Source organism: Pseudoalteromonas sp. SR43-3, assembly GCF_014163875.1.
Lineage (GTDB): Bacteria > Pseudomonadota > Gammaproteobacteria > Enterobacterales > Alteromonadaceae > Pseudoalteromonas > Pseudoalteromonas distincta.
The window spans coordinates 1-57,671 of the sequence record NZ_JACJEC010000018.1 but is presented as its reverse complement, the minus strand read 5'-3'; the positions used below and the strand labels follow the sequence as shown (position 1 = coordinate 57,671).

Here is a 57,671-nt window from a genome sequence, read left to right as displayed (position 1 = left end):
ACCTAGGTAAAACATTTGATTTAGTAAACTATGTACCTGTAGAGGGTGATAGCGCCCCAGGTGCTGGTGACGGCGGTGGTTTTCCTGGTGGCATAACACAATCAGCTGATAACGACGACCTTGCAGATAAAAACGTAACATCAATCGCTATCGAAATACCTAAAAGCTGTATTGTTGGAGAAGGTAATGGCGTAATAGGTTCATGGACAACAGCAAGCTTACCTCAAGCACGTGTATTAAACCCAAATGCTAAATTTGCTAATAATGCGGTAAACGGTGGTGCATTAACTCAGGTTTCACGCCTAGGTAGCCCGCTTGTAAACGAGCTTGTAATTGGCATTAAAGACAAGGACACATTCTCCACTGCTCACCCTAAAGATGATGCACAATTTTTAGATTATGTATCTCACCCAGCACTACCTGAGTTATTAAACATTTTGTTTAAAGATGCTGTTAATACGACCCTTGGCGCAAACTTAGAAACACTGGCACCCACAAACTTCCCGCGTACTGATTTAATCACTGCATTTTTAACAGGTTTTGCAGGCGTTAATCAGCAAGCAACTGTAACACCTTCAGAAATGCTGCGTTTAAATACAGGCATTGCAGCAACAGCGCAAGCTGATCAATCTGCATTTGGTGTAGCGGGTAATGATTTAGCCGGCTTCCCAAATGGTCGTCGCCCGGGTGATGATGTGGTTGATATTGCACTTCGTGTTGTGATGGGTCGTTTATGTCATCCTATCCCAGTGAATGGTGAAGACACTGATTTAGGACTTTGTGCACCAGAGGATGCTAATACAGGCACAGTGCCATTTACAGACGGCGCACCTATTGATGCAACAATGATGGACTCAACATTCCCATACCTTGCAACACCACTTGCTGGCTCTAAATAAGGAGTAAAATAATGCGTAATTTAAAAACTACCCATATTTGTGTTCTCCTCAGTGCATTAACATTGGGAGCATGTAGTAGCGATGATGATAAAAAACAGCCTACACCGGTTGTAAACACAGCGCCTACCGCAAGTGATGCAATGCTAACTACACAAACTGAAGTAAGCATTACCGATATGCTTAGCGCAACCGACAATGATGGCGACTCACTTACTTACTCGTTAACAAGCGAGCCAATGCTCGGTACTGTTAATGTTGACAGTGATGGTAACTTTACTTATACACCTAATAAAGAAGCAACAGGTTCAGATAGCTTTATGTTTGGTGTAAGTGATGGCGTTAATTCGCAAGTTACTGCAACAGTAAGTATTACGATTGAGGCGCTGCAAGTTGACTTTGCTCAATTTGCAACCGATGCATTTAACCAAGCGCCAAATGCAGAGCCGTTAACTGTTAATGGTCGGGTGTTTACAAACACTGATACCGATGTTGATGGATTAATTTCTACAAGCGGTAACTAACCAAGTCATTAAGCTGACAGGCCATGGATGGCTTTTTTTCAAAGGATATTTATAATGCATTTATCAGTACTTAAACCCCTCACTATTATTGCTATTTGCTTAACCTCTTTCGCGGTGAGTGCGGCTCCTTATACTCCAAAAGATGACGCAGTTATTGCTAACAGTAATTCAACGCTTAGTGCTTCTCTGTCTGTTGAGGAAATAAATACATTAGTCACTAACAGCCAATATGTAGGCCAAACAGAGCGTTTACAGGGGCTACTTAAGACCCGTTTAGCCCAGCTATATAAACAAACACCCTCATCTCAAATTGGTTACTTATATGCTCGTGTTTTACAAAAAGAGCACCTTTTTGACGAAGCAATTAACGTTGCCAACAACGTTTTGATTACCGAGCCAAAGCACAGTAATAGCCATTTGTTACTGGCCAATATATTGATGACCCAAGGTAAATTTACAAAGGCAAAACAACACTGTGTTGCCTTGATTGGTCAAGTAAGTACCATTACTGCTAGCACTTGTGTACTAGACGTACAAAGCCAGCATGAAAGCGTTTTAGACAGCTACCAGACATTAATTAAAATTATAAACAATAACCAAACTAGTTTAGCTACAAACCATGTTTTAAGTGAAATGAGCTATCGTTTAAATAACTACAAGCAAGCTTTGTCTCACTTACAAAGCGTAGATTTAGTTCAAGCTCCTGTGAGCCTCATTGTGTTATGGGCCGATATTCAAATTGCGCTAAATCAACCTCAACAAGTATTAAATACATTAAGCGTACTGCTTCCAGATAAAAGTAATTTAGAAGATGCTATTTTACTAAGGCTTTCAATCGCAGAAAAAAAACTGAATAAACGCGATAAAAAATGGCAAAATACAATGGCGAAAAGAGTTACACTTAGAGAGCTTCGTAAAGATTCTTTTCATGCGAGTGACTTAGCTAAATATTACCTTGATGTACAACCAAATCGTGAAAAAGCACTTTACTGGGCTCATATTAATTGGCAACAGGCTAAAATGAGCACCGATGAGCAATTACTTATTAAAGCAAAAGCGATGCAACGAGATACACTATGAAAACGCCTTATCTATTTATACTCACTTTAATGCTGTGCATTTTTTCAACTTACAGCTTTGCCCATCAACTAAGTACAAGTTATATGACCTTAAATAGCGAGCACAATAACGACACCAACAAAAATCTATACACGGGTACCTGGCAAATAAATATTGCCGACTTAGAGCACGCAGTGCCTCTGGATTTAGATAAAAACGGCCAAATTTCGTGGACAGAAATAAAAGCAAAACGCAGCTCAATTAATAACTTCATTAAAGAAAATTTAAATATCACGCAAAGCGCGCAAATATGCCCTTTAAAAAGTGAAGGTATCTATCAGCTAGATAACCATTTTAACCAACCTTATTTAGTGATTCCGCTGCAGTTTAGCTGTGATGACAATGAAGCAATCACCCTTTCCTATTCCGCTTTTTTCAAAACTGATGCTAACCATAAATCCATCGTAAATATTAACGGTGTATCTCGTGTATTTAATATCAATGAGGCACAACAAACGTTCAGCTTTGAACAAACAAGTTATTTAAGTACCTTTAATCAATACGTTTACCAAGGTGTTTTACATATTTGGATTGGTATTGATCATATTTTATTTTTAATCGCTTTGTTACTTACCTGTGTTTTAAAACGCAGCAATAAAGCATGGCAAGGTATTAGCTCTAAAAAACACATTATTAAACACACAGCATGGATAGTAACCGCGTTTACGCTTGCGCATTCTATTACGCTTACCGCCACCGCTATGAACCTTGTATCACCAAATAGTCGCTGGGTAGAGCTTGGAATTGCTATATCTGTTTTATTTGCAGCATTAAATAATGTGTGGCCGTTGGTACTTCGTTTAGGTTGGCTTACTTTTGCTTTTGGTTTACTACATGGGATGGGATTTGCGAGCGTACTTGGCGAACTTGGCCTGTCGAGCGACTATCAACTGCTCAGTATATTGGCGTTTAATTTAGGCGTCGAAATCGGTCAACTTAGTATATTACTGATAGCCTTACCAATACTCATTTATGTACGACACTACACTTGGTATAAAAAATGGTTAATGCCAATGGGCTCCGTTGCTATCGCAATTGTTGCACTTCAGTGGTCAATCGAGCGTTTTTAAATAGTATAAATAAAAAAGCTAGCCAAAATATTGGCTAGCTTACTTTTTAGTTATTTACTTTGAGCGTTACTGCGCTTTATCAAATGGCATCAGTAATGTTTTCATCGCAGGGCGAAGCGCTATGAGTACCGTTTCTTCGGTTAGCTCAGGGTAAAGTAACTTTCTAAGTAATAACCCTGCCATCATCGAAAAAATAACATTAATTCGGCTTTCAAGTTCACGCTCATCAATGTCTTTGAGCGCACTTCGCTCGCTTGTTAAAAGCTGCCTCATGCGCCCTCTTGCTTGAATATCGGTTTCACGCAAAAGAGTAGCAACTTTAATATTACGACCCGCTTCTGCCATCATATCTAAATCAATAACACACGAGCCTGTATCCATGTGTCTTTGCACACCAATATTTAAGCCATCTAAAAGAGCCGCCAAAACATCACCAGGGTGATCTTCAAACTTTTGAAAGATAGAGAACATTTCTTCCATGTCTTTTTCAATAATGCTTTCTATAATCGCTTCTTTGCTTTCAAAGTAATTATAAATATGCCCTGCACTCATCCCTGCCGTTTTAGATATTTCTGCCATACCTGCACCGTGGTAACCTTTACGGCGAAAACACTCTGCAGCAGCTGTTAAAATTTGCTCACGCCTAGCAAGTGCTATCGCGGGATCTGTTTGCCTTTTTGCTTTAGGCTTCATGTTCAACTCCACTACCAAGTCATAAACTCAGTAAAGCAAGAGCTATAAATAGTCTCGCAATATAAATATGTAATGCGGCTTTAAAAGCCGCAAATATTATTTCTCTTCCTGAGTTGTTTCACTGGCTACATTCCATCCGCCACCAAGCGCTTTGTACAAGTTAATTTGACTCGCAAGATACGCTTGCTGACCCGCAATTAACTGCTGCTGCGCGCCGTACCACGTACGCTGAGCATCAAGTACTTGCAAGTAGCTATCTGCGCCTTTTTCGTAACGCATTTTTGATAAATCAAACGTGATTTGTCGACTACTTATAAGCATATCAAGGGCACTTAATTGCTCTTGGTAACCTTCTCTATCAGCAAGTGCATCGGCAACTTCGCGAAACGCATTTTGAATTTTTTGCTGATACGTTGCCACTGCAATTTCTTGATCTGCTTTTGCTACATCAAGATTTGCTTGGTTACGTCCCATATTAAAAATAGGTAAGCTAATTGTCGGCACAAAGCTCCATGTCCCAGAGCCTGAATCAAACAAGCCACTTAAGTCACTTGAAGCAGACCCCGCGTTGGCTGTTAAGCTTATGCTTGGATAAAACGCCGCTCGAGCAATACCAATATTGGCATTAGCAGCAAGCATTAAATGCTCAGCGGCTTTAATATCAGGGCGCTGTGATAGCAGATCAGACGGTAAACCAACTGGTACTTCTGGCATACTGATCAAGTTAGTCAGGTCTTTATTAGGCAGTAAATCAGCTGAAACAGATTTACCTACTAATAAATCTAAGGCACTTTTATCACGCTTTAACAAACGTTTGTACGTTGCTATGTCTACTTTTGCCGTAGCAACTGTGCTTTTAAGCTGCTCAAGGGTAATTGAAGACGTCGCACCTAAATCAAAGCTTTTTTGCGTAAGCGATAATGACTCTTGCTGAGAGGTAAGCGTTTCTTTTGCAAGCTCTAGCAGTTGCAAATCAGTTGCATAATTTAGCCACGCATTTGCCAACTCTGAAATTAAAGACACCTGCGTGCTGTATTGGCTAAGCTCTGTAGAGTATAAGTTTTGCAGTGCTTGCGCTGATTGATTGCGTACTTTGCCCCAAATATCTAACTCGTAAGAGGTAATACCCACTGTTGCACTGTATTGCGAGCTAATAGCTGCATCGCCAGTACCTGATAAGTCAGCCGGTAAACGCTGGCGCGTACCAGATGCATTTAAATCAAGGGATGGATACAAAGCAGAGTCTTCAATTTGATATAAACCACGCACACGCTGCACATTAAGCACTGCAATTTGCATGTCTTTGTTATGCTCAAGGCTTTGACTAATTAACGTTTGTAGTTTTTCGTCATTAAAAAACTGCTGCCAATTTAATTGCTGCGCAGCGGTTTGCCCAGTATCTGATGCATAAGCATCAGATACTGGTAGAGCAAGGTCTTTTTGCTCAGGCGCTAATTGGCAACCACTTAGCACCAATAAAGCAATTGCACTTAGGCTGAATGTTTTAATGCTCATTCTGCGCTCTCCTTCGTAGTCTCTTTAGCTTTGCCAGGAAATACACGGCGCACTAACACAAAGAATAACGGTACAAAAACAACAACTAATATTGATGATGCAAGTGTGCCGCCAATAATCGAAATACCTAACGCATTTTGCGCACCAGAACCCGCGCTTGAGGCAATAGCAAGCGGTAAAACACCACAAATAAAGGCCATCGAAGTCATAAGTATTGGACGCAAACGTAGGCGAACAGCTGCAATAGCCGCATCAACTAAGCCAAGCCCTTCTTCCATTTTATGAATCGCAAACTCTACAATCAGTATCGCATTTTTAGATGCCAAACCAATGGTGGTCAACAAACCTACCTGCAAGTAAATATCGTTAGATAAGCCACCGCCAAGCGCTGCCATAATCGCACCAAATATACCCAGTGGTACAATCATCATTACCGCAAATGGTACCGACCAACTTTCATAAAGCGCGGCTAAACATAAAAATACAAACAAGAGCGATAAGCCATATAATAACGGTGCTTGACCACTACTTGAGCGCTCTTGGAATGAAATACCGGTCCACTCAGACGAAATACCATTAGGTAATTGTTTAACTAATCGCTCCATTTCATCCATTGCTTGTCCCGTGCTGTAACCAGGCGCTGCACTACCTTGAATTTCCATTGCTGAAAAACCATTGTAACGCTCTAAGCGTGGTGAACCGTATGTCCAAAACGAGCTAGCAAAAGCTGAAAACGGCACCATGTCGCCATTATCATTGCGCACATACCACTTGTTTAGATCCTCAGGCACCATACGCGATTGCGCATCACCTTGTAGGTATACTTTCTTCACGCGACCACGGTCTATAAAGTCATTTACATAACTACTCCCCCAAGCAGTGGCAAGCGTGCTGTTTATATCGCCTTGTGAAACACCAAGTGCTTCAGCTTTAGCTAAATCTACATCAAGTTGAAGTTCTGGCATGTCTTCTTGTCCATTTGGACGTACGCCCGCTAAAATTGGGCTTTGGCTCGCCATACCTAATAATTGGTTTCTTGCCGCTAATAAATCATCATGTCCAAGGCCAACACGGTCTTGTAAAAAGAGAGTAAAGCCATTGGCCGTACCCAGCTCAACAATTGCAGGTGGCGGAAAGGCAAAAACAAAGGCTTCTTTTATTGTTGAAAAGTAGCCCATTGCTTTACCTGCAACCGCTTTAACAGATAAATCATCTCGCTGACGCTCATCCCAATGCTTAAAGTTAACAAAGGCAATCGCTGAGTTTTGGCCAGAACCTGCAAAACTAAAACCAGTCACGGTAAAAATACCGTTTACTGCTTCGGATTGATCATTTAAGAAATGGTTCTCTACTTTTTTAACAACCTCAAGTGTTTGTTGTGTTGTGGAGCCTGCCGGTAATGACACTTGGTTAAACAAAATACCTTGGTCTTCGTCAGGCAAAAATGCCGTTGGTAAGCTTGAGAATACATAAACCATGCCGCCCACAATCACGCCATAAATAAGCAGATAGCGCTTAGAGTGCGTAAGCATACGGCCCACAAAACTTTGTGCACCTGAGTTTGTTTTATCAAAACCACGGTTAAAGCCTGTAAAAAATCGGCCAAATAGCGTGTTATTGTTATGTACATGGCTTGGTTTTAAAAGCGTTGCACATAATGCTGGCGTTAAAATAAGAGCCACTAAAACAGATAACCCCATCGCCGATACGAGTGTTATAGAAAACTGACGATAAATTATACCGGTAGAGCCACTAAAGAATGCCATTGGTATAAATACCGCAGAAAGTACCATGGCAATACCGACCAACGCGCCTTTAATTTCATCCATAGATTTACGCGTAGCTTCAAGTGCCGATAGCTTCTCTTCGGTCATTAAGCGCTCAACGTTTTCGACTACAACAATCGCATCATCCACAAGTAAGCCTATGGCAAGTACCATCGCGAACATGGTTAACGTATTGATTGAATAACCAAATGCGTACAAAATACCAAACGTACCAAGCAATACCACAGGCACGGCAATGGTCGGAATAAGCGTTGCTCGGAAGTTTTGTAAAAACAAATACATGACGACAAACACTAAAATAACCGCTTCAATAAGCGTATGAACTACTTTTTCAATTGATAAAGATACAAATGGTGTGGTGTCATAGGGTACAACTACATCTAACCCTTCAGGAAAATAAGGTTTTAACTCTTCAATTGCGGCTTTAACGCCTGCCGCTGCATCAAGTGCATTCGCGCCACTGGCCAATTTAATACCTAAACCTGATGCAGGTTGCCCATCGTAACGAGCAACAACGCGGTAGCTTTCACCGCCAAGCTCTACTTTAGCTACGTCCTCTAGACGTACAAAAGAGCCATCAGGATTTGTTTTTACTAAAATATTCTCAAACTGCTCGACCGTTTGTAAACGACTTTGCGCTGTCACCGTTGCATTAAGTTGCTGCCCAGCAACTGATGGCATCCCTCCTAATTGCCCCGCAGATACTTGTGCATTTTGCGCACTAATTGATGCACTAATATCAGCAGGTGTAAGCTTATAATTTTGTAACTTTGAAGGGTCTAACCAAATTCGCATAGCGTATTGTGAGCCAAATAATTGCACTTCACCTATGCCTTCAACACGTGAAACAATATCTTGCACGTTTGATGATACATAATCACCAATATCGATGTTGGTCATACTGCCATCTTTAGACACAAAACCTAATACCATCAAAAAGTTACGCGCAGACTTTGCAACAACGACACCTTGCCTTTGTACTTCTTCAGGTAAAAGTGGTGTTGCTGTCGCTAATTTATTTTGCACTTGAACTTGTGCAATATCAGGGTCAGTTTCAGCGCTAAACGAAAGTGTAAGCGTAGCAGAACCACTCGACTCAGACGTTGATGACATATAAAGTAAGCCATCAAGCCCTTTCATTTTTTGCTCTATAACTTGCGTAACCGTATCTTCAAGCGTACGTGCAGATGCACCAGGGTACGTTGCCGTGATACTAATTGCTGGCGGTGCAATTGACGGATACTGTGCAATTGGCAAGCTTTGTATAGCCAAAATACCTGCTAGCATCACTACAATAGCGAGTACCCAAGCAAATATCGGTCTATCGATAAAAAATCGTGACATTAAAACTCTCCGTTATTGAGCTTGATCGGCTTTAGCAGACGATTGAATTTCAGATGGGTTCACAGGTGCACCAGGGCGGATTTTTTGTAAACCTTCAACTATTAACTTATCGCCATCACTTAGGCCATCAGTAACAAGCCAATCAGAACCAATAGTTCTATCTACTTTTAATACGCGGCTTTCTACTGTATTGTCTTTACTGACAACCATTGCTGTTGGTTCGCCTTTTGAATTACGGCTAACGCCACGTTGCGGTACTAAAATCGCATCCGCTTTAACGCCTTCAACAATAGATGCACGTGCATACATGCCTGGTAATAATAGCTTTTCAGGGTTAGGGAACTTAGCGCGCAAAGTTACAGAGCCGGTACTTGGGTCAACAGTCACTTCTGAGAACTGCAATGTGCCTTTATGAGGATAAATAGAGCCATCTTCCATAATAAGTTCAACGTCAGTTTGACTAGCCGAATCGACAGTTAGAGTACCTGATGATATTGCTTTTTTAAGTTGGGTAAGCTCATTACTTGATTGTGTTAAATCGATATAAATTGGATCTAACTGAGTTACTGTAGCAAGTGCTGTACTTTGATTGGCACTTACGAGTGCACCCACTGTTACGCTTGATTTACTAATTTGACCACTAATAGGAGAAGAGACGTGGCTGTAATCGAGATTAATTTGCGCTGATTTTAACTGCGCTTTAGCTGTTAATAATTCAGCATTAGCTTGCTTGTATGCGGCATCTGCTTCATCAAAATCTTGTTGGCTCACGGCTTTAATTTTTAAAAGTTCTTTATAACGCGATGCTTTTGATTTAGAGCTGGCAATGCTTGCCTCTGCGCGCGCTACGCTTGCTTCACTTGCTGCTAAGTCTGCTTCAAATGTAGCAGGGTCTATTTGATACAGTGCTTGGCCTTGTTTAACCTCATTACCTTCAACAAATAAACGAGATTGCACAATACCACTTACTTGTGGACGAATTTCAGCAATTTGAAATGCACTAATGCGACCAGGAAGTTCTTTTTTGAGAGTAAGCGGTTGGCTTTTTAATGTCAGTACACCCACTGGGACAGCTTTAGGAGCTGAAGCTTGTGACTGCTCAGCAGCCTGATCACAACCAGTTAAAGCAACAGAACCGACGAGGGCTGATAATACAAATAAAGCGATGCGGGAACGCTGCATGTTAAATACCTTTTAGTTTAGAGTGAACGATCATTCTAAATTAAAATGCGCTGATAATGAATCTTAATAAGGAGAAATTTACACAAACTTACACTATTGAATACAATATACGCCTTAGGTAGCATTTAATGTTAATTTGATGAAAATAGAATCAAAGCTGTTTGAAAATAAAGCAATTAAACAGATTGAAATAACCACTCATTTTAAGCACAGAACTTTTAAATAGGCACAAAAAAGCCAAGCAAAAACAGCTTGGCTATTTATATAAACGACTATCTTACTTTTTTAAAGGGGGTTGTCGTTCTGTGGATTAATAACTCTTGAAACTAACAACTGCTCTACCCTAATGCCCTCTACATCAACAACTTCAAACTTAAAGCCTGAAAAAGTTAAATGCTCTGCACGTTTAGGGATTCGCTTCATACTGTAAATTAAAAATCCAGCGACAGTTTCATAGTGCATCTGATCTGGAAATTCTTCTATATCAAGTACCTTTGCTAAATCGGTAATTGGAGTTAACCCATCTACAAGCCATGAATTTTTATCGCGCTCTATAATTAATTCATCACCTTGATGAGTAATTAAATCCCCCATAAACCCTTTCATTAAGTCTTTTACCGTTACAATACCTACCGAAAGCGCGTATTCGTTTACGACAACAGCAAATGGCTTTGCTGCGCTTTTAAACGCATTTAAGGCTTCTGATAGGCTTAATGTTTCCGGTAAGTAAAAAACATCTTTATCAATCAGCTCATCGTTTATATTGGCGGCTTCGCCTTTTAGTACTTGTCGTAAAATATCTTTAGATTCAACAGAGCCATGCAATTTATCTAAATTTCCTGACACTACTAAAAAGTGATTATGAGGGTGATCAATAATTTTGGTCGCAATATCATGGCTAGATTCATTTAAATCAAAATAGACAATTTGATCGCGTGGCGTCATTACGCTTGATAAAAACCGCGCTTCTAGGTCAAACACATTACCAATGAGTTCATACTCTTGCTTTTGCAAACTACCATATGCAGCACCCGCTTCCATCATGGCAACAATGTCCTCAGTTGTAACGTTGTCTTCTCGCTCAGCGGGCACTTTAAATAAGCGCAGCACAAAGTTAGTTACCCCATTAAAAAACATCACTAGCGGAGTTAAGGCAAAGGTTACCCAGCGCATTATTGTAACGACTCTAACAGCGACAGCTTCTGGCATGATCATCGCTAAACGTTTTGGCATTAAATCGGCGAACAAGATAAACAGAGATGTAATAGTAAAAAATGAGAATAAAAAGCTAATTTTTTCTAAGTGTGCACCTTGATAAAAAAGCACTAAAACACTTTCAACATAAGGCGATAAAGCCTGCTCGCCCACAATACCACCCAAAATCGCAATCGCGTTGAGTGCAATTTGGATCATGGCAAAAAAAGCCCCTGGATTTTCTTGTAGCTTTAATACCGCTGCTGCTTTTATATTTCCTTCATCTGCCATTACCCGCAGTTTTATTTTACGCGACGCTGCAATTGCTATTTCTGACATAGCAAACAACGCACTGATCAAGATCAATAAGCTAATCCCGATTAAATCACCCATTTAACGCTCCAATAAGTTAGCGCTTTTTTAAACAAAAAGCAGCTGGATTATAATCGGTTTTTTAAACGCAGCAATTTATATTTACGAAATATATTTAAGCTATTAATTTTCAATTATTTAAGAGGTAAAACAGTGAGTTTAAAGTGCTTAAATTTTATTAAAGGCAACTTTTAATTGAGAAACTAAAGCCGGATCCATATTTATATTACAGGCAAAAAATAACGGAGACTGAGTTGTGTTTAAATCAAGTAATGGTTCTAGTAACTCAAGCTTAGGCTCTGTTTTAACTCGATAGTTAAATTGCTTTTTGTTGAGGATAACAAAATCAAGTATATGGTGACGAGTGCTTATGAGTTTATCTATTTTATCTAGGCTATCGATGAGTAATAAATGCTTGCTTTCACTAAAGCCCCTTTCAAGCAAATAATGATGACTAAAGTTATCACGCAGTACTGCTATTTTGTATTTTTTAGCATCATTGAGAGTGTTTAACTTTATACCTCTGGATTTTAGACCATAAATGGCAGAGTCAAAGCTTTCCAGTTCGCCTACCCAGTTAAACTTACTTTCTCTATTAGGTAATCGAACAATCGAAAATATACAGGTGTTTTTATCGCGTAGCGCTGCATTGTAGGATATGGCCCAACTATGCGCCAACATAGTGTAGTTTATACCTGTACCTTCTAGCGCTTTATGAACTTTTTCGACAGAGCGGCCAACGAGTTTGTTATCTTCATTAATATACTGAAAGTCCGGAAATACTTCCGTTACTATTGTAATTTCAGCTGCATCAACTTTAATACAGCTAATGAACAATAAAAAGATCAACAATTTCATCTAGCGAGGCCTCAACTAACTCATTATATGTATTTAATAAATATAGCTGAGGCTTTATGAACTGCTAGTTTTTAGTCATGTAATGCACACTTATACGCTGATAGTGCTAGTATTTATAGCTTCTACAGCTTACTTGTTCATTACACTAATTAAAAAGGCTGAAATTTTAGCGCCTTCTCTAAGTGTAGTTTCTGAGCTTGATTGACCAACTAAAGTGCTGTCGGTAAATGGCGCTATCTCCATCATATCTGCACCCGTAATAGGAAACTCATCCGCAATGGCTGATAAAATATCAAGCGCATGCTGAGGCGTTAAACCGTGATGCTCTGGCGTACCTGTGGCGGATGCAAATTCAGCATCAAGTGCATCAATATCAAAGCTTACGTATATTTCATCAACGTTATCGGCTTTTAACTGTGCAATAGCGTCGGCAGCAACCGCTGCTGCGCCGCGTTCAATGATTTCATGTGCCCAGTGCTGTTTAACACCAAAATTATTTTCCCAATGCGCTTTAGGCTTGCCACTTGAGCGAATACCAAATTGTATTAAATGATGCGGCGCCGGTAAAAACTCTAGTATATGTGTACACCAAGAGCCAAAACATAAATCAATACCTAAGCGCTCCACAAGTAAATCGGTATGCGCGTCAAAGTGAATAATAGCCGTGCGCTTACCTTGCTCACGTTTTGCTTTTAAGTACGCTTTAGTAAGTGGGTAACTAATTGAGTGATCGCCACCAATACCAAATAATCCTTTATCTTTAAATGTTGCGTAAAAGCTGTCGCATACATCCTCAGTGATTGATAACGGGCTTACGTAATAATCGTTATCTTCATCACCATATAAGGCTTTTTGGCAATTAGAAATGGTTGCATCATTTAGGTATTTGTCATGAAGTAAATGTGGGATTACACGTACATCACCTAAATCAAACGAATGACACTGAGGTTGCTGATCAATTAAAGCTGAGCGCACAAACAGTGGCCCCCAGTTTGCTCCGCGTAATATCCCACCGCCACAGTCTGAACTAATACCTAACATAACGGCTTTATGTGGTGAGTTTGGTAATTCGTTTAAAGACTCGCGCCACAAATTATCAACGTTTTCAGTTTGTCCGTAAAGTTTATTACGCAGCGCGGCTTTGCGCTCTTTTGCAGTATTTACTGTGTATACGCCATCGCCCGGTGCGCACAAACAGTGCTCAACTTTGTTTTTAAATGCTTCAAATTGTGTGCTCATAATAAACTCCTTCGGTTTTTATTCTGTACGTAGCTAATTACTTTTGATTAGTTATGCAAAATCACTAAAAATGCCTAAACTTCAAATAAATGCCACTTTGCTAAATAAGTCAGTGCTTAATATAAGTAAACACGTTAGTTTTAACGTCTTCACTACAAGATTAAATCATTGAATTTATTTGATATTAATGAAAATTTGTAATCATTCATTTAATCGTAGTTACGCGCTTGAGTGATACTTATTATGTCTGCTTGAACATGTCAACAGCGCAACAAGGCTACGTATATAAGTACTTGAGTGAATATTCATAGTTGGTGAATAAATCAAATTAGCCCTTAAAATTATTAAGGCTTTATTGGAAGAGTTAAGATAAAACGGACAATCGTCCTGTACTTGATAAACGTTTCTAGCAATCATGCTAGATTGACAACAAATTATTATAAAAGGCTTAGCTATGGAAAAGGTATTTCACTTAGGACTATGTATTGACGATCTTAAAGGTGCAAAACTTGCGATTGTACCGGGCGATCCAGATCGTGCAGCACGTATTTCACAATTCCTAGACAACCCAACCTGCCTTGCTCAAACTCGCGAGTTTCATGTTTATTTAGGTCAATTAAACGGCCACTCTGTGGTTGTATGTTCTACAGGTATTGGTGGTCCATCTACGTCGATTGCAGTAGAAGAATTAGCACAACTTGGCGTGCGTAAATTTTTACGTATTGGTACAACCGGTGCAATTCAGCCACACATTAACGAAGGCGAAATTTTAATTAGCCAAGCGTCTGTACGTTTAGACGGTGCAAGCCAACATTTTGCACCACTTAGCTACCCTGCTGTATCTGACTTTTATGCAACACAAGCTATGGTACAAGCATGTAAAAACCTAAATATCGATTTTCATATTGGTATTACTGCATCAAGCGATACATTCTACCCAGGGCAAGAGCGTTACGATACGCACTCTGGTTACGTTCCTAAATCACTACAAGGTAGCTGCGAAGAGTGGCAAAAATTGGGCGTGATGAACTACGAAATGGAATCGGCAACATTATTTACTATGTGTGCAGCCCTTGGATTACAAGCAGCATGTGTAGCTGGCGTACTTGTTAACCGTACTCGCCAAGAAATACCAAATGTAGACCACGGTGAAATTGAGCGTAAATCTGTAGCAGTAGTATTAGAAGCAGCTAAAGTATTACTTGATTAATACAGGTTATAGCAGTCAGTGAGTGTGTTAATTCGATAGAATGACTCGCTTTAATAAAGCACAGCGCCGGCTGTGCTTTATTGTATTCAAGCCACTATTTAAGTGGTGCGCTAATTACTTTAAGTGCTGGTAAATGCGTAAAACTGGCAAGTACAGCTTTTGCCACTTGCGACTGGTTTTCACGACCCGCTGTTTCGAGCAATGTTATTCCCTTCACCGTACTTTCGTTAAAGCTAAGCCCAGCTAAAAAGAACTGACTTAGTGCACTTTGTAGTGGCGATAAACTTGGACTGTAAGCTGCATTTTCGGCGTAACTTCCGTAAAAATCACCATCACTAAATGTACTTATTTTTACGGCGCTAAAGTTGTGGCTGTAAGGCACATACGCATTAAGTGCAAAACGCGCTAGGGTTTCATCAAGGTCTTCAGCGCTAAAATTACCTTGCTGTGGTTTTGGGTTAAATAAGCTAAATTCGTTACCTAAATCGGTAGGTCCAAATGAATGCGGCAGTAATTCAGCAAGTTTAAATTGCTGATCAGGAAGTAAAATATCAAACTCTTTCGCATCAGCTAGTTCGTTCATAAACTGGCGACAATACCCACAAGGCGCATCGCTAATCGCAATTTTAACTATTTTTTTAGCGCCGTTTAACCATGCGTTATTTATAGCCGATTGCTCTGCATGAACCACTAAACTCAATGCTTGATGATCAAACTCTACATTCGCACCAAAGTAAAAGTTTACCTCACCCTTTTCATCAAGCGCTTTAACAATTGCGCCTACATGAAAATCTGACACTGGCGCAACGGCATACTCAGAAGCTAAAGGTACTAAACCTTGTAGTAATACATCATCAGACACATTGAGTTGCGCGCATAACGCTTTAATATTATTAGAATTTAATATGCCACGTTGTGATTTTAATTGACTACGTAATGACGCTGTTTGCGCTACGCTTAATGTGAAGTGCGAATTTGTAAGTGCTGTATCTTGCTGTACAGTAAAAGTTGCTGAAGCCATAATATTTTTTAATTATTCAATGGCTAAGTAGTTTAAAAGGTTAGGATGTTAAATACCAGCCTATTTAACGCAAAAAAAGGGAGCACATCGCGTGCTCCCTTTTAATACCAATAGGTATACCTAACAAAATAAAGTGTTAGCCGGTATTACGCATACCTGCAGCTATACCTGTCATCGTGATCATTAACGCATTATCAATGTCACCTTCGTTTCGTTTTTCCTCTGAGCGAGCACGGCGTAAAAGCTCAACCTGTAATAGGTTAAGTGGATCGGTGTACGGATTACGTAAACTAATCGACTCCTTAATCCAAGGTTGTTCGGCGAGTAGGCTTTTTTGTGGGCTAAGTGATTGCACCAAGCTAATGGCTTCTTGAAGCTCTTTACGAAGTGTTACACCCAATGGTTTGTACATATCTTCCACCAGCGCATTATCGTAATGCTCACTCAACCAGCAATCGGCTTTACTAAATACCATTTCTAGCATTTCTAGGCGCGATCTAAAGAACGGCCACTGTAAGCTCATTTCGTTGAGTGTTTCTGCGCCGTACTTATTAAGCGCAGCTTTTAAGCCAGTTAACGCACCTAACCATGCAGGAAGCATTAAACGGTTTTGGCTCCACGCAAAAATCCATGGAATAGCACGCAGGCTTTCAACGCCACCATTAGGATTACGTTTTGCAGGACGCGAGCCAAGCGGCAACTTAGACAACTCAAGCTCAGGCGTTGCCATTCTAAAGTAAGGTACAAAGTTTTCATCGTGGCGAACTACATTACGGTAGTGTTCACACGACTCCTCACTTATTAGCTTCATTACTTCGCGCCACTGAGGTTTTGGTTCCGGCGGCGGTAATAAGTTACTTTGTAGTACTGCACCTGCGTAAATATTTAAGCTTTGCAGTGCTACATCGGGTAAACCAAATTTAAAGCGAATCATCTCGCCTTGCTCGGTTACACGCAAACCACCTTTTAACGAACCTGGCGGTTGTGAATGCAGCGCTTGTGCAGCAGGTGCACCACCACGCCCTACTGTGCCACCACGTCCGTGGAATAAAATAAGTTCAATACCACGCTCATCAGCAAGCTGCACTAGTTTATCCATTGCTTCGTACTGCGCCCAACCTGCTGCCATCATGCCGGCATCTTTAGCAGAATCAGAGTAACCAATCATTACATTTTGGGTGTTTTTAATGTGCCCGCGATACCAAACATTATCAAGTAATGTAGTAATTACATCACTGCCTGCGTTTAAATCGTCGAGTGTTTCAAACAAGGGTGCTACTGGTAAATCAAAGCTACAGCCGCTTTCTTTTAGCAATAATTGTACTGCTAAAATGTCTGATGCTGTTCGCGCCATCGAAATAATATACAAGCCAAATGTTTGTTCGTCTTGCTTAGCAATAACGTCAAAGGTGTCTAGCACTTCTTGAACATCAGGGCTTGGTTGCCAATGTTTTGGAATAAGCGGTCTGCGAGAGTTAAGTTCAGTAAGTAAAAAAGCTTGTTTATCTTGCTCTTGCCATTGGTTGTAGTCGCCTAAACCTAAATAACGAGTCAACTCAGAAAAAACATCGCTGTGACGAGACGAGTCTTGGCGCACATCGAGTTTAGCTAAACGCAAGCCAAAGCTATTAATACGGTACAGTAAATCAAGCAATAAGCCATCAGCAACTACTTTCATATTACACTTTAATAACGAGCGGTAGCAGACCTCTACAGGGTGCTTAAGCTGATTAATGTCAGTAATTAAATCTTGTGAATCGCTACGCTTATTTTTAATTTTAGCGCCCAAGTGAGCCACGGTCTCTGCAACTTGGTTTTTAAGCTTTTTGATCACCGCTCTGTATGGTTCAAAGTCTTGACCTGCCAACTCAATAAGCTCATCACTGGCATCTGACATAGATAATTCAGCGCATAACGTTTTTAAATCTTGAATATATAAGTTAAGCGCCATCCAACGACCGTGGTCAAGCACCTCAGCTGTAACCTGCGATGTTACAAATGGATTTCCATCACGGTCTCCACCCATCCAAGATGTGAACTCAATCGGGCTGTAATCTTTTGGTAGCTCTAAACTTAATTGCTCTTTCACATTGGCTGAAAATTCACGTAAAAAGCGCGGAACAGCGTGCCAAAGACTGTTTTCGATTACCGCATAACCCCATTTAGCTTCATCAACTGGCGTTGGGCGAGAGCGGCGAATGTCGTCGGTATGCCAAGCCTGGCTAATAAGCTGTTCAATACGATTTAAAATAGCATCTCGCTCTAGCGGTAAGTTATCTTTTCGCTCTAATGACGCTAAGCAATCACTTAGTTCAACATGTTTGTTAATAATAGTACGGCGCGTCACCTCGGTTGGGTGGGCGGTTAATACTAAGTTTATGTGGAGTTTTGAGAGTGTTTCGGCCAAATGATTACTATCTAGCTGGCCTTGTTCTGCTTTTGTAACTAACGTTTTTAATGTTTGAGTGAGAGGGTTTTGTTGACCAAGGCCAACGTCATTAAAACGCGAAACGGTATGAAATTGTTCTGCGACATTAGCAAGGTTTAAAAAATGATTAAATGAACGGGCAACCGGCAAAAGCTCTTCATCACTAAGCGCATGTAAAACGTCTATTAGCGCTTGTCTGTCGTCTTCATTACCACTGCGAGATGATTTAGATAAAGCCCGAATTTCTTCTACTTTATCTAAAATAGCTTGGCCTTGAGCATCCTTAATAGTTTGTCCTAGTAATTGCCCAAGTAAATTTACATTACCTCGCAAGGCGGCATATTGTTCACTCATTTCTCATTCTCCTTTGTTTCGTAGGACACTATTAATATCATCATGAAGAGATATTTAATAGATCCATTTGCAATGTCTTGTCGTAAAAAAGTATATATAAAATAATCACAAAGCAATTACATGATCATTTTTTACGATGGAAACTGCCCTCTTTGCAGCACCGAAATGCAGCAACTAAAACACGCAGACTCTAAAAATCTAATTACGCTTGAAGATCTTAACGCGAGCGACTTTAGTGAACGCTACTCGTATATTGATAAAGACAAAGCAATGAACTACCTGCAAGCCCAAAAGCAATCAGGTGAAATGATTTACGGGCTTGATGTAACGTACGAAGCATGGAAAATAGTGGGTAAACACAGCTGGTTGAAAATTTTTCGCTTGCCAATAATTCGCTTTTTCGCTGACTGCGGATACCTGTTATTTGCTAAGTATAGGCACCCCATCAGTCGCTTTTTAATGCCAAATACTCAGTGCAGTAACGGCCAATGTGGACTAAAAGCAAAAGGTGATAAATGAAAACCATTGTTTTATTCGGCGCAAGCAGTGCCATAGCAAATGCATATATAGAACATTTGCAAATAAACACGCCTACTCATCAGATTGTTTGTATTAGTTCAAAAAGTATTGAATCTGACTCTAGTGTTGTCCACCTGCATACTGACTACACAAAACAAAGTTTAGTGCGCGTTACTAATTACCTAAAAGAGCAAAATGCCGATATACAACAAGTTATTATATTCAATGGTACACTGCACAACGAAACCCATATGCCCGAAAAAAAGCTGGAGGATTTAAACGCTGAGTATTTTAGCCAACTTCTCAATTCAAACACCCTAACTCCCCTACTTTGCTTGCAGAGTATTTTGCCGCTCTTAACACATAAAACGCAGTGTACTATTACAGCACTCAGTGCGCGTGTGGGCAGCATTAACGACAATAAATTAGGCGGTTGGTATACGTATCGCGCCTCTAAGGCAGCTCTTAACATGCTATTTAAAACCGCAGCGATTGAGCTTTCACGCCGAGCTAAAAATACCAAGCTCGTTTTATTTCACCCAGGGACTACTGATACTGCGCTTTCAAAGCCATTTCAAAAAAACGTACCCGCTGGAAAACTCTTTACAGCTGAATTTGTAGCTAAGCAGCTTTTTACACTTACTTTTAATAACCCTCATTTAGAACTCAATGGTGAGCCTGCCTACTTAGATTGGCAAGGCGAAACCATACCGTGGTAAGGACCTTTAATGCATTTTACTAAAGAGCGCATAAACGCACTTGAAAAACACACTCGTACTCATTTAATTAATTCGCTTTCGGGTTTTAAAAGCGCCAACTTAATTGGCACGCAAGACACACAAGGCAATACTAATCTCGCCATTGTTAGCTCTGTTATTCATTTAGGGGCTCACCCGCCGCTAGTTGGCATGATAATGCGCCCAAATAGCGTGCCTCGACATACGTTCGAAAACATAATCGAAACCGGTAGTTACACCATTAACCAGGTTAATAAAGCTATTTATAAGCAAGCTCATCAAACATCAGCCCGCTACGACAAAGGCGAGTCGGAATTTGCGGCGACAGGTTTAACGCCCGAATATTTAAATGACTTTGCAGCGCCTTTTGTTAAAGAAAGCCGCTTAAAGTACTCGGTTAAATTTGTAGAAAACCAACATTTAGCCATCAATGGCACAGAGCTTGTAATAGGTGAAATCACTGATGTGTATTTAGATGAAGTAGCACTTCAAAGTGATGGCTTTTTAGATTTACAGGCTATTGAAACGGTGGCAGTAACCGGGCTTGATAGCTACCACACAAGTAATAAACTCACGCGTTTACCTTACGCTAAAAAATAATATGCCATTTTAAGAGGCTATAAACTAATAGCCTCTTATCGCATAACATTGAATTTTACCTTGGTATTAATCACACTAGCTAAAAATCCAAGGAGAAAAATATGACCACCATCGGTATTGGTACACAATCAAGCGAGCAAGCGCTGGCAAGCCTAAGTAACATGACGCAAACGCTGACCCCTATCGCAGCTGACGAACATTTAGAGCGCATAGCCAAGGCTCAAGCGTATATGCTAGCAAACAACATAGATGCAATTTATTTAAACGCTGGCACCAACCTTACCTACTTTACAGGCATGAAATGGTACGCGAGCGAACGTATGGTTGGCGCGATATTACCCGCCCTTGGTGAAGTACAATACATTGCGCCTTATTTCGAAATTGGTTCACTAAACGGGTTTAAAGTAATAGATGGGCCTATTCATGGGTGGCAAGAGCACGAAAATCCTTATGCACTTTTTGTCGAAGTATTAAAAAAGTTAAACATTAATGAAAACGCAACCATTGGCATTGATGAAAGCGCACAATTTTTTATATTCGACGGCATTAATAAAGCACAAACGGGTTTAACCCTCATAAATGCACAACCTGTAACGGCGCATTGCCGTATGCATAAATCAATTCACGAGCTTAGCTTAATGCAGCGCGCGATGGATATGACCTTAGCCGTACATCAAGCCACAGCAAGCATGCTTTATGAGGGAATAACCACCACCGAAGTAGAAGCTTTTATTAAGCAAGCACATCAAAAAGTAGGCGCGCCAGGTAACTATTTTTGTATTGTTTTATTTGGTATTGCAACGTCTTTTCCGCACGGTGTTAAAAACGCCCAAGTACTTAAAAAAGGCGATATGGTATTAATTGATACCGGCTGTAAAGTACACGATTACCTATCTGATATTACCCGTACCTATGTATTTGGCGAACCTACAATGCGCCAACGGATGTTTTGGGATCATGAAAAAGCAGCGCAAATGGCGGCATTTAATGCAGCTAAAATCGGTGCTACGTGCGAAGACGTAGACGCGGGCGCCCGTAACTATTTAGCGGCGCAAGGGCTAGGCCCGCAATACCAAACACCGGGTTGCCCGCATCGAACGGGCCACGGCATTGGGCTAGATATTCACGAATGGCCATACTTAGTTGGCGGTGATAAAACCCCACTTGCCCCAGGCATGTGCTTTAGTAACGAGCCAATGTTAGTTATACCCGATGAATTTGGCGTACGCTTAGAAGATCATTTTTACATGACCGACAACGGCCCTCATTGGTTTACACAACCAAGTTATAGTATTGACGACCCATTTGGCCTTAACGCTTAAAACTGAATACCTTCAAGAGCAGCTGCTTAGCTGCTCTTTTTAGTTTGGTATTGATAAAGTGCAGTTCATCCCAATATCCCCTGTTATACCAAAGCAATCCTCAAAAGGATAAATATGAAAAACTTTAAAATTGATATCGTTTCAGACGTAATGTGCCCTTGGTGTGTAGTGGGTTATAAAAATCTAGAAACTGCACTAGAGCAACTCAAAGACGAAATGAGCGCAGATATTACGTGGCATCCTTTTGAACTAAACCCAGATATGCCAATTGAAGGTCAAGACTTAAACGAACATTTAATGCAAAAGTACAACCTAACAGAAGAGCAAGGCGACGAAAATCGTAAAAACATGTTCGAAGCCGGTCAGCGTGCTGGGTTTACCTTTAATTTTGATGGCAAACGCATCATGATCAACAGCTTTGATTTACACCGCCTACTTACTTGGGCGCGTGAAGAAGATAAGCAAACCGAATTAAAGCTTGCCATGTTTGAAGCACACTTCACCGATTTAAAATACTTAAATCAAGAAGAGGCACTGCTTGATGTAGTAGAAAGTGTTGGCCTTGATAAAGAACAGGCGCGTAGTATTTTACACTCAGATAAATACGTTCAAACAGTACGCCAAGAGCAAGACCGCTTTAAGCAAATGGGTATTACTTCAGTCCCTACATTTATTATCAACGATAAATATGCAATTAGTGGTGGACAACCAAGCGACTCATTTATTCAAGCACTAAAACAAATTAGTGAAGAAGAAGCCAAGCAAGACGCTTAGTTAGCTAGCAAAATTAAAGGCTGCAATATGCAGCCTTGTAGCCAAACAAGGCTAATTTAAGCATTTTCAAACTCTTTATAAATTAGCCACTTTGGCAGGTAAGGGGTGTCGGGGACTTGCCAGCCATGCTTATCATAGGCAAGGCTGGCCACTGCGCTTATTAGCAGAGCTACATCGCCTGTCCATGTTACTGCGCCTTCAAGTGGATCATTGTAGAACTTGTAATGCAACTCAATGGCTGTATGGATTGACCGTTTGTAATGAGCTTCATCGTTTAATAAAAGCGCTACCCACACATCCAGATAAGGTAAGAAAAGCATGTTCACATAAGGCGCTCTAAATTCATCAACATGCTCAGGGCCTGATTTTTCCATTACCTCGCGTAATAACACTGTTTGGTCTGCGTCTTGTACAAATATATTCCGCACAAAATTTAGGAGTGCGAAGTCAAGGGCGTCAGGGTACTCAAGCCAACTTTCTTCGCATCGACAGATTAGCTCAGTCGCATCAGCATCTCTTAAACACAGGGCTAAACTTAATTGCAGTAACCAATCATCAACCATGATTAAGCGATGTTCAGCACGACCTTCTAAGCGAAATACGTGATCTTTTAAAGTAAAAATATGGCGCTGTCCGGGGTTTGACACTAAATTATAATGCGCATGCAATAAATCTAGGCCAAAGCGCATAATAGGCACGCCCTCAAGCCCTTTTTCTGCTTTTTGTGCAGTAAAGCTAACACGTATACAACTCATTGCATCTGAACTTAACCGTGCTTGAGGTGCCTTGTAAAATGATGGTTCCTTCTCCAAGTAACGAAACCATTTGTCCTCATAGCGTTCTAAATGAATTTGAAAAGCATTTTGCAAATTCACTAATTTATAATGGTCATTGTGGTACTTTAAATGGCTCATAACTTGATACTTCCAATGGTGTAATTTGTCACGTCAAACGTTGGTTTTAAACTACTGCCAGTTTGAAACTTCTGTTGCACTTTACGAAATTCAATGTTACCAGAATAACTATCAAATGCTTGCAAAGTGTTGCCCAAGGCTTGTGTAAATAGGGTGGTCAGGTCTTTCTTTTTGACACTATTTTACTTACACGAGAATAGTGCAATTGAAAATAGTCACCAATCTCTTTCAAAGTGTCTTGTCCTGAAATCTGTTTACACATTTCAGGACAAGACAAGTTTAAAACTAAATAAGACTGCACATTTTAGCCCTATTGGTTCTCAACTGTAATATGCACATATTCGCCGCTGTAGTTGATTAAGCAATCCTTACTAGCGCAGTAATAGAGCGCCCCTGACTTGAGTATTTCCTCCTCAGTATTTTTAATTATTAACGCGCAGCGATGCGTATTTTCGAAAGTCTTAATCGATATTTCTAAAAAGCCTATGAGGGATTTATTATTTATTGTTACCTGCTCTGTTATTAAGTTTATTTTAATAACCCTAGCCAATCGAAAATATTTATAAACTATATACAAACTGGCTAAGCAGCTAAATGGCAGTATCATCTCCCCTGCTACTTTGTTAAAGCCACCTTCGTATGTTGGTAAATGAGTGAATAGACTAGTAAGCTCCCTTAACGCTAAAACGAGCCCTGATAATATAGCGATAGCTCCTATCCCTACACCTTTAGATTTTATTAACGTGACTGTATTTTTCATAATAATAGGTAGTTGATATTGCTTATGGTTAATTTCTAATATAGGAACATATCTACTATTTGTTCCTTTGCCACAATTAACATTACACGAATAGATTTTTACACTGGCATTATAAGTGCATTATTAGCAAAGAAAATTATTACATGCTCTGTGAGATAATTTTGTGCGAATGATAGGTAAAAATTACATTTATTTAGACCCTTTTTTCAAAGCGACCAACAATGTTGAAACCTACATTTGTACTGTCTGCACAAATAAATTAACTATTTAAAGTAAGGAGTACACATGGCTAAGTCAGCAACATTATATAGAATGGCAACCGATGAACATATATGTCCGTTTGGACTCAAATCAAAAGATTTACTTAAGCGAAAGGGCTATAAGGTAGATGATACGCCGCTGACTTCGCGCGAAGAAACCGATGCATTTCAACAAAAGCACAATGTTGATACCACACCACAAACATTTATCGATAACGAACGCATTGGCGGGTATGACGACCTGCGCACTTACTTTAATAAATCGGAGCCTGGCCAACAAGGTACTACTTATACTCCCGTAACGGCCATTTTTGCTGTTACCTTATTGCTTGCCTTTGCATTTAGCTACTCGACTGGCTTTGCACTTTTTTCTATGCATACAGTTATGCTGTTTGTCGCGTTAACAATGGGCGTACTGGCTATTCAAAAATTACGCGACTTATACAGCTTTAGTAATTCTTTTATAACCTATGATTTATTTGCGATGAAAGTAGTGAGATATGCTTATGTGTATCCATTTTTAGAAGCATTTGTAAGTATTGGCATGATTGCAGGGCTTTCAGCTTATATTGTTGCACCAATTTCTTTATTTATTGGGGGTGTTGGCGCCGTGTCGGTGATTAAGGCTGTTTACATAGACAAACGAGAGCTTAAATGTGCCTGTGTTGGCGGAGATAGTAATGTACCGCTGGGGTTTGTCTCTCTAACCGAAAACCTGTTTATGATTGCGGCGGGTATCTGGATGTTTATTAAATAACCTTAATTCAGGTTAAATAATGGGCTTGATAACTAAGCGGATTATTTTACATGACTGGTCTTTTAGTGTAAAAAAGGGTACTAACTAAATAATAAAAGGAATTATAATGAAATACTTACTGTCTATAATTGCCGCTCTAATCATTACTGGCTGTACTACAACTCCACTTCAAGACAGTCCTACCGCAACAGTAAAATCAACAGTTCCCCCTAAATACCCTGTTGCAGAGGTACGTAACAAAACAGAAGGTTTTGTTACCATGTCTTATGATGTAGATAGTTATGGGCGCCCAAATAATATTAAAGTTATTAACGCTAAACCTGAACAAGTGTTTAATAGCGAAGCCAAACGTGCCCTATCTAAATGGCAATACTCACCTAAAGTTGTTAATGGTGTTGCTGTACCTGATAAAAACTTAGAAATGACAATTGAGTTTAATTTGGATAATTAATAATCGGGTAAGATTATATCTTAAAGGCTGCAGTGTGCAGCCTTTTTAGTATTTGTCAGCGAGCTTATTAAGTACGATAAAGCACTTTAATTACATGCCAGCCAAATTTAGTTTTAACTAAATGTGGCTCTAAAATAGCGCCATTAAAGGCTATTTTGTCAAACTGCGGAACCATTTGTCCGCGTCTAAATTCACCTAAGTCACCGCCTTTTTTACCCGATGGGCATGACGAATACTTTTTAGCTAAGGTCTGAAACTTTGCACCTTTACCTAATTGCTTAATAATATCTTCTGCAATTTCTTTGTGCTTAACCAAAATGTGAAGTGCATGTGCTGTGTTTGCCATGAAAAAAGCCTTTTATACCGTTAGCTAAAATTAAACGCGGCGATTTTAGCACAACCTCATAAACCTATCATCTACTTATACTGCAATGTATTAACGCCTAATTTATAAATAATGTTTAGCATCCTCTGGGTTGGGTACTCTGCAATACTGATATTTTCCAAATAACGAATACCTATTTAAAGCAACCCTATCGTATAACCAATTATTAAACCTATTTGGCAAAATACTAAATACGTTTGCTAGTTTGTATGGGTAACCTAGCTGCTTAACAACATTAAAAAAAGCATGGCTTTGCGTAAATGCTTTACCATTTTCAACAAGCACCATTGAAGCGTATTCACTGGTTGAAAAACCAAAGTGTGTTAACAACAGTTCTCCTTTTGGAGATTGCACGCTGCATAATTTAAAAATAGTAGTTTTATCGTGAGCAATAATAAAGTTACACCACGCGCTGCAAAGCTTACATTGCGCATCAAATAAAATAATTTTTTGGTTTTGCATTAATATAGCTGCATCATCGCTCATAACACTTTCCTTAAATTAAGTAATAAATTACTGCTGCACCGGCTTTTTTTGTAACTTGCGCTGCAAAGTACGTCTATGCATATTAAGTTGCCGCGCGGTAACCGACACATTGCCATTATTACTGTGTAATACTTGTTGAATATGCTCCCACTCTAAGCGCTCCGGCGACATAACCGCATCATCAATAACATTCGATGCCGATGACACAGGATCGGTGTTAAGCGCTTTTAATAATGTTGCCATATCAACCGGCTTAGTAAGGTAATCGTTTGCGCCTAAACGCATTGCCTCTACTGCGGTTGCTATACTTGCAAACCCGGTTAGTAAAACAATATGAGCTTGGGGGAGCAAACTACGCAGCGGCTTTATGAGTGTAAGTCCGTTATCGTCGCCTAGTTTCATGTCTAATAAAACAAAGTCGGGCAATAATTTACGCGCAGCAAGTAACGCATCACTTTGGTTATGCGCCACCTCACAGGCAAAGCTTTGTTTAGTTAAGCGCCTTGCCAGTGTGCTGGCTAAATTAATGTCGTCTTCAATTATAAGTAACTTCATGAGGCGTTATTCTCAATGTTTACAATAGCGAGTTTAACTTTGGCGACAGCGCCGCCATCTGCATGGTTAAACAAGGTAAGTGAGCCATTTAAACGCTCAAAAGTAACATTTGATAAAAGCACAGCAAGCCCCATTCCTTGATCGCTTGGCATAAGTTGACCACCCAGCTCTGCTAATTGCGATGATGAAAAGCCACGGCCAAAATCACGAATTAACAAATAAACGCATTCACTATGTAAGTTATCTTGCTGCCAACTCAGCTCTAATTGAGTTTTACCTTGTTTTTGATTAGCAAGCGCGGCGTTTTGCAATAAATTTAAAATAGCAGGCAATAACATCGCATCACTCAATAGCGTTGCCGCAATAGGTGGCGTAATCCATTTAATGTACTGATCAGGGTATTGCAGTAAAAGCGTATCTGTAATTTGCGTTTGCAGTTGCTTTACGGTGGTATGCTCTTGTGAATTTTTAAGGCGTAATTGCTCTGAGAGTTTTCTAAAGTCGTTAAGCTGCGTACTACACTGAGTAAGCGGCGCTTGCATGTGCTTAACAATTGGGTTGTTTGGTTGCTCTTCTAATAACTCTTCAAACAGTAACTGTAAGTTTGCAATTGGGGTCGCTAGTTGATGGGTGATTTGTGCAGCAGCCCCATCAAGGGTAACTAGCTGTTCATTACGCAATTGTTTTTCACGCACGTTTGCAATAATTCGCTCTCGCTCTTTAAGTGCCCTGCTCATTGCGCCAATAACAAGTGCAATTACGCTGGCACTTAAAACAAAATTAACCCACATGCCAATAAAATGACCACTCATATTCATTTGATGCATACTGTGATCGGGCATCTTTATAAGTAGCAAACTGTATGCGGCAATGGCTAATACCGCAATATAAGCTAATCCTTTTTCTCGCAGCGTAACAGCAGCTATCATTATCGGGAGCAATAACAGCGAAACAAATGCATTAGTTGCACCGCCGCTTAGCGATAGTAAAACCGTTAAAAATAATACGTCTGCAGTTAGCTGCATCAACATACCCAAAGGTTTAGCACGGCTTACATTTCGATAAGCAAATAGGCTAATAAGCTGAAACACAGCCTCAACGGCAATAACAATAAGTAAAGGCAGTAATGCAATTTGATGTTCTAGTAAAAAATAAACGCTAAGTACCGCAATTAATTGCACGGCAATAGCGCCGCTTCGCAGCATTAATAATCGACTAATGGTGGGGTCGGTACGCATTAACAACAGGTTATTGCCCAATCAAATGTTTAATAAGGTTATTTTAACGGTTATATGATTTTTAATCATCATCCATCGAAATTGAAAACGGCGCACAAGGCGTTCCTTGGTGAAACACCATTTTCCATTGTTCATTACTTTTACGCCAAAGCGACATACGCAATGAATAATTAAACTCAGCGCGAGCAGAGCGCCTAAAAGCAGCTTGGTAACTAAGTTGCACTACATCATCGCTCAGCATTCGGCCCTTAAAATGCTGATTATAAAACTGTGGCACAACCTCGGTAGGTAAACGAGTTAGTACTTGGTATTTATTAAATGTAGTGCCATTGGCAGCAATTTCGATAAATTCATCATCGAGTAAAGCGTCTAATGCGCGCTCAGATTGGCGAACTTCTGGGTCTAGTAACTGGCGCTCAGCGTCAATCAAATGATTAAACAACGACACTTTTATTTTGCTGCTCATAACCTTCCCTATTGTTTATAAACTTGCCCAGCTTTCATAACAAATTGCACGCTTTTAAGTACGTCGATATTTTTAAGCGGTGAGCCATTCACACTGATAATATCTGCTTGTTTACCAACACTCAAGTCGCCAATGAGTGCGCTTTGCCCCAGCAGTTTAGCTGCATGTATGGTTGCTGATTTAATCGCTTGGGCTTCGCTCATTCCATTGTTTACCATTAAACTAAATTCGTTAGCATTAAGCCCATGACGCGATACCCCAGAGTCTGTTCCAAAAGCTATATTAACCTTGTTTTTCAGTGCAAGTTTAAACGAAGCCTGCATTTTTGGAGTTACTTCACGCACTTTGTCGGCTATTGCCGGTGGCATATTTGGATTTGTAAGCACCTCTTCACTTACCGTTGCACCCGCTAAAAGCGTCGGTACTAAATAAGCTCCCGTTTTTTTAAATAACTTTATTGCCTCTTTATCTAAATAAGAGCCATGCTCAATAGAATCCACACCGGCTTTTAAGGCCGCTTTTATACCTTGTATACCATGTGCATGCGCTGTAACTTTACGCCCTAAGTGGTGAGCCGTATCAACAATTGCAATCAGCTCTGCATCTGTAAGTTGTTGGTTAACCCCAGCAGCGGTATTACTTAGTACTCCACCCGTGGCAGTAACTTTAATTACATCAGCGCCACTTTTAATTACCTCGCGTACCGCACGGCTACAATCATCCGCGCCATTACATATACCAATCCCGCCTGTAACCGCATCTGTAATATCTTTTCGATATCCGTGCATATCTGCGTGTCCGCCGGTAGGCGATATTGTATTACCCGCTGCAAAAATGCGAGGGCCGTTAATATCATTTCGCTCAATAGCGCGCTTTAGCGGAAATATTACTTTGTGATCGCTACCTAAATCACGCACTGATGTAAAACCCGCATCGAGCGTACGTTGTAAATATTTAATTGAACGCAAAGCATAATCGGCATCATATTCTGTAGCCCAGCGGTGAGGGTTTGCTTTTGAATCTCGCTCAAACGTAACGTGAACATGCATATCGATAAGACCAGGCATTACAAATTGATTTTTAAGATTGATAATATCGGCATCAGGTAGGTTAAGTTCTGCTTTTGTGAGGTAGCCGTTTTTAATGGCTGTTATTGTATTATCTGTTATGACTAACGTTTGCTCTGTTTTTACTTTTTGATCTTCGGATGCAAGTAAACTGCCAGCATAAATAATTTTATGCTGCTGAGCAAAAGCCCCATTTGTTATTAATGCCAGCGTTATTGAAGTGAATGTTGTTATTAGTGTTGTTTTCATACTTGCCCCTTTTTTATACTAGCATTACCTTAAATAACCTGTAATTGCGAATATTTACGATACAAAACATGCTATAAACTAGTCTTGAAAGCCGTTTTTTGGTATAACTCCCCCATTAGTAACACATGTCAGACCACCTTAAGAGAACATACTATGCCTTACGCACATATCACTGGTTGGGGTAAATGCATTCCACCAGCAAGCATTAGCAACGATGAAATTAGTGAAATAGTTGATACCACCGACGAGTGGATAACCACGCGTACTGGCATTAAATCTCGCCGAGTGAGTCATGTAAGTACCGCTGACCTGGCAACCGTTGCAGCTAAGCATGCTATTGCGTGCGCAGGCATTGATCCTAAAGATATTGATTTAGTGATATTAGCAACCTGTACACCTTCTACTGTTGTGGCAAATACCGCCTCACAAGTGCAAAAAAATATTGGTGCAACAGGCGCTGCCGCAATGGATACAAACGCGGCATGTTCGGGCTTTTTATATGCGTTGCAAGCTGCTACAGCACAAATTCAAGCGGGTATGATTAAAAAAGCAGTCGTTATTGCCTCTGAACGTATGACCTGGTACGTAAACTGGGCACGTCGCGACAGCGCTGTTTTATTTGGCGATGGCGCAGGTGCAGTAATACTTGAAGCGGCAGATACGCCAGCGGGTTTACTTGGTACCAAAACCGGTTGTGACAGCGAAGACCGCGATATTTTACACATCACCAACTTTGGTAGCGATTTAAATAAGTATGAGCCAATTGGTCCTTCTGATTTATTATTTGAAGGTCGTGAAATTTTTAAACGTGCTGTAAAAGGTATGAGTGAAGCCTGCGACGACGTACTGCAACAGGCCAACTTAAGCCTTGACGACATTAATGTACTCGTTCCACACCAAGCTAACTTACGTATTATTCAGGCTATTCAGCATCGCTTAAAAGTACCTGACGAAAAAGTAATGGTTAACATTGGTGACTATGGTAATACCTCTGCTGCGACTATTGCTATAGCGTTATGTGAAGCGGTTGAACAAGGGTTAATTAAACCGCATTCAAACATTATGTCTGCAGCATTTGGTGCAGGCCTTACGTGGGCTGCAAGTTACATAAAATGGGGCGAACGTGTAACGCCTATTAGTGTAAGCGATGCTGCTTTACCACCGTGTGATAAAACTGGTTTAGAGCTTGTAGCACCGGCCGTTAAAGCATGTAAAGAAGCCGAGCCTAGCTAACACAACATGTAATAAGCCACATTTAAAATGCACTTATTTAAGTGCGTTTTTGCTTTTTAAGGAATTAAATTTGAAACTTTTAGGTATTCATCACGCTGCTATAATTTGTAGTGACTATGCACGTTCTAAACACTTTTATAGCAATGTACTTAAACTTAACGTTATTAATGAGCACTTTAGAGCTGATCGTAATTCATATAAATTAGATTTAGCCATGCCCGATGGTAGCCAAATAGAGCTATTTTCGTTTGATGGTTCGCCCGAAAGACCCAGCTATCCAGAAGCACAAGGCTTAAGACATTTAGCTTTTAAGGTAGCGGATGTACAGATTGCAAAAACGTATTTAGAGTCGTGCGATGTAAACGTTGAGGATATTAGAGTGGATGAAATAACCGGCAAAAAGTTTACCTTTTTTTCCGATCCAGATAACTTGCCACTTGAGCTTTATGAGGTTTAAAGCTCATAAAGCTCAAGTTTTTACTATTAAATCAAAAACTTACTTATTAAAACGATTTTGTAAGTAGTTAAATACAGCACGAATACCTAATGCTTCACCACCCGTTGGACGACCTGGTAATGCACGTAAGTTCCATGCCATTACATCAAAGTGTACCCACGGTGTTGTTGGTTCAACAAATTCTTTTAAGTAAAGCGCTGCGGTAATAGCACCGCCAAACGGTGTGCTTGCGCAATTTGCCATATCGGCTACATCACTTTTTAGTAAGCTTTTGTATTGCTCAAACAACGGAAGTTGCCAAACAGGGTCATGTACACTTAAACCGGCGTCAATAATCCCATTTGCTACATCGCGCTCTGTTGAGAAAAAGCCCGGAAGCTCCGTGCCCAGTGCAACACGACATGCACCCGTGAGGGTAGCAAAATCAATAATTAGCTCAGGATTATCGTTTTGCGCTTCGCTTAATGCATCACACAATACTAAGCGGCCTTCAGCGTCTGTATTATCAATTTCGACCATAATACCTTTGCGCGTTTTAATAACATCGCCTGGGCGAAATGCATTGCGCGATACTGCATTTTCAACCGCTGGTACAAGTACACGTAATCTAATTGGTAAGTTAGCTGCCATAATAAGCTGCGCTAGTGCAATTACATGCGCGGCGCCGCCCATGTCTTTTTTCATGTTACGCATGCCAGAGCTTGGTTTTAAATCAAGTCCGCCTGAGTCAAAACATACGCCCTTACCGACTAGTGTAATTAATGGAGCATCTGTCGCGCCCCATTTTAAATCAAGTAAACGCGGTTTATTTTCGCTTGCACGACCCACCATATGAATAGTCGGGTAGTTTTGCTCTAGTAACTCATCGCCAACCCACTGTGAAAATTCGCCATTGTAAGTTGCAGCTAAATCTTCCATAACTTGCGATAAATGTTGCGGCATCATATCTACCGCTGGAGTATTAACTAAATCACGTGCAAGTGTAATGGCATCAGCTTGTTGGCTAATGCGTTCATATAACGCTTTATCGCTAATGGCTAATTGCGCCTTTGCTGTTGGTTTTTCTTTGTATTCACTAAATTCGTAACCACCAAGTACAAACCCTAAAGCAACCTGCTCTACAAAAGCGCTGTCGCCTTGAATTTGATAAGTACCTGTAGGAAGTGTATTTGCTAAATTACCCGCAGCCCAAAAATCATCGCTGCTTTGCATTAAACAAAATACCTGGCTTAACTCGCCCGTTTTAGCATCAGGAATTAAAGCAACACCTTGCTTTTCAAAACCTGTATTAGTTAACCAATTTTGTATAAATGCAGGCTGCTGTGCTTGCCAGTCAGATAATTCGTTTTTAAGAATAAAAGATAAAGGAATACCAGAAGATGTATGACGTAGTAATGCACTCATTAAAAAGCTCATATAATATAAAAATGGTACTTAAGAGCATATCAATAAGCGCACCTAAAAGGTATCGCTAATTTGAAGGGATTTTAGCTACTTTTTTAAGCTATTTTTAGATTCTTGCTTTTGATTTTCTTGATCTATTTTAGCATCTAGTTCTTTAATAGATTTGTTCATATTAAACGAACTTGGCAGTACATCAACTCCCACCAAACTCCCTAATTTAACAACTAAAGGAATTGTAAGCGGAGCAAAAGGTAATACAGCAAATACACCGAGCCCTAACCCTTTTAAAATATCAACAAATTGCTCATTTGCGCGTTTTAACTCTTCTTTACTTGTGTGGCCTTGAGTGTAACGCCTATAAATAGAGAGCATTTCTTTAGTTTCTTGTTTTTCTTGGGCGAGTGCGATTTTAAGCGCCACCATAGCACGGCGAAAACGCAGCTGTTGGCGTTTTTTACTAATTTTAACTACCCGCCAAGGTGCACGGTGAATAACTTTATATAATCGCATAACTTTTATTTTCACACAGCAGCACAGGTTCACAAAGAATAATTTACTTTCAACACCCTTTAACTTACCCTTTGCACCAAATTAGTATTAAATACATACAACAATGCAGAATATAACAAATCAATTACCGCAAAAACCTGAAAAACCAAAATCTGATGAATGTTGCGGTGGTGGCAGTTGCTGTCCCTGCGTATGGGATGAATACAAAGAAAAATTAGCAGCTTGGCGGTACGCACAAAACATTGAAAACCCCACAAAAAAGATACAAATAAATAACATTTAAATGCAGTTAGCGCATTAATATTCCCCTCAATAGCCTTATTTGCACTTATTTAGTTCATTTTAGTTTTACTTTGCACCACTGTTGCATTTTTTCTTAAATTGAATCTTTTTGTTATCAAACGGTTAATTAGTAATTGCCCTTCCTGTTTTTTATCTATAGTCTGTAGATAGGACTTCACAAAAAGTAAGCTTAATTGATTAGGCTTTTGAGCTAAAACCTCAAACTTATGTGAAACAAAAAATTAAGTTAAAAACAAATGATGTGAAATTCACATCAAAAATAAGAATTATTCTAACTGGGGAAAATTAGAATGAAATTAAAAAGTAATGCGCTAAACCAAGCAATCAAATTTGCTTTAGCTACAACCACTGCAGGGTTATTTATTTCTGGATCTGCTATTGCGGCAGACGAGCAGGAACAAACTAAAGTAAATAAAAACGTTGAGAAAATTGCCGTAGTAGGTACGCGTTCAGCTCCTCGTTCAATAGGTGACTCACCGGTTCCAATCGACATTATTGGCGGCGAAGAGCTTGAAAAGTCAGGTAACACTGACATGCTTGAACTTTTAAAAGGTGCAGTACCATCGTTTAACGTACACCAAAACCCTATCAGTGATGCGGCTTCTCTTGTTCGTCCAGCTAACTTACGTGGTTTACCGTCAGACAGCACATTGGTTCTTTTAAACGGCAAACGTCGTCACCGTGCTTCTGTAATCGCATTTTTAGGCGGTGGTATTAACGATGGCGCGCAAGGCGCAGATATTTCAGTTATTCCAAGCATTGCGATTAAACAAGTAGAAGTACTTCGTGATGGCGCGGCTGCGCAGTATGGTTCTGATGCAATCGCCGGTGTAATGAATTTCCAACTAAAAGACGCTTCAGAAGGTGGTAAATTAGAAATCCGCCATGGTCAATTTTATGAAGGTGATGGCGATACAACACAAGTGTCGGGTAACGTAGGTTTACCGTTTACCGACAATGGTTTTGCTAATTTAAGCTTTCAATATAAAACAGCTGATGCAACAAGCCGTTCAGTTCAACGTGCCGATGCTGCAGCACTTTCAGCTGCCGGTGTGCCTGATGTATCTTCTCTTGCACAAGTATGGGGTGCACCAGAAGTAGATGACGATATTACTATTTTTGGTAATGTGGGTTTAGAGCTAACAAACGACTCTGAATTTTACATGTTTGGTAACTACTCTGAACGTGATGTACGTGGCGGTTTTTATTACCGTAATCCGCAAACTCGTTCTGGTGTTTACTCAAATGATGGTGGCGAAACATTACTTGTTGCCGACACAACACCTGATATGAGTGCTAACTGTCCAACTATCACAATAACAGACGGCAATGTACTAGATGATCCTGCTTACATAAATGGTGTAGCAAACAACCCAGATTGTTTTGCCTTTAATGAGATGCTTCCAGGTGGCTTTACACCTAACTTTGGCGGCAACATTACTGATACTTCTTTAACTATTGGTACTAAAGGTCGATTCACTGGTGGCTTCTTAAAAGATACTTACTATGACTTAAGCGGTACTGTTGGCTTAAATGAATCACGTTACTTTATTTACGACACGGTTAATGCCTCTTTAGGTGCAGATACACCACGAGACTTCAGCCCGGGTAAATACGAACAGCTAGAGAAGAACTTTAACTTTGATTTATCAAAAGGTATCGACTTTGGTTTAGCTTATGATGTAAACATTGCCGGTGGTTTTGAGTGGCATGAAGAAACATTTACTATCGTCTCTGGTGATGAAGCATCTTACACAGCAGGCCCTTTAACAGAACAAGGCTTTGGTATTGGCTCTAATGGTTTCCCTGGTTTTAAACCATCACAAGCAGGTGAATTTTCTCGCCGTAACTATGCAGCATATGTTGATGTTGAAGCACCGTTTACTGAAGACTTCTTAATGGGCGTAGCACTTCGATTTGAAGACTACGACAGCTTTGGCACTACCACTAACTACAAAGTAATGGCTCAATACCATTTAACTGAAGACTTAAACGTGCGTGGTTCTGTAAGCAGTGGTTTCCGTGCACCAACGGTTGGTCAAGCTAACGTAAGTAATGTACAAACAAGTTTAGATGGCGGTGTATTACAAGATTCAGCGCTTCTTCCACCAACAAACCCAATTGCAGTGCAATTAGGTGGTACAGAGCTTGAGCCGGAAGAATCGCAAAGTTATACGCTTGGTGCTGTATACACAATTGGCGAATTATTTTTAACGCTTGATTACTACAACATCCAAGTAGATGACCGTATTAGCCAATCAGATAAAATCAACTTAAGCCAAGCAGACAAAGATACCCTTGCAGCAGCAGGAGTACCTAATGTACAAGGTCTTGCTCAAGTAAGCTTTTTTACAAACGACTTTGACACAACAACACAAGGTATCGATTTAGTTGCAAACTATACAGCTGAATTAATGGGCGGTAGCTCTACATTTAGCCTTGCATATAACTGGAATGATACTGAAGTAACTAAATTTAGTGAAATTACAGGTGCGTTTAAAGTTAAGCGTTTAGAAGAAGATTTACCTAATCATCGTGCAACGTTCACATTGTCTCAACAATGGGAATCAGTTTCTGCATTTGCTCGTGCAAACTACTACGGCGAATACCAAGGTGTTCACGTTGATTATGATGCAACAGCTAAAACAGCAGATGCTGCAGTCACTATTGATGCTGAAGTAACTTACTTCTTAAATGAATCAGTTAGCTTCTCTGTAGGTGCTCAAAACTTATTCGACCAAGATGCTGAAAAACTTGATTTTGCAGATGCAACGGGCATCCCTAATAACAACTGGGGTGGTCAGTTCTACGAAACATCTCCGTTTGGTATTAACGGTGGCTTTTACTACGCTAAAGCAACATATACTTTTTAAACTATTTTCATGAAGAACCAAAGGCGAAATGTTAAAGACATTTCGCCTTTTTAATTTTATAGTTAATAAAAATAATAATGAACAATACCAATTGCATTGAATAAGTGTTCTATTATAGCGCTCAGAAAATAGCGTAATAACAAGGCGAAAACTATGATATATAGTTGCTCTATATGAATAATTTTTAACGCAGTGAGTACGCTATTTAATGCGATAGAATGATTATTTTTTAATAAAATTGGTATAACTATGCTACTTGAAAAAGCCAACCAACTACTGCAACAAAATAAACTCAAAGAAGCCGAGTTCCATTTTAAAGCAATTTTAAATAGTAACCCTGAAAATGGTGAGGCTTTATTTGGCTTAGGCAGAATTGCCTTACGACTAGAACGTTACGACGCTGCTGTATACCTACTCCAAAAAGCCTGTGAGCGCTTGCCTCATATGCTTGAACCATTACATGCCCTTGCTGATGCTTTTAACGGTGTTCATTCGCCAAACGATGCGCTAACGGTGCTTAAATACGCAAAAAAATTAGCAAGTCATAATCCAGAACCTCATTATTACTTAGCACAGCACTATTTAACACATGGCGAGTTAGATAAAGCTCATACAACTTTTGCTCATGCACTCAGCATTGGTGTATACCCTGTAACAGCCTATATTTTATTTGAACTTGTACAATTAGGTCGCTTTGATAAAGAACATAATTATGTAAGTAATTTGCACCACTTATTAACTCAAACTAGTAATTTACGTTTAAAAATGGTGTGTTACTACGCATTAGCAAACAGTTACGATGCACTTGAGGATACCGAGCAAGCATTTAATTATTTTATATTGGCGAATAAATTACAAAAAAAATTAAGTGAATTTAACACTAGAGATTTAATCCCTTTTTACGATGAAATAATAAAATACAACACCGAGGAGTTTATAGCCTCTGCCGATAAAAAGTTTACAGGTAATATTTCGCCTGTTTTTATTATTGGCATGCCTCGTAGTGGCTCTACCCTTGTGGAGCAAATGTTGGCAAGCCATAGTCAGTTTTCGAGCCTAGGAGAGAGCACGAGTATTAGTAATAACGCAGTTGCTTTTATCGAACAAAAAACGGGAGTGACTTACCCGCAATGTTTAGCACATTTAACGCCGGATTTAATCAAAAAAGCCCGCGAGCTGTATATCACAACATTAAAAACAGCATCGCCCATCAGACCTTTTATAATAAATAAACTGCCGAGTAATTATCAGTCGCTCGGACTTATATATATTCTATTTCCAAATGCTAAATTTATAAATTTAAGTCGTGATTTTAATGCCACCGCATTTTCTATCTTCACTAATTACTTTGCTGAAAACGAGCCTTATTTTTGCTCACTACCTGAGTTTAAGCTTTATCATAAGTTGTATGAAAAACTGATGAGGCATTGGCACTCTTTTAAAGAGATGCCAATTTATGATGTCAGTTACGAAGATTTAGTGAGTAACCCAAAAGAGCAGCTAACGCAGTTACTTGGTTTTTTAAACTGTAGTTTTGAAGAGCGCTGCTTAGCGTTTTATAAACAAAAAACACCGGTAACGACCTTGAGTAAACATGCTATTCGCCAACCTATTAATAATGCCGCAATCGCTAAGTGGGAGCGTTACAAAACACCTCTTCTAAAGTTACTTGATGAGAATTAATTAATCGGATGTGCTTTAAACCAATTAAGTAAATCTTTAAATTGATCATCACGCGCACTTGGGTGGGTAAGCATATTAATATGATCGTAATCAAAATTATGCCCGTGTTTACGCCCGTAAATTTGCATTTGTTGAATGCCTAGCCCCGATTCGTCCATAAATTTTTGAATATCGATTGGTTGCGCTAATGCTTTATCTTTTACCGCAGCAATATGAAGCGTTGGCGGTAAATGCAGGTTGTTTAGCGCTTTTGCATAATCAAAATTATCATCAGAATCTATCCATGGCTTCTTTTTAGCCCATTGCATACTTTGATAATGCGACTTTTGAGTTTCGTTATCGCTTCCCCACTTATAACCTTTAGCATTTAAATAGCCATGTTTTTTAGCAAGTAAAGGTGCCATAAAATACCAAATTAAATTGGCTTGTAATAATTTTTGAGGATGATTATTAAATAAAGAACGCTTAGAGCCAAAATACACACATGCTTTAACATCGTTAATATATTCTGGAAAACGTGCAAACGCGCTGTTCATCAATACCCCGCCCCAAGAGTGAGCAACCCAGTAGTCTGGCTTTTTGCCTTCAATCAACTCTATTTGCTTAATAAAAGCAGGGATGTCTTCTAGGATAGACTCAGTTTGTCCATGTTCGGACTCACTCGAAATGATTGGCTTGCTATCACCTCGGCCACGTAAATCAGCCACATAACATCTATACCCATGCTCAGCTAGAAAAGGGGCAAGTCCTTTATTAGAGTGCGTGTAAAAAATCTTACCGTTTTCTATTGCTCCATGCATAAAAAATACGATAGGCCCTTGCTGATCTTCATCGCTAATACGGCGTAAATGAAGTGTTTGCCGATCAGCTACATTAATAATTATTGATTGCTGAGAAATTGCCACAGTTATTCCTTTTTATTATTTTCAACTCATCCTACCAGCAATATTAAATATACCAAAGGAAATGTCTGCACTTTACTCATCAGCATTTGTTACAATCACCACATCATATCTGTTGTTAAAATGAAGCCATGAAAGAAAATAAAGCACGTTCAAAATTACACCCTCGTAACCTACATAAAAATGGGTACGACTTCGATTTATTAACAACAGAGCATCCTGCTCTACTGCCCTTTGTTATAACCACACCTGCAGGGACTAAAAGCATTGATTTTAGTGACAACAAGGCTGTTAAAACACTTAACCAAGCTCTTTTAAAAGCACATTATAATATTGATTTTTGGGATATTCCCGAGCACAACTTGTGCCCGCCTATACCTGGGCGTGTTGACTACATTCATTACTTAGCCGACTTATTAAGTGATGATAATCAACAACAAATACCTTTAGGTAAGCAAATTAAAGTACTTGATATTGGTACTGGTGCTAATTTAGTTTATCCGCTTACTGGTACAAGTGAATATAAGTGGCATTTTACTGGAACTGATATTGATACAGCCTCAGTAAAAATAGCAAAGCAAATTGCTCAGTTTAATCGTTTAAAAATAACCCTAAAACATCAAAAAAACGCATCACATATTTTTAAAGGCGTTATAAATCAAAAAGATCTATATCATTTAACGCTCTGTAACCCTCCGTTTCATGCAAGTGAAGAAGAGGCAAGTAAAGGCAGTGAACGTAAGTGGAAAAACTTAGGAAAAACACCCAGTAGCACGCTTAATTTTGGTGGTCATAATAATGAATTGTGGTGTGAAGGCGGTGAAGTACAGTTTATCTCTAATATGATTAAAGAAAGCGAAGACTTTGCAGAGCAAGTACTGTGGTTTACGTCGTTAGTCTCTAAAAAAGATAATATTGCAGCCCTTGAAGAAGTATTAAAAGCTCACCCAATAGCACAGTATAAAATTGTTGATATGGCACAAGGTCAAAAAATTAGCCGCTTTATTGCATGGACCTACTTTGATAAAGACACTCGTGAGCAAATTTGTAGCGAGCTTGATTAATACCAATTTTATTAAAAATAATAAAAAGGATAAGGCAATCATGATAGATTTTCGCTCTGATACAGTTACAAAACCAACAAACGAAATGCGCGATATTATTTACAACGCACCGGTTGGTGACGATGTATATGGTGATGATGAAAGCGTTAACCAACTAGAAGCCTATGCGTGTAAGCGTTTTAATTTTGAAGCCGCACTTTATTGTAGCTCAGGCACACAAGCCAACTTACTTGCGTTAATGGCGCACTGTGAGCGAGGTGACGAATACATTTGTGGCCAAAATGCTCACAATTATAAGTTTGAGGGTGGCGGCGCAGCTGTATTAGGATCTGTTCAGCCACAACCTATTGAAAACGAAGCTGATGGCAGCATCCCTTTTAGTAAAATAGCGGCGGCTATAAAACCAGACGATTGCCATTTTGCAAAAACGCGATTGCTCAGCTTAGAAAATACCATTGGCGGAAAAGTACTCCCGCTTGAGTACTTAGCCCAAGCACGTGACTTTGTTAATACGCATAGTTTAGCGCTGCACTTAGACGGCGCACGTGCTTTTAATGCCGCTGTTGAGCTAAAAGTTAATATCACAGAAATTACAAAACACTTTGACTCAGTTTCTATTTGTTTATCTAAAGGTTTAGGTGCGCCCGTAGGCTCTTTATTATTAGGCTCACCAGCACTTATTAATAAAGCAAGACGATGGAGAAAAGTACTTGGTGGTGGTATGCGCCAAGCCGGAATGCTTGCAGCCGCTGGACAATTTGCACTTGAGCACAATGTAGAGCGCTTAAAAGACGATCATGAAAATGCACGTTATTTGGCTCAACAATTAAGTGAAATCAGTGGCTTTACTGTCGATATGACTAACACCACTAATATGGTTTACGCAACATACAGTAGCAGTATAAATATTGAAGATATTGCTGAAGCGCTTAAACAACAAGGCATATTATTTAGCCCAAGCAAGCAGCTTAGGCTAGTTACGCATTTAGATATAACCCGCGAAGATATTGATACATTTTTAAATGCTTTGTCGGCCCATATTTAACGCGGCTTTATAATGTTTGCGGCATACCGAAACATATCGGTCATTGCCGCCAATTTCTACTTGGTTACCATCGGCTATTGCTTCACCATTTTCATCGGTACGCAGTACATGGTTTGCTTTACGTCCACAGTGGCAAACAGTTTTAAGCTCAACTAACTTATCAGCCCACGCAAGCAAATATTGCGACCCTATAAATAGCTCGCCTCTAAAGTCGTTACGCAGGCCATAACACAATACCGGTATACCGAGTTCATCAACCACATCGGTTAATTGCATTACTTGTTCTTTTGATAAAAATTGGCACTCGTCAACTAACACACAATGGCGCTTTTTATCATTATTGAGTGATTGAATAAGATCAAAAACATCTTTACTAGCATCAAATACATGCGCATCAGCTTGCAAACCAATACGAGAAGATACTTTACCCACGCCTTGTCTATCATCAATGGCAGCAGTCAGGATCACAGGTTCCATGCCACGTTCTTTATAATTAAATGCAGATTGTAATAACGTGGTTGATTTACCTGCATTCATTGCAGAGTAGTAAAAGTATAATTGAGCCATTGTGGTGCCATTTTATAAAAAGTGCGCTTATGCTACCTTAATATTAAATTAATACCAATTTACAAACGCGAATTTTATTTTGTCAGGGCCTGTTTATTTAAGTGTTTGTAAGTATTTAATATACACAGGTGCACTTTCAAATTTTGATAACCACTGCCACATTTGCAAGCTTAGAGCATTATTTTCTTCATAGAATTTTTTTGAAAATACAAGGTAACCATGGCTGGTTTCGTAAGGGGGATAAATAGGTTTAACATTATTACCCTCATACGGATAACTCGACACTTTTAAGCCATCTACTAGGCATAGATCAACGCTCGCCTGCACTACCCCCTTATCTAGCAACTCAAAAGCTTTGCTTTTAGAAAACGTATTATGAATAAAAAATGGTTCTTCTTTTAACGCGCTATTTAGCCCATAACCATTAGGAATAGCTATCGTAAATGCTTTATTTTGAAATACTTCACGAGTCTCCCATTCCTTATGAAATTTATAACGCCCTATAAGGCAGCTGCCAAATTCACTTACTGCGTAGTTATCTTGTAACTTACCTTGCTCATCAACAGGGTAAACAGCAACGTTTTCTCGCCCTTTGCGGTAACTTGCAATAACAGCATTAACTCGATTAAATTCTAAATCGTTTAAGCATCTACGCCATGGCTTTCTAACAAATGATATTGCTACATTGGGCAATGCTAAATCAAGTTGTTGAAGTATTTCGATTGATGCACCAGGTTTATCTGTTGGTATATTTTGGCCATCACCTAAAAACATGGGTGCTATATTTTTGTCTTCGTAACAAAACACGAGACTTTGCGGCTTGCTAAACGCAGTCGCGGTAAACATTAAACTGGCAATAAAAAAGTAAACTAAGCTATTAATACGCATAATAATTTTTATTAGTTGATTATTTAAATTATAGGTTGAGTTAAGCAGACTGGCTATATTTTATCAATTAATTTACATTAATCCTTCGTGCTTCAGCAACCACAGTTTCCTATCAAGCCCACCAGCATAGCCCGTTAACTTTGCATTTGCGCCAATAATTCGGTGGCACGGTACAATAATACTAATCGGATTTTTACCATTAGCAGCGCCTACTGCCCTCACTGCTTTTGGGTTATTGAGTTGGTTAGCAATATAGCCGTATGTTTGCGATTGTCCAAAAGGTACTGTTAATAGTGCTTGCCATACACTTTGCTGAAATACCGTACCGGTTGTATCAAGTGGTACATCAAACATAGTGCGTTTTTTTGCAAAGTACTCATTTAACTGCGCAGCGCAAATAAGCACCGCCTTGTTAGTAACTTGCTCAAATGGCGTATGAGGGTGCTCAACTGGAGGATAAAAACCAACGTAACTCACACCTTTATCAGTCGCTTGAATAATTATGTCGTCTATAGGGCTCGAAATTGATGTTTGAATGATCATTATAATTGCTGCCAAAGTTGAAACGTTAAGTAAGAGCGAAAAGGAGCGCAATTAGCAGGCTCAAACGGATTTACCGCTGCTTGTGCTTTTTTAACACCTAAATCACCATCAAGTAATATATCGGGTTGGCTTTGTCCTCGCAGCTTTGCATAATTTACTGTCCAAGGGCCAATTCCTTTTAAACTAAGCCATTCGTCTAAATCGTCATTTTCAGGATTTAGCGCACAAAACTGGGCTAAGTTGTGTAGCGCATTTTTGCGTGCTTGTGGCATTTTAAAAAATGCAAAATCACTATTAGCAACAATTTTAGCCGTAGGAAAATAAACGGCATCGCCCTCTTTTTCGCCTAATTCATCAACTAACTTTGTTACTAAATTATGCGCTGCAGTAACACTTACTTGTTGCCCAAGTACCGCTCTTATACCGGCTTCAAAACTTGACCAAATCCCCGGAAGTCTGAGCCCTTCGCACACTGTAAACGCATTGTTTATATTGGCGCTTAAATGCATTTGAATTAAATTAATATCGGCATCTAAATCAAGCACACGGCGTATATTATTTATAACAGGTTGTAAGTACGCCGTATTGTCTATATTGATAGATACACTAAAGTGGTTTTTACTCGCTATAAATTCTGCGGTAAAACTTCCTTTATATTTATCACTTGCAAAAGTACGCCCGTAGCTCGTTTGTGTTATCCACTCCATTGGTTTTATCAAGCGCCTTTGTAAAAAGCCCTGCAAAGCAGGCCAATTATAAGGCGGCCTAAATGGCAGGGTTAAAATGAGTGTTGACGTTGGCTTTTTATCGCCACTGCGCAGCTTCGAGGGAGCTATATTTAACTGCTGTAAAAATGCATCATTAAAGCGCCTAATGCTTTTAAAGCCTGCGGAAAACGCTATTTCGGTAAGGGGTAAATGTGTTTCTTGAATCAGTTTTTTAGCAAAGTGGCATTGGTTAAATAATCGATATTGCGTAATCGACACGCCAAAATACTGCTTAAACAACTGCCTTAAATAACGACTACTTACGCCTAAACGAGCTGCTAATTTTTCGCAGTCGTGCTCGTCATTTTGATCTATTAACTGTTTTGCTCTAAGTGCCGTCGTTTTTGTACCCTGCCATGCTGCGCTGCCTGGGGCACTATCGGGCCTGCAACGAATACAGGGCCTAAAACCATCTTGCGCCGCGTTATGGGCAAACTGATAATAAGCAACGTTTTTTTCGTGAGCCGTTGGTGCAGGGCAAATTGGTCTGCAATAAATACCGGTACTTTTTACCGCTACGTAAAAAAGCCCGTCAAAACGAGGATCGCGACTCTGACGTGCTTTTTGCCAATGTGAAGTGTCCATAAACGGCTCTATAAATTAATCTAATAGAGCCTAGCTTATAGAAAATAAACTGTATTACTAGCCATATTCGGCACTCAACTTATTGCGGCTAGGTAGCGTTTTTCAACTTCAGTCCAATTAATTACATTATAAAAAGCAGCAATATAGTCAGGACGCTTATTTTGATACTTCAAATAGTAGGCATGCTCCCATACATCAAGTCCCAAAATAGGGGTATTTCCCTGCATTAAAGGGCAATCTTGATTAGCACTATTTTCTACAATCAACTTTTTATCTGGGGTCACACATAGCCACGCCCAACCACTGCCAAATTGACTAATTGCAGCAGCAGTAAATTGATCTTTAAACTTATCAAAACTGCCAAACTGTTCATTTATTGCCTGAGCTACACTACCTTCAGGTTCCCCTCCTCCTTCTGGGCTCATTACTTGCCAAAATAAGCTGTGATTAAAATGCCCTCCTACATGCTCTTGTACTGCTTTTTGTAAATTACTAGGCAGGCTGTTTATTCCCTTAAGTAATTTTTCAGCATTTGCGGTTGCATAAACAGTATCTGCTAAAGCAGCATTGGCTTTATTGATATACGTTTGATGATGCAATGTGTGGTGAATATGCATTGTTTTACCATCAATATGAGGCTCAAGCGCATCGTACTCATAGTTAAGTGCAGGCAAAGTAAAAGCCATAAATACTCCTTTTTCTTTTAAATTAGTGCAGTTGATTGTTTGTAGTGCTCTCTGAGCATAAGCTAAAATTCACTTGCTTTATTAGCTCAGGTAAAAAATGATAGCGTCTTGCAAATAATACAAGTTCAGAGGACGTTTTAGTGTAATGATGCTTACTCACTTTTTGTATATCGTAATGAGTATGCTTAATTAGCGAACAGAGTGTTAAGTGTACTTCGCATAGCCATTTGCATGCATTTTCAGGCTGTTGCAAAGCTATATAGGTATCAGCTAAATTATGCGACGTAACAACAAGTGCGGGTATGCAATGCTCAATAGCATGGATGACATTGTTATTAATCTGAGCATATAAAAACTGCTGAAGAAGATGATCTGCAAGTGTTTTAGCTAATAAGTATTTATCGCGGGCTTCGAGAAGTGCACCTTGTTCAAATGCATAATTACCTTGCATTATATTCGACTGCCAAGGGCTTAATGCTTGATCAAGACAAAGTAAATCTGAGTGGGATTGTTTTTGGTTTGAGATCATATAATCATCTGCACGTTTATTTATGGGCGTGTAGTTAACTTACACACCCACAAACCTAAATGCAAATGATTTTCATTAACTATTTGGCAAAGTCTAGTAATTCCTGCCCTGTTAAGCGATATATAATCCATTCGTTTTGAGGCTTTGCACCAATGCTATTGTAAAAATCGATAGCGGGTTTATTCCAATCAAGCACTACCCATTCAAAACGACCACAGTCATTACTAATCGCCTTATTAGCTAAGTGCTTCATAATGGCTTTACCTGCACCATTGCCACGGCTATCTGGGCTTACGTATAAATCTTCAAGGTATAGGCCATTTTTACCTAACCATGTAGAGTAATTATAAAAATAGACCGCAAAACCAATTGGCTCATCACCTTCTAAACAAATTATGCTGTGCGCAGTAGCACCGTCGCTAAACAGCGTATCTAAAATAGCCTGTTCGTCTGTTTTAACTGCATCCGGTTCTTTTTCATATATGGCAAGTTCGGTAATAAAGTGCAAAATTGTTTTCGCATCACTTGGTTTTGCATCACGTATTATAACGGGTTGGCTCATTGTATTTTTACCTTAAATATACTGCTCTAATTTATCTTTTAAAATATCTAATTGAATCGGTTTGCTCAAGTAGTCATCCATTCCAGCGGTTATACAACGCTCTTTATCAGAGTCCATTGCGTTAGCCGTAATAGCAATGATCCTAATGTTTTTGTGTTGTATACCCGCCATACCTTTACGGATAGCTGCAGTTGTAGCAAAGCCATCCATAACAGGCATCTGGCAATCCATAAGAACGAGCTTAAAGAAACCAGAATCGTGAGACTCTAATATATCTATCGCTAATTGACCATTTTCGGCAATTGTAACGTCACAATTAAGCTTTTTGAGCATTAATGTAGCCACTTGTCGATTAATTGGATTATCTTCTACAAGTAATATTTGGGTAGGTTCCTGCACCTTTTCTTTTTTAAGAGAGGAAATATAGCCTGAAGTAACAAGTGGGAGTGTCTCATCTGAATCATTACTTGTTATGACTGACAGTGCAGAAATTAAATCGGCAGTGGTTACAGGTTTGGGGAAATATGCCTGAAAGCCTGCATTAGAATAGCGCTGCGCACCTTCCATACCAGCAATACTGGTCATCATTACAAGTGGCATTGATTTATAATGTTCATGTGCTTTTAGTGCTTTACACAGCTCTATACCATCCATTCCTGGCATTTGCATATCAAGCACTGCAATGTCATACATGCAATTGTTACTTTTATACTGCTGCGCGCACATATCAAGAGCTTCGCGTGCGTCACATGCAAGCGCAACCTTAGCTCCCCAGTGCTCAAGCTGCTGTGAAATTACAATTCGATTTGTCTCGTTATCATCAACAACCAAAACGGTTAGCTCTTCCATATTAATATTAGGAATATAACGTTCTTTTTGATCTCCCGGAGTCAGCATTATAGTGGCAGTAAAAGTACTCCCTTTACCGGCTTCGCTAGTGAGGGAGATAGCTCCCCCCATTAGTTCACAAAGCTGCTTACAAATAGCCAGCCCTAAGCCACTGCCTCCATATTCACGCGTTGTTGATGCATCGACTTGAGAGAAAGGGGTAAATAATTGCTCTTGTTTTTCTAAACTTATTCCTATGCCTGAGTCCTTTATACTTACAACAAACTCTAAACCTTGAGCTACTTTATTAATTTTCGCGCTTACAACAACCTCGCCTTGACTCGTAAACTTAACGGCGTTGCTCAATAAATTAGTAATAACTTGGCGAATGCGCCCTGGATCGCCACATAACTGCGAAGGCTCTAGCGCTACCAGATCCAAAATAATTTCAATACCTTTGTCTTGAGCTGTAAATGCTTGTGCGGCAGCAACTTCACCAATTAAATCACGTCCATTAAAGTTAATTTCTTCAAGCTCGATTTTACCTGCTTCAGCTTTAGAGAAATCTAAAATATCATTAATTACACCCAATAAAGAATGTGCACTTTTTTTGGCTATATCTACTTTTGTTTCTATTGGTTTAGATAATGATTCTAATTGAACAAGCTCTAGCATACCGAGTACGCCATTCATCGGCGTTCTAATTTCATGGCTCATGGTTGCTAAAAATTGGCTCTTAGCAATGGCTGCATCTTCAGCTTTCACGAGTGCTACTTTTAGCTCCTCACTAATTACTTTTCGTTTTTGAGAAACTAAAGTGCTTCCCACTAAAGTAGCTAATGAGCGAAGATACGTTTCTTCACTTTGCGTCCAGTTGTGATGCTCGCCTACTGTTTCAGCGCACAAAATACCTAAATTACCATCGCCTGTTGCAATTACAGCATCAAGCATCGATTTAATATTTAGTGGTGTTACATATGCTTCAATAAAATCAACAGTTGCTGAGTGAGTATAAACATCATCAATAGCCACTAAATTATGTTTATAAATAGCATTAAAATAAGCTGGGTAGTCTTTAGCAGTTAAAATAGCGTCGGTATCTACAAACCCTTGACCATTTATATATAAGCAATGACACGTCATCACATCTCGTTTTTCGTTAAAGATCCATATCGAAGCTCGTGTAACATTTAGCACTTCACACATAGATTTAACGGCTAGCTTTTTAACCTCTTCTACATCACTATTTTGCACCTCAGGTGCGACTGTAAGCGCGGCTAAATTTTTGTTATAACGATTTGCTTTTTCGCTCTCAAGTTCAAGTCGTTTATGTGCATCAATACTTTGAAATGAACCAAACACACGTACACATTTACCGTCTTTAAGCTCAGCTTGGCCCATCGATTTAACCCAACGCTCTTGCCCAGAATAGGTCAAAATAATAAGCTCTACACTCCAGCTTTCACCTAAAGTCACTGCGCACTCAAATAAGGTACTTATAGTATCTCGGTGTATGCCTGGTTTATAAAAGTTAATAGCGGTATCTATGCTAGGCTCATAACCCTCTGGTACTTCGTGAATAACTTTAACTTCATCAGACCAATAAAGTGTATGCGCATCTAAGTCCATCTCCCATGCGCCAATCTGCCCTTGCTTACTCATTGATTCAAGTAGGCTTTGCTGACGATTTATTTTTAACTGTGTATTGTAACGCTCTGTAATATCAAAAATAAATCCATCTAAATACAATATGCTGCCATCATCTGCGTAAATGGCTTGGCCTTTTTCATTTACCCAATGTAAGGAGCCATCGCGGGCTGTAATCCTATACTCAACAGACCATGACTGCTTAGCGCTAACACAACGTAGAATTTCATCTTTTATTTTTTTAGAATCGTCTTCGCATATCAAATCAAAAAAGCTGGGGGGTTCATCATGTATCAACTCATCAGGTGAATAACCTGTTATTCCACTCGCTTGCTCGCTCATATAAAGCATGCTTAATTTATTATCAAACTTACATCGATAAATAATGCCAGGGATATTTGATACCAAAGATGCAAACCTATCGCGGCTTCCTTGTAGCTCAAGCTCTGTAGATTTTCGTTCTGATATATCTAAATGCGTACCTATCATACGTTTTGGAGAGCCATCGGTATTCCACTCAACTACTTTTGCAGTATCGAGTACCCAAATCCAATGTCCATTTTTATGCTTCATGCGGGCTTCACTAACAAAATAGTCAGTCTCACCGGCAAAGTGCTCTTGAAGTTTTTTATTTGATATCACTAAGTCGTCTGGGTGAGCATATGTATACCAAGTATCTATAGTACAAGGCTCAATCTCACTGAGTTTGTAACCTATTATCTCGGCCCAGCGGTTATTAAACGTCACTTTATTCGTATCAATATACCAATCCCAAATACCCACGGCTGTTGAGTCTATCACTAACTGTAACTGTGTTTTGTGTTGCTCAAGCTCTAGCTCTTGTACTTTCAGGGCTGTAATGTCATTACGAATAGCAATATAGTTTTGCGGTTTTCCATTTTCATCTAAAAATGGTGCAATCGTCGTATCTACCCAATATATGCCACCATGCTTAGCTTTATTGCATATTTGCCCGTTCCATATATCACCACGTTTAAGCGTTTTATACATATTTTTAAAAAATTCTTTTTCGTGTTTTCCCGAATTTAAAAGGCGATGGTTTTGACCTATTAATTCGTGTTCATCGTAGCCACTAATCTCACAAAATTTCTTATTTACAAAAGTGATGGTGCCATGCAAATCAGTTACAGCAACAATAGCGTGTTCATCTAATGCACTTTTTTGCTCGGCTAATTGTTTTAATGCAATTTGAAGTGCAGAGCGTTGCTTTTGTAATATACTGTGTTGCTCTTCTTTTACGGCTACTAAATTACGTAAACCCAATGAAAGCTGGTTAAACTCAATACTGTCGTTTATTACAGGGACTTTTACCTTATCTCCTTTTGTAATACTCTCAACAATTTTAGCTAAGTTAATTAAAGGTCTAGAAAGTCGACGCCCAAACCACCACGATGACGTTAATATAAGCAGCAATGCCCCCGCATTTGTTAATAAAGCAAGCTGTTTATAAAAATTAGCACCTTGTAGTGCAACTTCTTTTGGTTTTGTTACAAGTAATTGCCATCCAGATTCATTTAAAAACTCTAGAGAATCAATATACCCGTATAAAGTCTCTTCATTTTTATTACTGTAAGAAAAAACACGTTGCGTTGGGGAGCCGTTTTGAGAGAAAAATAGTGGTTGAGAATCTTCTGAATTATTATTTTTTTGAATTTTATTATTATGCATAACATAAAATGTTATGTCTTTATTTGCAGCGTGTATTTTACTTAGATTATTTAATAAGCCGTTTAAATTTATATCTGCGAGCAATATGGCTTGTAGCTTATTTTCGGTATTTACTAACGGTAAGCCAATAATATGATACTCACGCCCTGAGAATGTCATTGACTGAAATTGGATTTTACCTGTATTTTTAATACCAGAACGTATGTTATTAAAACGTTGATCTTTAATAATATTAAAAAAGGGTGATGAAGGTAGTGATTTAACGAGGTTTACATCAATAAGTTCTACATTATTAACAAAGTCGTACTGCTCAACAAATTGCGCTATTAATTGTTGTTTTTTAGTCGGGCTAATATCAAACTGCGCCCTAAGCAAATATAGATCCTTAACATGCTCTGCAAACCAAATATCAGCAAATTGCTTACCTATATTATTAAGCTCGTTTAGTTCAGCGTCTGCATTTTGCTTAAGCGTGCTATTTACATGTCCAAGGCTAAACCAAGTAAGTATACATAGTGGCCCTAAGGCTATAATTATAAAGGTTATAATTAACTTACTTCGAACAGACTGTCCTTTACCTGTTAATTCATCAAAGTTTAAACCTTTGTGCATGCTTAATATCCAGCAACTTATAATCATTTAATATTACTTACATTAATGCACTAAATATATAAAGACGCAAGTTTTGAGCGGTAAACTCCTTAAAAAATGGGTGTTTAGCGTTACAATATTAAATTCACACTTTTTAAAATATACGCCTTTATTACTAACTTATAATTAGATTTATTGACGCTACCACATCTGTAGCGGTTTTAAACCAGCCATGATATAAGCAATATTCAATTAATACATTTGAGGTCATTATGGCGCACGATCACTCACATAGTCATGTAGACGAAAACCAGAGCGATAAACAGCTAACCGTCGCTGTGGTTATTAATGTATTGCTAACCGTAGCCCAAGTTATTGGCGGGGTATTTTCGGGCAGTTTGTCACTTATAGCCGATGCACTTCATAATTTAAGTGATGCTGCCGCTATATTTATCGCGCTCGTTGCACGTAAAATTGGTAATAAACCTGCTGACACCACTCATCATTTTGGCTATAAACGCGCTGAAATACTTGCCACACTTTTTAATAGCAGTACATTGATATTAATTGGTGTGTATTTAATTTTTGAAGCCATTTCGAGCTATTTAAACCCTCAACCAATTAATGGTTGGATAGTTGTGTGGGTGGCAGCAATAGCATTGATTATTGATTTAGCAACCGCATATTTAACCTACCGAGCTGGCGCAAATCACAGTATAAATATAAAAGCGGCCTTTATTCATAACGTATCAGATGCAATGGCATCTATTGTTGTTATTATTGCGGGCACCTTAATTATTTTATACCAGTGGTATATCGTTGACTTAATTGCCACTGTGCTTATTTCTCTTTATGTAATTTATCATGGCATTTTATTATTAAAGCAAAGCTGCAAAATTTTAATGCAAGCAGCGCCTAGCAATATTGATATACACGCAATATCACATGCTATTAGTAATGAATTTAATATCGAATCGGTAGTTAGCATTAAGCTTTGGCAACTAGATGATAAAGAAAATTATTGTGAGCTTATTATTGGCACTCAGCACTTAATTAATTTGCCAGCAGTAAAAAGCTTTTTACACGACAATTTTAATATTGAAAATTGCATAATAGAAATCCGACCAATCGCAAATTAAAGCCCAATTTAATGCTCTTAATAACAAGCTAAACCAAATACATAACTATTTAATTGAAAACAGCTCGTATTATCATTTACAATATTGTCATTAACTCATAATGAGATACCGTTTTTGAAACTTTGGTTACGTAGAATTCATTTAGGCCTTGCCCTAATTAGCGGACTATTTTTATTAATAGTGAGCCTAACCGGTGCTGTTATGATTTATGCAAAAGACATACAGCACCTAATAGAGCCTGAGAAATGGCAAGTAACACCCCAAAAAAACTTAATGCATTACGATGAACTTATACAAAATGTACAAGCTCAAACTAAGCAAAAAATCACCTTTTTTATGCCCGAACAAGCGCCAAACGCAGCATGGCAATTTCGGTTAGCCAATAAACACTACGCCAGTGTTAACCCCTACTCAGGGAGTGTACTAAACATCTATGAATCAACCGATACGATTTATGGGTTTGCTATGGGATTACATCGTTGGCTGTTGTTTGAAAACAGTAAAGGTGAAAAAACCTTTCGAAATTGGATGTCGGTGTGTGCATTGCTACTTTTAATAAATGTATTACTGGGCTTTTATTTATGGGTAAAGCCCAAAAACAGAGTTAAACGTTTAGCTATAAAACCAAAAGCCAAATTTAGAGTGCTCATGTATCAATTACATACAGTGCTTGGTGTTTACTTTTTTATACCGCTTATGCTGATTGCCTTTACTGGTATGGCATTTAACTGGAAAACACAAACTCAATCGGTATTAGAATTTGTGACCTTAAACAAGGTAGAACAAAGACCTAAAGCACCAAAAGTAATAACCCCTTCTCAAGCTACTTTAAACTACAATGAAGCAATTAAAAATGCAGAGAACGTATTTCCAGACGGTAAATTATATAGAGTTTACTTACCTAAAAAGGATGACGAAGCAATTGCACTGAGAATGCAAAACCCTGGCGAAAGCCACGCTTACAGCTGGGTTTGGACTAACCCATTTACTGGTAAAGTATTAAACTCATTTGACGCCAGTAAAACTAACTTCGCAACACAAGCATGGAACTTCAAATATAAGTTTCACATTGGTGATTTTGCAGGTCCTATCGTGCAGTTTTTATGGTTATTAATAGCCCTTTCACTCGCATTTTTTATTGTAAGCGGTGTGTATTTCTGGTTAAAACGCCATAAATGGAAATAAATCTCATTAACACTTGTTCCATTAGTTGATAATGATTACCATTACGTAAATTGTTATCAACTAAGACACCCCATGTTAAAAACTTCGCTTTGCCTTATCGCTGTTGCAATAAGTACTAACACGTTAGCAAATGAAAATAATAAAAATGAATACAATTCAGATCAATTTGAGCATGTCATTGTTTCAGGCAGCCGTATATCAGAAAGCATTGACGAAGTACCAGCCTCGATCACCGTTATTAATCAGCAACAAATACAACAGCATTTAAAAGTAAGCTCAGAATTGGGAAGTTTACTCGCGCAAATGGTTCCTGGCCTTGCCCCAGATACAGGCAGTTCAAGTAATTCAGGACAAACCCTACGCGGCCGTGCGCCATTAATAATGATTGATGGCGTACCGCAATCAACCCCTCTTCGTAATGGTTCTTTAGGCGTAAAAACGTTAGACGCCAGCGCAATAGCGCGCATTGAAGTCATAAAAGGCGCAACGTCTATTTATGGTAATGGTGCCTCAGGTGGCATTATTAACTACATAACAAAACAAGCGCGTAGTGATGGTAAACCGGAAGGCGAAATAAGTATTTCAAGCCGCTTTAGCGCTGTTAAATTAGCAGAAAGTGGTGGCGGTAGAGTATCAGCCGCAGTAAACGGTAAGCTCGACCAACTAAGCTACCTGTTAACGGCAAGCTATAAAGAAAACGGCGTACAACGCGATGCACAGGGCGATATTTTAGGCTTGCAATATGGTTTATCAGACTCTGAAACTCAAAACTATTTTACCAAACTAACTTATGATTTTGACGACGAAAAGCAACTGCAGTTCAGCTATAACTTTTACAGCTCACAGCAAAAAACTGATTTAGGCGATGTTACCGGCGATGGTAATATAGGAGAAAAAACATACGCTATACACGTCCCCTTAGCGCTTCAAAAACAAGGTAAGCCGCAAGGCCCAGAAGGCAACAAAAATATAACCCTAAAATATGTTGATTACGCGTTGTTTGAAAACACACAAATGACCCTCGATCTGTATAAACAAAATATAGAAAACGTATTCTTTTTCTCAACCGCTTTAGCCAATCTTGATGAAGGTTATAGCGGTGGTCAATCGGTTATTAAATCAGACAAGCAAGGTGCAAGAGCTACATTTAATAGCCAGTTTGATTTTGAAAACCTAACAGCCACTCTAATCTACGGTATTGATGCCTTAAATGATAAAACATCGCAACCTTTAGTAGATGGCCGTGTGTGGGTGCCAGAAATGGACATGAAAAGTGTGGCTGGCTTTTTACAAACCAAATGGGTAATAAACGACGATATTATTGTAAAAGCGGGTGTAAGAAACGAAAGCATTGATTTGAGTGTAAGTGACTACCAAACGCTAAAACTTTGCAAAACCGTATCTCAATGTTCAGTACCATTAAATGTGCGTGGTGATACCATAAACTATGACGCTACAACGTATAATGCAGGCATAAAATACAATTTAACAGATGCATTCAGCCCATTTTTTAGTTATTCACAGGGCTCTGATATTTCTGATATTGGTCGCCTACTTCGCGCTGCAACTGTTGACGATATTGCACTTGTTCAAACACAAGCCTCAATAATCGACAATTACGAAATTGGTTTTACCTCACAGTTTGAAAACGTACGTTTTGAATTTGCTCTTTACAGAAGTACCTCAGAGCTTGGTACAAGTAATGAGTATAATGAAGTAACGGGTGTTTACGAACCCGTACGTGCACCACAAGAAATATGGGGTTACGAAGGGTTAGTTAATTATACTATTAACCAAGACCTTAAATTAAGCGCCACATACAGTTACGTAGAAGGTAAAAATACCGAAGCTGATGACTATCTAGGCGCAAGCCAAATTAGCCCACCGAAAGCCACTGCTAATTTAACGTGGCAAACAAATGACGAGCTATCGCTTGCAATGAGCTTTTTATATGTAGGCGACAGAAAGCGTTTTGATAAAAATGCGCAAGGCCAATACTCTGGCGATCAGGGCCCTGTTAGCAGCTACAACACATTCAACTTAAGTGGCCAATACAATGTTAACGCCAGGTGGAGTGGGTATTTTGGAATAGAAAACCTATTTAATAGTGATTACTACCCTGCCCGCGCACAGGCTTACACCTACGGTGGATATAACATTAAAGGATTAGGCACAACCGCAACGCTGGGTGCTAAATACCAGTTTTAATTAGTGATAGACTCAATAAATAGGCATGCCTATTTATTTAAAAAGATAATATGAAAAGCAGTATCTCTACTTATTGTTTATAAATACCTCTAGTAATCATTCTCAGATACTAATACAAATAAAAAACTGTCCATAAACCAAGCAGTAACGCAAACTTAAATAAGAATCAAAACCAATAGTAACGCAATGATTTTTATAGAGAAAACTTGCAATATAGGCTATATGTACTACACTGCATACAATTGAAATAGTTGAGGCGATTTATCATGAAAGGTAATCAAAAAGTAATCGATGCGTTTAATACATTGTTAGCTAACGAATTAGCAGCAATCGATCAGTATTTTATACACTCGCGCATGTATGACGACTGGGGTTTTAACAAACTATACGAGCGCCTTAACCACGAAATGGAAGAAGAAAAAGATCACGCAGACTGGCTTATTAAGCGCATCTTGTTTTTAGAAGGTGTACCAAATATGACTAAGCGCCGTGATTTACTTATCGGTAACGATGTAAAAAGCATGATGCAAAACGATTTAACACTAGAGCTTGAAGTAGTTGCGTGTGTTAAAGACGTAATCGCAATATGTGAAGAACAACAAGATTATCAATCTCGTAGCATTTTAGAAAAGCTGTTATTTGATACCGAAGAAGATCATGTTTACTGGTTAGAGCAACAACTTGGTCTAATTGATAAAATTGGTTCTGAAAATTATCATCAAGCACAAATGGCTTAGTAGGAGCATATTATGAAAGGCGATAAAGACGTTATTGCAGCGCTTAATAAAGTACTCGCTAATGAGCTTGTTGGTATTAACCAATACTTTTTACATGCACGTATGTTTAAAGATTTTGGCTTTACACAGCTTGATAAAGCAGACTACAAAGTATCAATTCAAAAAATGAAAAACGCTGATCGTTTAATTGAACGTATTTTGTTTTTAGAAGGCTTACCAAATCTTCAAGACCTAGGCCGATTACGTATTGGTGAAAACAGCGAAGAAATGATTGCTGCTAACATGAGTTTTGAACTCGATACTATTGACGAGTTACGAAGCGCCGTTAAACTGGCTGAAAGTAAAAAAGATTACATTACCCGTGAAGCCCTTGATCACATTTTAAATGAACAAGAAGAGCAAATTGATTGGTTAGAAACCCAACAATTACTTATTAAAAATACGGGTATCAAAAACTACTTACAGTCTCAACTGTAAATAGTAACAAGCTGTGTGATTCATAGACATCATTTCACTTTTCGTAGTTGAAGATCACGCTGATAATTCGATAACTGAATGCGTTCATTTTCAGTTTCGTAGTTAGCGTGAACGTCTTCCCAAAGCGGTGTTTTTTCAAGCCGTTCACATACAACATCCATTGGAGTTTTACCTTTGAATGAGCCGTGAGCGCGTTGCCAATTGTAGTAATGCTGCCACTCAG

The 57,671-nt window shown here is 39.2% G+C and carries 52 protein-coding genes and 1 pseudogene (1 of these 53 running past the window's edge); 25 read left to right on the top strand and 28 right to left on the bottom strand.

The annotated features are described in order from the left end of the window. The 4 genes in view from H5088_RS16475 to H5088_RS16460 are tightly spaced (at most 54 nt apart) and all read left to right on the top strand, a layout consistent with a single transcriptional unit that may run on beyond the window. Positions 1 to 899, top strand: partial view of a DUF4331 domain-containing protein gene (locus tag H5088_RS16475; RefSeq protein ID WP_182753753.1) — the 3' portion only. It extends 694 nt beyond the left edge of the window; the window shows 899 of its 1,593 coding nt (coding positions 695-1,593); its start codon lies off the left edge, out of view; the stop codon is at positions 897 to 899. An 11-nt stretch (positions 900 to 910) separates the two neighbouring features. Beyond that, entirely contained in the window at positions 911 to 1,420 is a 510-nt protein-coding gene (locus H5088_RS16470) for an Ig-like domain-containing protein (RefSeq protein ID WP_182753751.1), read from the top strand. A 54-nt stretch (positions 1,421 to 1,474) separates the two neighbouring features. After that, positions 1,475 to 2,500, top strand: a complete 1,026-nt coding sequence (locus H5088_RS16465) for a hypothetical protein (protein ID WP_182753749.1) — start codon at positions 1,475 to 1,477, stop codon at positions 2,498 to 2,500. Beyond that, positions 2,497 to 3,609 carry a HupE/UreJ family protein gene (locus tag H5088_RS16460; protein WP_182753747.1) on the top strand — a complete coding sequence of 371 codons (1,113 nt, stop codon included), beginning with the start codon at positions 2,497 to 2,499 and terminating at the stop codon, positions 3,607 to 3,609. Before H5088_RS16465 ends, H5088_RS16460 begins: the two co-directional genes overlap by 4 nt. Positions 3,610 to 3,675: 66 nt before the next feature. Here H5088_RS16460 and H5088_RS16455 read toward each other — a convergent pair whose 3' ends face one another. The 7 genes from H5088_RS16455 to H5088_RS16425 form a co-directional block, all read right to left on the bottom strand. Then, the gene (locus H5088_RS16455) at positions 3,676 to 4,302 is read right to left on the bottom strand and encodes a TetR/AcrR family transcriptional regulator (RefSeq protein ID WP_002959031.1); all 627 of its coding nucleotides are present in this window, start codon (positions 4,300 to 4,302) and stop codon (positions 3,676 to 3,678) included. Positions 4,303 to 4,398: 96 nt separating this feature from the next. Further along, positions 4,399 to 5,817, bottom strand: a complete 1,419-nt coding sequence (locus tag H5088_RS16450; protein ID WP_165742544.1) for an efflux transporter outer membrane subunit — start codon at positions 5,815 to 5,817, stop codon at positions 4,399 to 4,401. After that, positions 5,814 to 8,948, bottom strand: coding sequence for an efflux RND transporter permease subunit (locus H5088_RS16445; RefSeq protein ID WP_182753745.1), 3,135 nt, complete (start codon positions 8,946 to 8,948; stop codon positions 5,814 to 5,816). The genes H5088_RS16450 and H5088_RS16445 overlap by 4 nt, the downstream gene beginning before the upstream one ends. Before the next feature lie 12 nt (positions 8,949 to 8,960). After that, a complete protein-coding gene (locus H5088_RS16440) occupies positions 8,961 to 10,130 on the bottom strand; it encodes an efflux RND transporter periplasmic adaptor subunit (RefSeq protein ID WP_182753743.1) in 1,170 nt (389 codons plus the stop codon). A gap of 285 nt (positions 10,131 to 10,415) precedes the next feature. After that, positions 10,416 to 11,717: a hemolysin family protein gene (locus H5088_RS16435; protein WP_002959027.1), complete on the bottom strand. Its 1,302-nt coding sequence runs from the start codon at positions 11,715 to 11,717 to the stop codon at positions 10,416 to 10,418. 147 nt (positions 11,718 to 11,864) lie between these two features. Further along, entirely contained in the window at positions 11,865 to 12,554 is a 690-nt protein-coding gene (locus tag H5088_RS16430) for a transporter substrate-binding domain-containing protein (protein ID WP_002959026.1), read from the bottom strand. A 129-nt stretch (positions 12,555 to 12,683) separates the two neighbouring features. After that, positions 12,684 to 13,793 carry an arginase family protein gene (locus H5088_RS16425; RefSeq protein WP_182753741.1) on the bottom strand — a complete coding sequence of 370 codons (1,110 nt, stop codon included), beginning with the start codon at positions 13,791 to 13,793 and terminating at the stop codon, positions 12,684 to 12,686. Between the two features lie 454 nt (positions 13,794 to 14,247). Here H5088_RS16425 and udp point away from each other — a divergent pair, with 454 nt between their 5' ends. Beyond that, positions 14,248 to 15,003 (top strand): uridine phosphorylase, encoded by a 756-nt coding sequence (udp, locus tag H5088_RS16420; protein ID WP_007582384.1) that lies wholly within the window; start codon positions 14,248 to 14,250, stop codon positions 15,001 to 15,003. Positions 15,004 to 15,097: 94 nt separating this feature from the next. Here udp and cdd read toward each other — a convergent pair whose 3' ends face one another. After that, positions 15,098 to 16,024: a cytidine deaminase gene (gene cdd, locus H5088_RS16415; protein WP_182753739.1), complete on the bottom strand. Its 927-nt coding sequence runs from the start codon at positions 16,022 to 16,024 to the stop codon at positions 15,098 to 15,100. A 136-nt stretch (positions 16,025 to 16,160) separates the two neighbouring features. Then, positions 16,161 to 18,806 (bottom strand): phosphoenolpyruvate carboxylase, encoded by a 2,646-nt coding sequence (gene ppc / locus H5088_RS16410; protein ID WP_002959021.1) that lies wholly within the window; start codon positions 18,804 to 18,806, stop codon positions 16,161 to 16,163. A gap of 120 nt (positions 18,807 to 18,926) precedes the next feature. Between ppc and H5088_RS16405 the strand changes: the two genes are divergently transcribed. From H5088_RS16405 to H5088_RS16385, 5 genes are all read left to right on the top strand, one after another. After that, a complete protein-coding gene (locus tag H5088_RS16405) occupies positions 18,927 to 19,325 on the top strand; it encodes a thiol-disulfide oxidoreductase DCC family protein (protein WP_024594554.1) in 399 nt (132 codons plus the stop codon). After that, positions 19,322 to 20,044: an SDR family NAD(P)-dependent oxidoreductase gene (locus H5088_RS16400; protein ID WP_182753737.1), complete on the top strand. Its 723-nt coding sequence runs from the start codon at positions 19,322 to 19,324 to the stop codon at positions 20,042 to 20,044. The genes H5088_RS16405 and H5088_RS16400 overlap by 4 nt, the downstream gene beginning before the upstream one ends. Before the next feature lie 9 nt (positions 20,045 to 20,053). Beyond that, positions 20,054 to 20,662, top strand: coding sequence for a flavin reductase family protein (locus tag H5088_RS16395; protein WP_182716331.1), 609 nt, complete (start codon positions 20,054 to 20,056; stop codon positions 20,660 to 20,662). A 101-nt stretch (positions 20,663 to 20,763) separates the two neighbouring features. After that, positions 20,764 to 21,984: a Xaa-Pro peptidase family protein gene (locus H5088_RS16390; protein ID WP_182753735.1), complete on the top strand. Its 1,221-nt coding sequence runs from the start codon at positions 20,764 to 20,766 to the stop codon at positions 21,982 to 21,984. 114 nt (positions 21,985 to 22,098) lie between these two features. Continuing rightward, positions 22,099 to 22,758 (top strand): DsbA family oxidoreductase, encoded by a 660-nt coding sequence (locus H5088_RS16385; RefSeq protein ID WP_182753732.1) that lies wholly within the window; start codon positions 22,099 to 22,101, stop codon positions 22,756 to 22,758. 56 nt (positions 22,759 to 22,814) lie between these two features. Here H5088_RS16385 and H5088_RS16380 read toward each other — a convergent pair whose 3' ends face one another. Then, positions 22,815 to 23,513, bottom strand: coding sequence for an immunity 49 family protein (locus H5088_RS16380; protein WP_182753730.1), 699 nt, complete (start codon positions 23,511 to 23,513; stop codon positions 22,815 to 22,817). Between the two features lie 38 nt (positions 23,514 to 23,551). Between H5088_RS16380 and H5088_RS20390 the strand changes: the two genes are divergently transcribed. The 3 genes from H5088_RS20390 to H5088_RS16370 all read left to right on the top strand — a co-directional run bounded on the left by H5088_RS20390 (position 23,552) and on the right by H5088_RS16370 (position 25,900). Further along, complete coding sequence (locus H5088_RS20390) at positions 23,552 to 23,674, top strand: hypothetical protein (RefSeq protein ID WP_259397865.1); 123 nt, start codon at positions 23,552 to 23,554, stop codon at positions 23,672 to 23,674. A 1,043-nt stretch (positions 23,675 to 24,717) separates the two neighbouring features. Next, positions 24,718 to 25,449, top strand: coding sequence for a MauE/DoxX family redox-associated membrane protein (locus H5088_RS16375; protein WP_182753728.1), 732 nt, complete (start codon positions 24,718 to 24,720; stop codon positions 25,447 to 25,449). A gap of 106 nt (positions 25,450 to 25,555) precedes the next feature. Next, entirely contained in the window at positions 25,556 to 25,900 is a 345-nt protein-coding gene (locus H5088_RS16370) for a TonB family protein (protein WP_029771693.1), read from the top strand. A gap of 67 nt (positions 25,901 to 25,967) precedes the next feature. On the opposite strand, the gene H5088_RS16365 is transcribed toward H5088_RS16370, so the two are convergent. From H5088_RS16365 to H5088_RS16340, 6 genes are all read right to left on the bottom strand, one after another. Continuing rightward, positions 25,968 to 26,246 carry a peptidylprolyl isomerase gene (locus tag H5088_RS16365; protein WP_089349589.1) on the bottom strand — a complete coding sequence of 93 codons (279 nt, stop codon included), beginning with the start codon at positions 26,244 to 26,246 and terminating at the stop codon, positions 25,968 to 25,970. Positions 26,247 to 26,348: 102 nt separating this feature from the next. Then, positions 26,349 to 26,771, bottom strand: coding sequence for a thiol-disulfide oxidoreductase DCC family protein (locus H5088_RS16360; protein ID WP_182692720.1), 423 nt, complete (start codon positions 26,769 to 26,771; stop codon positions 26,349 to 26,351). Between the two features lie 27 nt (positions 26,772 to 26,798). Next, a complete protein-coding gene (locus H5088_RS16355) occupies positions 26,799 to 27,326 on the bottom strand; it encodes a response regulator transcription factor (protein ID WP_154902919.1) in 528 nt (175 codons plus the stop codon). Continuing rightward, positions 27,323 to 28,564, bottom strand: a complete 1,242-nt coding sequence (locus tag H5088_RS16350) for a sensor histidine kinase (RefSeq protein WP_182692719.1) — start codon at positions 28,562 to 28,564, stop codon at positions 27,323 to 27,325. Before H5088_RS16350 ends, H5088_RS16355 begins: the two co-directional genes overlap by 4 nt. 61 nt (positions 28,565 to 28,625) lie before the next feature. Beyond that, on the bottom strand, positions 28,626 to 29,030 hold the full coding sequence (locus H5088_RS16345) for a DUF4440 domain-containing protein (RefSeq protein WP_024595765.1): 405 nt from the start codon (positions 29,028 to 29,030) through the stop codon (positions 28,626 to 28,628). Between the two features lie 8 nt (positions 29,031 to 29,038). After that, positions 29,039 to 30,346 (bottom strand): amidohydrolase family protein, encoded by a 1,308-nt coding sequence (locus tag H5088_RS16340; RefSeq protein ID WP_182753726.1) that lies wholly within the window; start codon positions 30,344 to 30,346, stop codon positions 29,039 to 29,041. Positions 30,347 to 30,499: 153 nt separating this feature from the next. Here H5088_RS16340 and H5088_RS16335 point away from each other — a divergent pair, with 153 nt between their 5' ends. Both H5088_RS16335 and H5088_RS16330 read left to right on the top strand, forming a co-directional pair. Further along, a complete protein-coding gene (locus H5088_RS16335) occupies positions 30,500 to 31,579 on the top strand; it encodes a ketoacyl-ACP synthase III (protein ID WP_182753724.1) in 1,080 nt (359 codons plus the stop codon). 70 nt (positions 31,580 to 31,649) lie between these two features. Beyond that, positions 31,650 to 32,036 (top strand): VOC family protein, encoded by a 387-nt coding sequence (locus H5088_RS16330; RefSeq protein ID WP_182194753.1) that lies wholly within the window; start codon positions 31,650 to 31,652, stop codon positions 32,034 to 32,036. A gap of 39 nt (positions 32,037 to 32,075) precedes the next feature. Here the strand turns inward: H5088_RS16330 and H5088_RS16325 are convergent, their stop codons facing one another. Both H5088_RS16325 and H5088_RS16320 read right to left on the bottom strand, forming a co-directional pair. Then, a complete protein-coding gene (locus H5088_RS16325) occupies positions 32,076 to 33,440 on the bottom strand; it encodes a M17 family metallopeptidase (protein WP_154902923.1) in 1,365 nt (454 codons plus the stop codon). 87 nt (positions 33,441 to 33,527) lie between these two features. After that, the gene (locus H5088_RS16320; RefSeq protein WP_002959004.1) at positions 33,528 to 33,950 is read right to left on the bottom strand and encodes a hypothetical protein; all 423 of its coding nucleotides are present in this window, start codon (positions 33,948 to 33,950) and stop codon (positions 33,528 to 33,530) included. A 103-nt stretch (positions 33,951 to 34,053) separates the two neighbouring features. On the opposite strand from H5088_RS16320, the gene H5088_RS16315 reads away from it, so the two are divergent. The 3 genes from H5088_RS16315 to H5088_RS16305 all read left to right on the top strand — a co-directional run bounded on the left by H5088_RS16315 (position 34,054) and on the right by H5088_RS16305 (position 38,809). Continuing rightward, positions 34,054 to 34,233 (top strand): oxidoreductase-like domain-containing protein, encoded by a 180-nt coding sequence (locus H5088_RS16315; protein ID WP_182753722.1) that lies wholly within the window; start codon positions 34,054 to 34,056, stop codon positions 34,231 to 34,233. Positions 34,234 to 34,543: 310 nt separating this feature from the next. After that, positions 34,544 to 37,126 carry a TonB-dependent siderophore receptor gene (locus H5088_RS16310; RefSeq protein ID WP_039488458.1) on the top strand — a complete coding sequence of 861 codons (2,583 nt, stop codon included), beginning with the start codon at positions 34,544 to 34,546 and terminating at the stop codon, positions 37,124 to 37,126. A 249-nt stretch (positions 37,127 to 37,375) separates the two neighbouring features. Then, on the top strand, positions 37,376 to 38,809 hold the full coding sequence (locus H5088_RS16305; protein WP_182753720.1) for a sulfotransferase: 1,434 nt from the start codon (positions 37,376 to 37,378) through the stop codon (positions 38,807 to 38,809). Here the strand turns inward: H5088_RS16305 and H5088_RS16300 are convergent. Continuing rightward, positions 38,806 to 39,714, bottom strand: a complete 909-nt coding sequence (locus tag H5088_RS16300) for an alpha/beta fold hydrolase (RefSeq protein WP_182753718.1) — start codon at positions 39,712 to 39,714, stop codon at positions 38,806 to 38,808. The two genes, H5088_RS16305 and H5088_RS16300, sit on opposite strands and share 4 nt — an antisense overlap. Positions 39,715 to 39,842: 128 nt before the next feature. Between H5088_RS16300 and rlmF the strand changes: the two genes are divergently transcribed. Together rlmF and ltaE are read left to right on the top strand one after the other, a co-directional pair. Continuing rightward, a complete protein-coding gene (rlmF, locus tag H5088_RS16295; RefSeq protein WP_182753716.1) occupies positions 39,843 to 40,775 on the top strand; it encodes a 23S rRNA (adenine(1618)-N(6))-methyltransferase RlmF in 933 nt (310 codons plus the stop codon). Positions 40,776 to 40,815: 40 nt separating this feature from the next. Further along, entirely contained in the window at positions 40,816 to 41,820 is a 1,005-nt protein-coding gene (ltaE, locus tag H5088_RS16290; RefSeq protein ID WP_182753714.1) for a low-specificity L-threonine aldolase, read from the top strand. On the opposite strand, the gene H5088_RS16285 is transcribed toward ltaE, so the two are convergent. The 8 genes from H5088_RS16285 to H5088_RS16250 all read right to left on the bottom strand — a co-directional run bounded on the left by H5088_RS16285 (position 41,794) and on the right by H5088_RS16250 (position 51,723). Then, positions 41,794 to 42,387 (bottom strand): thymidine kinase, encoded by a 594-nt coding sequence (locus tag H5088_RS16285; RefSeq protein WP_007582344.1) that lies wholly within the window; start codon positions 42,385 to 42,387, stop codon positions 41,794 to 41,796. The two genes, ltaE and H5088_RS16285, sit on opposite strands and share 27 nt — an antisense overlap. Positions 42,388 to 42,480: 93 nt before the next feature. Next, a complete protein-coding gene (locus H5088_RS16280; protein WP_182753712.1) occupies positions 42,481 to 43,275 on the bottom strand; it encodes an amino acid ABC transporter substrate-binding protein in 795 nt (264 codons plus the stop codon). Positions 43,276 to 43,347: 72 nt separating this feature from the next. Beyond that, positions 43,348 to 43,818 (bottom strand): methylated-DNA--[protein]-cysteine S-methyltransferase, encoded by a 471-nt coding sequence (locus H5088_RS16275; RefSeq protein WP_182736847.1) that lies wholly within the window; start codon positions 43,816 to 43,818, stop codon positions 43,348 to 43,350. Beyond that, positions 43,818 to 45,170 (bottom strand): DNA-3-methyladenine glycosylase 2 family protein, encoded by a 1,353-nt coding sequence (locus H5088_RS16270; protein ID WP_182753710.1) that lies wholly within the window; start codon positions 45,168 to 45,170, stop codon positions 43,818 to 43,820. Before H5088_RS16270 ends, H5088_RS16275 begins: the two co-directional genes overlap by 1 nt. 74 nt (positions 45,171 to 45,244) lie before the next feature. Next, positions 45,245 to 45,856, bottom strand: coding sequence for a superoxide dismutase (locus tag H5088_RS16265; protein WP_154902934.1), 612 nt, complete (start codon positions 45,854 to 45,856; stop codon positions 45,245 to 45,247). Positions 45,857 to 45,878: 22 nt separating this feature from the next. Further along, on the bottom strand, positions 45,879 to 46,385 hold the full coding sequence (locus H5088_RS16260) for a hypothetical protein (RefSeq protein WP_182753708.1): 507 nt from the start codon (positions 46,383 to 46,385) through the stop codon (positions 45,879 to 45,881). A gap of 79 nt (positions 46,386 to 46,464) precedes the next feature. Then, entirely contained in the window at positions 46,465 to 46,947 is a 483-nt protein-coding gene (locus H5088_RS16255) for a GNAT family N-acetyltransferase (protein WP_002958990.1), read from the bottom strand. 12 nt (positions 46,948 to 46,959) lie between these two features. Then, entirely contained in the window at positions 46,960 to 51,723 is a 4,764-nt protein-coding gene (locus tag H5088_RS16250; RefSeq protein WP_182753706.1) for a PAS domain-containing protein, read from the bottom strand. 251 nt (positions 51,724 to 51,974) lie between these two features. Between H5088_RS16250 and H5088_RS16245 the strand changes: the two genes are divergently transcribed. From H5088_RS16245 to bfr (H5088_RS16225), 5 genes are all read left to right on the top strand, one after another. Beyond that, on the top strand, positions 51,975 to 52,841 hold the full coding sequence (locus tag H5088_RS16245) for a cation diffusion facilitator family transporter (protein WP_182695204.1): 867 nt from the start codon (positions 51,975 to 51,977) through the stop codon (positions 52,839 to 52,841). A gap of 114 nt (positions 52,842 to 52,955) precedes the next feature. After that, positions 52,956 to 54,026 carry a PepSY domain-containing protein gene (locus H5088_RS16240; protein ID WP_182716308.1) on the top strand — a complete coding sequence of 357 codons (1,071 nt, stop codon included), beginning with the start codon at positions 52,956 to 52,958 and terminating at the stop codon, positions 54,024 to 54,026. 72 nt (positions 54,027 to 54,098) lie between these two features. Beyond that, positions 54,099 to 56,234 carry a TonB-dependent receptor gene (locus H5088_RS16235; protein ID WP_182753704.1) on the top strand — a complete coding sequence of 712 codons (2,136 nt, stop codon included), beginning with the start codon at positions 54,099 to 54,101 and terminating at the stop codon, positions 56,232 to 56,234. 266 nt (positions 56,235 to 56,500) lie between these two features. Beyond that, positions 56,501 to 56,971, top strand: coding sequence for a bacterioferritin (gene bfr / locus H5088_RS16230; protein WP_182753702.1), 471 nt, complete (start codon positions 56,501 to 56,503; stop codon positions 56,969 to 56,971). Between the two features lie 12 nt (positions 56,972 to 56,983). Beyond that, on the top strand, positions 56,984 to 57,448 hold the full coding sequence (gene bfr / locus H5088_RS16225; RefSeq protein WP_002958984.1) for a bacterioferritin: 465 nt from the start codon (positions 56,984 to 56,986) through the stop codon (positions 57,446 to 57,448). Positions 57,449 to 57,477: 29 nt separating this feature from the next. Here bfr (H5088_RS16225) and H5088_RS16220 read toward each other — a convergent pair. After that, positions 57,478 to 57,671 (bottom strand): annotated as a pseudogene (locus H5088_RS16220) (IS481 family transposase); the annotation flags it as partial.

What these genes read in the sequence shown, in the direction of transcription:
- H5088_RS16445 (WP_182753745.1), bottom strand. Translation starts at nt 8,948, where the DNA reads ATGTCACGATTTTTTATCGATAGACCGATATTTGCTTGGGTACTCGCT.
- H5088_RS16340 (WP_182753726.1), bottom strand. Translation starts at nt 30,346, where the DNA reads ATGAAAACAACACTAATAACAACATTCACTTCAATAACGCTGGCATTA.
- udp (WP_007582384.1), top strand. Translation starts at nt 14,248, where the DNA reads ATGGAAAAGGTATTTCACTTAGGACTATGTATTGACGATCTTAAAGGT.
- H5088_RS16245 (WP_182695204.1), top strand. Translation starts at nt 51,975, where the DNA reads ATGGCGCACGATCACTCACATAGTCATGTAGACGAAAACCAGAGCGAT.
- H5088_RS16315 (WP_182753722.1), top strand. Translation starts at nt 34,054, where the DNA reads ATGCAGAATATAACAAATCAATTACCGCAAAAACCTGAAAAACCAAAA.
- H5088_RS16425 (WP_182753741.1), bottom strand. Translation starts at nt 13,793, where the DNA reads ATGAGCACACAATTTGAAGCATTTAAAAACAAAGTTGAGCACTGTTTG.
- H5088_RS16320 (WP_002959004.1), bottom strand. Translation starts at nt 33,950, where the DNA reads ATGCGATTATATAAAGTTATTCACCGTGCACCTTGGCGGGTAGTTAAA.
- H5088_RS16395 (WP_182716331.1), top strand. Translation starts at nt 20,054, where the DNA reads ATGCATTTTACTAAAGAGCGCATAAACGCACTTGAAAAACACACTCGT.
- H5088_RS16345 (WP_024595765.1), bottom strand. Translation starts at nt 29,030, where the DNA reads ATGAGCAGCAAAATAAAAGTGTCGTTGTTTAATCATTTGATTGACGCT.
- H5088_RS16285 (WP_007582344.1), bottom strand. Translation starts at nt 42,387, where the DNA reads ATGGCTCAATTATACTTTTACTACTCTGCAATGAATGCAGGTAAATCA.
- H5088_RS16275 (WP_182736847.1), bottom strand. Translation starts at nt 43,818, where the DNA reads ATGATCATTCAAACATCAATTTCGAGCCCTATAGACGACATAATTATT.
- H5088_RS16430 (WP_002959026.1), bottom strand. Translation starts at nt 12,554, where the DNA reads ATGAAATTGTTGATCTTTTTATTGTTCATTAGCTGTATTAAAGTTGAT.
- bfr (WP_002958984.1), top strand. Translation starts at nt 56,984, where the DNA reads ATGAAAGGCGATAAAGACGTTATTGCAGCGCTTAATAAAGTACTCGCT.
- H5088_RS16370 (WP_029771693.1), top strand. Translation starts at nt 25,556, where the DNA reads ATGAAATACTTACTGTCTATAATTGCCGCTCTAATCATTACTGGCTGT.
- H5088_RS16350 (WP_182692719.1), bottom strand. Translation starts at nt 28,564, where the DNA reads ATGCGTACCGACCCCACCATTAGTCGATTATTAATGCTGCGAAGCGGC.
- ltaE (WP_182753714.1), top strand. Translation starts at nt 40,816, where the DNA reads ATGATAGATTTTCGCTCTGATACAGTTACAAAACCAACAAACGAAATG.
- H5088_RS16335 (WP_182753724.1), top strand. Translation starts at nt 30,500, where the DNA reads ATGCCTTACGCACATATCACTGGTTGGGGTAAATGCATTCCACCAGCA.
- H5088_RS16405 (WP_024594554.1), top strand. Translation starts at nt 18,927, where the DNA reads ATGATCATTTTTTACGATGGAAACTGCCCTCTTTGCAGCACCGAAATG.
- H5088_RS16435 (WP_002959027.1), bottom strand. Translation starts at nt 11,717, where the DNA reads ATGGGTGATTTAATCGGGATTAGCTTATTGATCTTGATCAGTGCGTTG.
- H5088_RS16440 (WP_182753743.1), bottom strand. Translation starts at nt 10,130, where the DNA reads ATGCAGCGTTCCCGCATCGCTTTATTTGTATTATCAGCCCTCGTCGGT.
- H5088_RS16270 (WP_182753710.1), bottom strand. Translation starts at nt 45,170, where the DNA reads ATGGACACTTCACATTGGCAAAAAGCACGTCAGAGTCGCGATCCTCGT.
- H5088_RS16390 (WP_182753735.1), top strand. Translation starts at nt 20,764, where the DNA reads ATGACCACCATCGGTATTGGTACACAATCAAGCGAGCAAGCGCTGGCA.
- H5088_RS16460 (WP_182753747.1), top strand. Translation starts at nt 2,497, where the DNA reads ATGAAAACGCCTTATCTATTTATACTCACTTTAATGCTGTGCATTTTT.
- H5088_RS16250 (WP_182753706.1), bottom strand. Translation starts at nt 51,723, where the DNA reads ATGCACAAAGGTTTAAACTTTGATGAATTAACAGGTAAAGGACAGTCT.
- ppc (WP_002959021.1), bottom strand. Translation starts at nt 18,806, where the DNA reads ATGAGTGAACAATATGCCGCCTTGCGAGGTAATGTAAATTTACTTGGG.
- H5088_RS16385 (WP_182753732.1), top strand. Translation starts at nt 22,099, where the DNA reads ATGAAAAACTTTAAAATTGATATCGTTTCAGACGTAATGTGCCCTTGG.
- cdd (WP_182753739.1), bottom strand. Translation starts at nt 16,024, where the DNA reads ATGGCTTCAGCAACTTTTACTGTACAGCAAGATACAGCACTTACAAAT.
- H5088_RS16325 (WP_154902923.1), bottom strand. Translation starts at nt 33,440, where the DNA reads ATGAGTGCATTACTACGTCATACATCTTCTGGTATTCCTTTATCTTTT.
- H5088_RS16465 (WP_182753749.1), top strand. Translation starts at nt 1,475, where the DNA reads ATGCATTTATCAGTACTTAAACCCCTCACTATTATTGCTATTTGCTTA.
- H5088_RS16400 (WP_182753737.1), top strand. Translation starts at nt 19,322, where the DNA reads ATGAAAACCATTGTTTTATTCGGCGCAAGCAGTGCCATAGCAAATGCA.
- H5088_RS16365 (WP_089349589.1), bottom strand. Translation starts at nt 26,246, where the DNA reads ATGGCAAACACAGCACATGCACTTCACATTTTGGTTAAGCACAAAGAA.
- H5088_RS16265 (WP_154902934.1), bottom strand. Translation starts at nt 45,856, where the DNA reads ATGGCTTTTACTTTGCCTGCACTTAACTATGAGTACGATGCGCTTGAG.
- H5088_RS16305 (WP_182753720.1), top strand. Translation starts at nt 37,376, where the DNA reads ATGCTACTTGAAAAAGCCAACCAACTACTGCAACAAAATAAACTCAAA.
- H5088_RS16455 (WP_002959031.1), bottom strand. Translation starts at nt 4,302, where the DNA reads ATGAAGCCTAAAGCAAAAAGGCAAACAGATCCCGCGATAGCACTTGCT.
- H5088_RS16360 (WP_182692720.1), bottom strand. Translation starts at nt 26,771, where the DNA reads ATGAGCGATGATGCAGCTATATTAATGCAAAACCAAAAAATTATTTTA.
- H5088_RS16375 (WP_182753728.1), top strand. Translation starts at nt 24,718, where the DNA reads ATGGCTAAGTCAGCAACATTATATAGAATGGCAACCGATGAACATATA.
- H5088_RS16310 (WP_039488458.1), top strand. Translation starts at nt 34,544, where the DNA reads ATGAAATTAAAAAGTAATGCGCTAAACCAAGCAATCAAATTTGCTTTA.
- H5088_RS16255 (WP_002958990.1), bottom strand. Translation starts at nt 46,947, where the DNA reads ATGAGCCAACCCGTTATAATACGTGATGCAAAACCAAGTGATGCGAAA.
- H5088_RS20390 (WP_259397865.1), top strand. Translation starts at nt 23,552, where the DNA reads ATGATGGTTCCTTCTCCAAGTAACGAAACCATTTGTCCTCATAGCGTT.
- H5088_RS16235 (WP_182753704.1), top strand. Translation starts at nt 54,099, where the DNA reads ATGTTAAAAACTTCGCTTTGCCTTATCGCTGTTGCAATAAGTACTAAC.
- H5088_RS16450 (WP_165742544.1), bottom strand. Translation starts at nt 5,817, where the DNA reads ATGAGCATTAAAACATTCAGCCTAAGTGCAATTGCTTTATTGGTGCTA.
- H5088_RS16260 (WP_182753708.1), bottom strand. Translation starts at nt 46,385, where the DNA reads ATGATCTCAAACCAAAAACAATCCCACTCAGATTTACTTTGTCTTGAT.
- rlmF (WP_182753716.1), top strand. Translation starts at nt 39,843, where the DNA reads ATGAAAGAAAATAAAGCACGTTCAAAATTACACCCTCGTAACCTACAT.
- H5088_RS16470 (WP_182753751.1), top strand. Translation starts at nt 911, where the DNA reads ATGCGTAATTTAAAAACTACCCATATTTGTGTTCTCCTCAGTGCATTA.
- H5088_RS16280 (WP_182753712.1), bottom strand. Translation starts at nt 43,275, where the DNA reads ATGCGTATTAATAGCTTAGTTTACTTTTTTATTGCCAGTTTAATGTTT.
- H5088_RS16380 (WP_182753730.1), bottom strand. Translation starts at nt 23,513, where the DNA reads ATGAGTTGTATACGTGTTAGCTTTACTGCACAAAAAGCAGAAAAAGGG.
- bfr (WP_182753702.1), top strand. Translation starts at nt 56,501, where the DNA reads ATGAAAGGTAATCAAAAAGTAATCGATGCGTTTAATACATTGTTAGCT.
- H5088_RS16355 (WP_154902919.1), bottom strand. Translation starts at nt 27,326, where the DNA reads ATGAAGTTACTTATAATTGAAGACGACATTAATTTAGCCAGCACACTG.